The organism is Sporosarcina sp. FSL K6-6792 (assembly GCF_038004885.1).
GTDB lineage: Bacteria > Bacillota > Bacilli > Bacillales_A > Planococcaceae > Sporosarcina > Sporosarcina psychrophila.
The window spans coordinates 3,057,501-3,115,171 of the sequence record NZ_JBBOSA010000001.1 but is presented as its reverse complement, the minus strand read 5'-3'; the positions used below and the strand labels follow the sequence as shown (position 1 = coordinate 3,115,171).

At 43.2% G+C, this 57,671-nt stretch carries 54 protein-coding genes, 1 tRNA gene, 2 rRNA genes and 2 pseudogenes (2 of these 59 cut by a window edge); 6 read left to right on the top strand and 53 right to left on the bottom strand.

The window, feature by feature from the left end:
* The 11 genes from folP to MKZ26_RS15115 all read right to left on the bottom strand — a co-directional run.
* A protein-coding gene (folP, locus tag MKZ26_RS15165) for a dihydropteroate synthase (RefSeq protein ID WP_340767664.1) crosses the window boundary here: on the bottom strand, positions 1-498 show its 5' portion. 354 nt of this gene lie to the left of the window's left edge; only the first 498 of its 852 coding nucleotides appear in the window; the start codon lies at positions 496-498; its stop codon lies beyond the left edge, outside the window.
* Complete coding sequence (pabC, locus tag MKZ26_RS15160) at positions 498-1,352, bottom strand: aminodeoxychorismate lyase (protein ID WP_340766676.1); 855 nt, start codon at positions 1,350-1,352, stop codon at positions 498-500. Before pabC ends, folP begins: the two co-directional genes overlap by 1 nt.
* Before the next feature lie 16 nt (positions 1,353-1,368).
* Positions 1,369-2,778, bottom strand: coding sequence for an anthranilate synthase component I family protein (locus MKZ26_RS15155; protein WP_340766675.1), 1,410 nt, complete (start codon positions 2,776-2,778; stop codon positions 1,369-1,371).
* A gap of 190 nt (positions 2,779-2,968) precedes the next feature.
* The gene (gene cysK / locus MKZ26_RS15150; RefSeq protein WP_067213718.1) at positions 2,969-3,895 is read right to left on the bottom strand and encodes a cysteine synthase A; all 927 of its coding nucleotides are present in this window, start codon (positions 3,893-3,895) and stop codon (positions 2,969-2,971) included.
* 247 nt (positions 3,896-4,142) lie between these two features.
* A complete protein-coding gene (locus tag MKZ26_RS15145; RefSeq protein WP_067213719.1) occupies positions 4,143-5,063 on the bottom strand; it encodes a peptidyl-prolyl cis-trans isomerase in 921 nt (306 codons plus the stop codon).
* Complete coding sequence (hslO, locus tag MKZ26_RS15140; RefSeq protein ID WP_340766674.1) at positions 5,041-5,928, bottom strand: Hsp33 family molecular chaperone HslO; 888 nt, start codon at positions 5,926-5,928, stop codon at positions 5,041-5,043. The genes MKZ26_RS15145 and hslO overlap by 23 nt, the downstream gene beginning before the upstream one ends.
* A gap of 16 nt (positions 5,929-5,944) precedes the next feature.
* Positions 5,945-6,709 carry a type III pantothenate kinase gene (locus tag MKZ26_RS15135; protein WP_340766673.1) on the bottom strand — a complete coding sequence of 255 codons (765 nt, stop codon included), beginning with the start codon at positions 6,707-6,709 and terminating at the stop codon, positions 5,945-5,947.
* Between the two features lie 107 nt (positions 6,710-6,816).
* The gene (gene ftsH / locus MKZ26_RS15130; protein ID WP_340766672.1) at positions 6,817-8,847 is read right to left on the bottom strand and encodes an ATP-dependent zinc metalloprotease FtsH; all 2,031 of its coding nucleotides are present in this window, start codon (positions 8,845-8,847) and stop codon (positions 6,817-6,819) included.
* A 155-nt stretch (positions 8,848-9,002) separates the two neighbouring features.
* Complete coding sequence (gene hpt, locus MKZ26_RS15125) at positions 9,003-9,545, bottom strand: hypoxanthine phosphoribosyltransferase (RefSeq protein WP_067213722.1); 543 nt, start codon at positions 9,543-9,545, stop codon at positions 9,003-9,005.
* 28 nt (positions 9,546-9,573) lie between these two features.
* Positions 9,574-10,977 carry a tRNA lysidine(34) synthetase TilS gene (gene tilS / locus MKZ26_RS15120; protein ID WP_340766671.1) on the bottom strand — a complete coding sequence of 468 codons (1,404 nt, stop codon included), beginning with the start codon at positions 10,975-10,977 and terminating at the stop codon, positions 9,574-9,576.
* 87 nt (positions 10,978-11,064) lie between these two features.
* A complete protein-coding gene (locus tag MKZ26_RS15115) occupies positions 11,065-13,482 on the bottom strand; it encodes a SpoIIE family protein phosphatase (RefSeq protein WP_340766670.1) in 2,418 nt (805 codons plus the stop codon).
* Between the two features lie 214 nt (positions 13,483-13,696).
* Here MKZ26_RS15115 and MKZ26_RS15110 point away from each other — a divergent pair.
* Positions 13,697-13,770: transfer RNA gene (locus MKZ26_RS15110), tRNA-Met, on the top strand.
* 437 nt (positions 13,771-14,207) lie between these two features.
* Here the strand turns inward: MKZ26_RS15110 and MKZ26_RS15105 are convergent.
* From MKZ26_RS15105 to MKZ26_RS15075, 7 genes are all read right to left on the bottom strand, one after another.
* Complete coding sequence (locus MKZ26_RS15105) at positions 14,208-14,636, bottom strand: S1 domain-containing RNA-binding protein (protein WP_067213725.1); 429 nt, start codon at positions 14,634-14,636, stop codon at positions 14,208-14,210.
* Between the two features lie 129 nt (positions 14,637-14,765).
* A complete protein-coding gene (locus MKZ26_RS15100; RefSeq protein ID WP_338654500.1) occupies positions 14,766-15,185 on the bottom strand; it encodes an FtsB family cell division protein in 420 nt (139 codons plus the stop codon).
* 54 nt (positions 15,186-15,239) lie between these two features.
* The gene (yabQ, locus tag MKZ26_RS15095) at positions 15,240-15,707 is read right to left on the bottom strand and encodes a spore cortex biosynthesis protein YabQ (protein ID WP_338654498.1); all 468 of its coding nucleotides are present in this window, start codon (positions 15,705-15,707) and stop codon (positions 15,240-15,242) included.
* Positions 15,704-16,000, bottom strand: a complete 297-nt coding sequence (gene yabP, locus MKZ26_RS15090) for a sporulation protein YabP (RefSeq protein WP_067213728.1) — start codon at positions 15,998-16,000, stop codon at positions 15,704-15,706. The genes yabQ and yabP overlap by 4 nt, the downstream gene beginning before the upstream one ends.
* Positions 16,001-16,088: 88 nt before the next feature.
* Positions 16,089-16,379: an RNA-binding S4 domain-containing protein gene (locus MKZ26_RS15085; protein WP_187048032.1), complete on the bottom strand. Its 291-nt coding sequence runs from the start codon at positions 16,377-16,379 to the stop codon at positions 16,089-16,091.
* Positions 16,366-17,835 carry a nucleoside triphosphate pyrophosphohydrolase gene (gene mazG / locus MKZ26_RS15080; RefSeq protein WP_340766669.1) on the bottom strand — a complete coding sequence of 490 codons (1,470 nt, stop codon included), beginning with the start codon at positions 17,833-17,835 and terminating at the stop codon, positions 16,366-16,368. The genes MKZ26_RS15085 and mazG overlap by 14 nt, the downstream gene beginning before the upstream one ends.
* Before the next feature lies 1 nt (position 17,836).
* A complete protein-coding gene (locus MKZ26_RS15075; RefSeq protein ID WP_340766668.1) occupies positions 17,837-19,429 on the bottom strand; it encodes a putative polysaccharide biosynthesis protein in 1,593 nt (530 codons plus the stop codon).
* Positions 19,430-19,648: 219 nt separating this feature from the next.
* On the opposite strand from MKZ26_RS15075, the gene MKZ26_RS15070 reads away from it, so the two are divergent.
* Entirely contained in the window at positions 19,649-19,822 is a 174-nt protein-coding gene (locus tag MKZ26_RS15070) for an aspartyl-phosphate phosphatase Spo0E family protein (RefSeq protein ID WP_082786772.1), read from the top strand.
* Positions 19,823-20,006: 184 nt separating this feature from the next.
* Here MKZ26_RS15070 and MKZ26_RS15065 read toward each other — a convergent pair whose 3' ends face one another.
* The 3 genes and pseudogenes from MKZ26_RS15065 to MKZ26_RS15055 form a co-directional block, all read right to left on the bottom strand.
* The gene (locus MKZ26_RS15065; RefSeq protein WP_340766667.1) at positions 20,007-21,224 is read right to left on the bottom strand and encodes an MFS transporter; all 1,218 of its coding nucleotides are present in this window, start codon (positions 21,222-21,224) and stop codon (positions 20,007-20,009) included.
* Positions 21,225-21,512: 288 nt separating this feature from the next.
* Positions 21,513-21,660, bottom strand: a pseudogene (locus MKZ26_RS15060) (cysteine hydrolase); the annotation flags it as partial.
* A gap of 99 nt (positions 21,661-21,759) precedes the next feature.
* Positions 21,760-22,086 (bottom strand): annotated as a pseudogene (locus tag MKZ26_RS15055) (hypothetical protein); the annotation flags it as partial.
* A 675-nt stretch (positions 22,087-22,761) separates the two neighbouring features.
* On the opposite strand from MKZ26_RS15055, the gene lepB reads away from it, so the two are divergent.
* Entirely contained in the window at positions 22,762-23,307 is a 546-nt protein-coding gene (gene lepB, locus MKZ26_RS15050) for a signal peptidase I (RefSeq protein WP_340766666.1), read from the top strand.
* 98 nt (positions 23,308-23,405) lie between these two features.
* Here the strand turns inward: lepB and MKZ26_RS15045 are convergent, their stop codons facing one another.
* Positions 23,406-25,370, bottom strand: a complete 1,965-nt coding sequence (locus MKZ26_RS15045; protein WP_187046255.1) for an iron ABC transporter permease — start codon at positions 25,368-25,370, stop codon at positions 23,406-23,408.
* Complete coding sequence (locus MKZ26_RS15040; protein ID WP_340766665.1) at positions 25,370-26,353, bottom strand: ABC transporter substrate-binding protein; 984 nt, start codon at positions 26,351-26,353, stop codon at positions 25,370-25,372. The genes MKZ26_RS15045 and MKZ26_RS15040 overlap by 1 nt, the downstream gene beginning before the upstream one ends.
* A 192-nt stretch (positions 26,354-26,545) precedes the next feature.
* Here MKZ26_RS15040 and MKZ26_RS15035 point away from each other — a divergent pair, with 192 nt between their 5' ends.
* Together MKZ26_RS15035 and MKZ26_RS15030 are read left to right on the top strand one after the other, a co-directional pair.
* Positions 26,546-27,370, top strand: coding sequence for an ABC transporter ATP-binding protein (locus tag MKZ26_RS15035; RefSeq protein ID WP_340766664.1), 825 nt, complete (start codon positions 26,546-26,548; stop codon positions 27,368-27,370).
* Positions 27,363-28,070 carry a hypothetical protein gene (locus MKZ26_RS15030; protein WP_255428538.1) on the top strand — a complete coding sequence of 236 codons (708 nt, stop codon included), beginning with the start codon at positions 27,363-27,365 and terminating at the stop codon, positions 28,068-28,070. Before MKZ26_RS15035 ends, MKZ26_RS15030 begins: the two co-directional genes overlap by 8 nt.
* 247 nt (positions 28,071-28,317) lie before the next feature.
* Here the strand turns inward: MKZ26_RS15030 and spoVT are convergent, their stop codons facing one another.
* The 18 genes from spoVT to metG form a co-directional block, all read right to left on the bottom strand.
* Positions 28,318-28,854, bottom strand: coding sequence for a stage V sporulation protein T (gene spoVT / locus MKZ26_RS15025; protein ID WP_067213740.1), 537 nt, complete (start codon positions 28,852-28,854; stop codon positions 28,318-28,320).
* Positions 28,855-28,944: 90 nt separating this feature from the next.
* On the bottom strand, positions 28,945-32,475 hold the full coding sequence (mfd, locus tag MKZ26_RS15020; protein WP_340766663.1) for a transcription-repair coupling factor: 3,531 nt from the start codon (positions 32,473-32,475) through the stop codon (positions 28,945-28,947).
* A gap of 361 nt (positions 32,476-32,836) precedes the next feature.
* On the bottom strand, positions 32,837-33,067 hold the full coding sequence (locus MKZ26_RS15015) for an anti-sigma-F factor Fin (protein WP_340766662.1): 231 nt from the start codon (positions 33,065-33,067) through the stop codon (positions 32,837-32,839).
* A gap of 54 nt (positions 33,068-33,121) precedes the next feature.
* On the bottom strand, positions 33,122-33,685 hold the full coding sequence (pth, locus tag MKZ26_RS15010) for an aminoacyl-tRNA hydrolase (protein ID WP_067213743.1): 564 nt from the start codon (positions 33,683-33,685) through the stop codon (positions 33,122-33,124).
* Positions 33,686-34,182: 497 nt separating this feature from the next.
* Positions 34,183-34,815 carry a 50S ribosomal protein L25/general stress protein Ctc gene (locus tag MKZ26_RS15005; protein WP_067213744.1) on the bottom strand — a complete coding sequence of 211 codons (633 nt, stop codon included), beginning with the start codon at positions 34,813-34,815 and terminating at the stop codon, positions 34,183-34,185.
* A gap of 84 nt (positions 34,816-34,899) precedes the next feature.
* Positions 34,900-35,859 carry a ribose-phosphate diphosphokinase gene (locus MKZ26_RS15000; protein ID WP_338654474.1) on the bottom strand — a complete coding sequence of 320 codons (960 nt, stop codon included), beginning with the start codon at positions 35,857-35,859 and terminating at the stop codon, positions 34,900-34,902.
* A gap of 14 nt (positions 35,860-35,873) precedes the next feature.
* Positions 35,874-37,244: a bifunctional UDP-N-acetylglucosamine diphosphorylase/glucosamine-1-phosphate N-acetyltransferase GlmU gene (glmU, locus tag MKZ26_RS14995; RefSeq protein ID WP_340766661.1), complete on the bottom strand. Its 1,371-nt coding sequence runs from the start codon at positions 37,242-37,244 to the stop codon at positions 35,874-35,876.
* A gap of 396 nt (positions 37,245-37,640) precedes the next feature.
* Complete coding sequence (spoVG, locus tag MKZ26_RS14990; RefSeq protein WP_067213747.1) at positions 37,641-37,925, bottom strand: septation regulator SpoVG; 285 nt, start codon at positions 37,923-37,925, stop codon at positions 37,641-37,643.
* A 149-nt stretch (positions 37,926-38,074) separates the two neighbouring features.
* Entirely contained in the window at positions 38,075-38,452 is a 378-nt protein-coding gene (locus tag MKZ26_RS14985) for a RidA family protein (RefSeq protein ID WP_067213748.1), read from the bottom strand.
* Position 38,453: 1 nt separating this feature from the next.
* Positions 38,454-39,281, bottom strand: coding sequence for a pur operon repressor (purR, locus tag MKZ26_RS14980; RefSeq protein ID WP_067213749.1), 828 nt, complete (start codon positions 39,279-39,281; stop codon positions 38,454-38,456).
* A gap of 55 nt (positions 39,282-39,336) precedes the next feature.
* A complete protein-coding gene (gene ispE / locus MKZ26_RS14975; RefSeq protein ID WP_067213750.1) occupies positions 39,337-40,203 on the bottom strand; it encodes a 4-(cytidine 5'-diphospho)-2-C-methyl-D-erythritol kinase in 867 nt (288 codons plus the stop codon).
* Between the two features lie 299 nt (positions 40,204-40,502).
* Positions 40,503-40,679 (bottom strand): small, acid-soluble spore protein, alpha/beta type, encoded by a 177-nt coding sequence (locus MKZ26_RS14970; protein WP_067213751.1) that lies wholly within the window; start codon positions 40,677-40,679, stop codon positions 40,503-40,505.
* Between the two features lie 132 nt (positions 40,680-40,811).
* The gene (gene veg / locus MKZ26_RS14965; protein WP_067213752.1) at positions 40,812-41,078 is read right to left on the bottom strand and encodes a biofilm formation stimulator Veg; all 267 of its coding nucleotides are present in this window, start codon (positions 41,076-41,078) and stop codon (positions 40,812-40,814) included.
* A 142-nt stretch (positions 41,079-41,220) separates the two neighbouring features.
* A complete protein-coding gene (gene rsmA / locus MKZ26_RS14960; protein WP_340741128.1) occupies positions 41,221-42,117 on the bottom strand; it encodes a 16S rRNA (adenine(1518)-N(6)/adenine(1519)-N(6))-dimethyltransferase RsmA in 897 nt (298 codons plus the stop codon).
* A complete protein-coding gene (gene rnmV / locus MKZ26_RS14955; RefSeq protein ID WP_067214112.1) occupies positions 42,110-42,676 on the bottom strand; it encodes a ribonuclease M5 in 567 nt (188 codons plus the stop codon). Before rnmV ends, rsmA begins: the two co-directional genes overlap by 8 nt.
* Positions 42,677-42,873: 197 nt before the next feature.
* Positions 42,874-44,103 carry a ubiquitin-like domain-containing protein gene (locus tag MKZ26_RS14950; RefSeq protein WP_340766660.1) on the bottom strand — a complete coding sequence of 410 codons (1,230 nt, stop codon included), beginning with the start codon at positions 44,101-44,103 and terminating at the stop codon, positions 42,874-42,876.
* Between the two features lie 135 nt (positions 44,104-44,238).
* Positions 44,239-45,006, bottom strand: a complete 768-nt coding sequence (locus tag MKZ26_RS14945) for a TatD family hydrolase (protein WP_187046262.1) — start codon at positions 45,004-45,006, stop codon at positions 44,239-44,241.
* A 716-nt stretch (positions 45,007-45,722) separates the two neighbouring features.
* Positions 45,723-47,696: a methionine--tRNA ligase gene (metG, locus tag MKZ26_RS14940; protein ID WP_340766659.1), complete on the bottom strand. Its 1,974-nt coding sequence runs from the start codon at positions 47,694-47,696 to the stop codon at positions 45,723-45,725.
* Between the two features lie 279 nt (positions 47,697-47,975).
* Here metG and MKZ26_RS14935 point away from each other — a divergent pair, with 279 nt between their 5' ends.
* On the top strand, positions 47,976-48,254 hold the full coding sequence (locus MKZ26_RS14935) for an AbrB/MazE/SpoVT family DNA-binding domain-containing protein (protein WP_067213757.1): 279 nt from the start codon (positions 47,976-47,978) through the stop codon (positions 48,252-48,254).
* A gap of 146 nt (positions 48,255-48,400) precedes the next feature.
* Here MKZ26_RS14935 and rsmI read toward each other — a convergent pair whose 3' ends face one another.
* The 12 genes from rsmI to MKZ26_RS14875 all read right to left on the bottom strand — a co-directional run.
* A complete protein-coding gene (rsmI, locus tag MKZ26_RS14930; RefSeq protein ID WP_340766658.1) occupies positions 48,401-49,279 on the bottom strand; it encodes a 16S rRNA (cytidine(1402)-2'-O)-methyltransferase in 879 nt (292 codons plus the stop codon).
* On the bottom strand, positions 49,257-49,544 hold the full coding sequence (locus MKZ26_RS14925; RefSeq protein ID WP_067213759.1) for a GIY-YIG nuclease family protein: 288 nt from the start codon (positions 49,542-49,544) through the stop codon (positions 49,257-49,259). The genes rsmI and MKZ26_RS14925 overlap by 23 nt, the downstream gene beginning before the upstream one ends.
* The gene (locus MKZ26_RS14920; protein ID WP_340766657.1) at positions 49,528-50,280 is read right to left on the bottom strand and encodes a tRNA1(Val) (adenine(37)-N6)-methyltransferase; all 753 of its coding nucleotides are present in this window, start codon (positions 50,278-50,280) and stop codon (positions 49,528-49,530) included. The genes MKZ26_RS14925 and MKZ26_RS14920 overlap by 17 nt, the downstream gene beginning before the upstream one ends.
* 181 nt (positions 50,281-50,461) lie before the next feature.
* Entirely contained in the window at positions 50,462-50,833 is a 372-nt protein-coding gene (yabA, locus tag MKZ26_RS14915) for a DNA replication initiation control protein YabA (RefSeq protein WP_340766655.1), read from the bottom strand.
* 13 nt (positions 50,834-50,846) lie between these two features.
* Entirely contained in the window at positions 50,847-51,674 is an 828-nt protein-coding gene (locus MKZ26_RS14910; RefSeq protein WP_187046266.1) for a PSP1 domain-containing protein, read from the bottom strand.
* Positions 51,667-52,674, bottom strand: coding sequence for a DNA polymerase III subunit delta' (gene holB, locus MKZ26_RS14905; RefSeq protein WP_187046267.1), 1,008 nt, complete (start codon positions 52,672-52,674; stop codon positions 51,667-51,669). Before holB ends, MKZ26_RS14910 begins: the two co-directional genes overlap by 8 nt.
* Positions 52,675-52,733: 59 nt before the next feature.
* Positions 52,734-53,174: a YaaR family protein gene (locus MKZ26_RS14900; protein ID WP_067213763.1), complete on the bottom strand. Its 441-nt coding sequence runs from the start codon at positions 53,172-53,174 to the stop codon at positions 52,734-52,736.
* A gap of 20 nt (positions 53,175-53,194) precedes the next feature.
* Positions 53,195-53,524, bottom strand: coding sequence for a cyclic-di-AMP receptor (locus tag MKZ26_RS14895; RefSeq protein ID WP_067213764.1), 330 nt, complete (start codon positions 53,522-53,524; stop codon positions 53,195-53,197).
* 47 nt (positions 53,525-53,571) lie between these two features.
* On the bottom strand, positions 53,572-54,207 hold the full coding sequence (gene tmk / locus MKZ26_RS14890) for a dTMP kinase (RefSeq protein ID WP_340766654.1): 636 nt from the start codon (positions 54,205-54,207) through the stop codon (positions 53,572-53,574).
* Position 54,208: 1 nt separating this feature from the next.
* Entirely contained in the window at positions 54,209-55,645 is a 1,437-nt protein-coding gene (locus MKZ26_RS14885) for an aminotransferase class I/II-fold pyridoxal phosphate-dependent enzyme (RefSeq protein WP_340766653.1), read from the bottom strand.
* Between the two features lie 539 nt (positions 55,646-56,184).
* Positions 56,185-56,300, bottom strand: a 5S ribosomal RNA gene (gene rrf, locus MKZ26_RS14880).
* 80 nt (positions 56,301-56,380) lie between these two features.
* A 23S ribosomal RNA gene (locus tag MKZ26_RS14875) occupies positions 56,381-57,671 on the bottom strand (it continues 1,641 nt past the right edge of the window).

The window sequence follows — 57,671 nt, the reverse complement described above, 5'->3', positions numbered from 1 at the left end:
AGCGATAACCTCATCCATAAAGTTGCCCTCGTACTCTGCATGCTCACGATTATGCATCAATATAATCGGCACACCGTGTTTTGCTGCAATGTCCGCGATGTACGGTTCACGCTTCGCTCCCCATATATCATTTATAATCTGCGCACCCGCAAGAATCGCTTCTTCCGCGACGCCCGCCTTATATGTATCAATCGACACCGTACATCCAAGCTCTCTCGTCAAAGCCTTGATAACCGGAACCGTTCGTTCTAGCTCTTCTTCCAATGAAATCGGGATATGCCCAGGGCGCGTTGATTCCCCACCCACATCGATAATTTTTGCCCCGTCGCGAAGCATCTCTTCCGCGCGCTTAAGCGCCGCATCGATACGACCGTATTTTCCACCATCTGAAAACGAATCCGGTGTCACATTCAAAATACCCATAATTACCGTTTCTTTTTTGAAATCCATTTCCGTCTTACCAAACCGATATTTATCACGTGCACGAGCCAATTCCATCAACAGCAACCTTCTTCCATATCATCTATTGCCTGCATATAAAATGCATGTAGTTTTTTATAATAAGCGCCCATTGCCCCTGGTAGCGAGATTTCTTCAATCATAGATTGTGGTACAAGTTCCTGCACGGCATTCGTGACGAATAACTCGTCCGCTCCTTCTACATGTTCCTTACCGTAAAATCCTTCATTCACAGGAATTCCCGCAACTTTAGCGCATTCAATGATAAACGCACGTGTCGTCCCTGGCAGAATCCCTGTTTCGATAGCTGGAGTAAATAACGCGCCGTCCTTCACCCAAAAAACATTTGACGTAATACCCTCCGCAACAAAACCTTCCTCGGTAACGAAAAGGCCTTCCAACTCTTTCAATGAAGGAAGCTCTAGCCGCCCCCGTACGTTATTAAGAAAGTTATGTGATTTATGGCGCACAGTACTTTCCGGTTTATCACGCGGAGTACCTAGCCAGACGGCCTTCTTTTCCGTACCACGAACAGTCGGAGCCAATTCTTTTCTGAATAAGATCACGTTCGGTGATGCGTATGAAGAGGGTGCAAGACCGATATCATGGACACCCGCAGAGACGTTCAACCGAAAATAGCCATCCTGTCCGCCATTTAAGTGATCCAGTTTACGCACAGCCGCAAGAATTTCGGTTTCATCATAAGGCATCGTAATGCGGTACTCCGTAAGTGCCGTATGCAACCTGTCCATATGTTTATCATACAAGAGCACATTGCCGCCGTATGTCCTGAAGGTTTCAAAAAAACCAGCACCATATAGAAATCCATGATCGAACGGGGAAATTTTTAACTCCTCCGCACGCAGGAATTCACCATTCATCCAACACCACATACCGAATCCCCCAATCTTACTTTTCCGCCATCGCCTTTGCTTGCCAAAGCGCTTTTGCCTTATTCAATGATTCTATATACTCCGCTTCCGGTACTGAATCAGCGACAAGACCTGCACCAGCCTGTATATGCGCAATACCATCCTTGATATAAGCCGTACGGATAACGATATTCAGTTCGAAATCACCGTTAAAGCCGAACCAGCCAATAGATCCTGTATATAGCCCTCTTCGCGTCGGCTCAAGTTCTTCAATAATTTCCATCGTCCGGAGTTTTGGTGAGCCGGTAATTGAACCCCCTGGGAACACGCCATTAACGATTTCCGCATTCGAAATACCCTCTGCAGCCGTACCACGAACGTTCGATACAAGGTGCATAACATGAGAATATTTCTCCACAACCATGAATTCATCCGTTTCCACCGTTTCCGGTGCACAAACCCGCTCAAAGTCTTCCCGTTCCAGATCTACGAGCATAATATGTTCGCCAGTCTCTTTTTCATTCGACAATAATTCCGCTTGAAGCGCAGCATCTTCGTTTTCATCTTTCCCTCTCGGCCGTGTTCCACCGATTGGTCGTGTACTTATTTCATCCCCACGCTTTTTCAATAACAGTTCCGGTGAACCAGATACGACAGCAAATTCCGGCGAACCCATTGAGGCCATATAAGGTGACGGATTGAATGAACGAAGTGCTTCGTACATATCTAGCGGATGTACTGATAGCGGTTTTGATTGTCTCACTGAAAGATTGACTTGAGTAACATCTCCACTAGCAATGTAAGTCTGCACGTCTCGGACCATCTGTTCAAACTGCGGTCCAGTAACAGATACAGCAAGATCATCTTCACTTAACAATACGTCCGTTGCTTTTCCTAGCGTGAAGACTTGCTTGCTTAGTCCTTCCGAAGCCGCTGTCATCCATTCAGCTTCCAACTCTGCTGGTTCCAATCCACAATTCGGAAGTGTCATGAAATAAGCCATTTCAGTCTTAACGTCAAGCACTACCCAGCGGTCAAATAAATAAAAGAACAAATCAGGTGTATCGAGATCATCTATCGTATCGACTGGGATGTTTTCATAAGCACGGACATAATCGTAACTGATGAATCCTGCCGCACCGCCTTGGAAGTCTGGCAGTTCAGGAATAGATTCCATTTCATAGGATTGAACAAAATCATTTAGCAATTCAAGCGGATTTCCTTCTCTTACTTCCTCCGTACCATCACGCCAGACAAGTTGTAATTTGTCGCCGTCCAACGTCCGTAACGTAACGAGCGGGTCAATTCCAGCCATGCATAGCGCACCGCCGCGTCCACTTTCAAGAAGGATATGACTTTCATGCTTGTGTGCCAACTCTTTATAAGCATAGAAGAGCTGTTCTTTCGTCATTGCTGATGTTGTATAAGCGATCTTTTGTTTGTTCATCCCAGTTTCCTCCCGATAACAATTAGTATCTTCATCTTACCGCGTGAAAGCCGTTTTACGCTATAAAAAGAAAAGCAGATGACCTCTTTTCATTTGAGGAGCGACCATATCCCACCACAGACCGATCATAACAAACAAATTTAAACAACAAAAAAGAAAGAGCATCTCAGCCCTTCCCCCTCCCACACTATTACTCTTCGTCAAATTGATATAGCGGAGTACTCAAATAGCGCTCACCGTTGGATGGAAGAATCGCAACGACTTTCTTCCCTTTACCAAGCTTCTTCGCCACTTGTAGAGCTGCAAAGATTGCCGCTCCGGATGAAACACCACCAAGAATACCTTCTTCGCGTGCTGCACGTCTTGCTGTGTCATACGCTTCGTCGTTCGTTACTTGGACGATTTCATCATAGATATCAGTATCGAGCACTTTTGGAATGAATCCAGCACCGATTCCTTGAATTTTATGCGGACCCGGCTTTCCACCTGATAGTACAGGCGAGTCCGTCGGTTCAACAGCAATGATACTTACTTCAGGAAAACGTTCTTTTAAGACGCTACCCACACCCGTAATCGTGCCACCCGTTCCAATTCCAGAAACGAACGCATCTACACGGTCTAGTGCATCTGCGATTTCAGGGCCTGTCGTTAAACGGTGAATTTCGGGATTTGCTTCATTGTTGAACTGTTGCGGCATGAACCAACCATTTTCCTTTGAAAGTTCTTCCGCTTTTCCGATAGCGCCTTTCATTCCTTCAGCACCTGGCGTTAACACAAGATCCGCGCCATAAGCACGAAGTAGATTGCGCCGCTCTGTACTCATCGTATCCGGCATAACCAAAACAGACTTATACCCTTTTGCCGCAGCAATCATCGCAAGGCCTATTCCCGTGTTACCACTTGTTGGTTCAATAATTGTACTGCCCTCTTTTAAATCTCCGGACTTTTCAGCCGCTTCGATCATCGCAAGCGCAATACGATCTTTAACACTAGATCCTGGATTCATATATTCTAGTTTCAAATAAACATCCGCATCATCTGCGCCTGTCATTCTGTTCATTTTAACAAGGGGTGTTTTCCCAACAAGATCCGCAATAGAGTTTCCAACTAGCGTCATTTATACCCTCTCCAATTCCTACTATTTTGATATGTCTTATAATATTAATATTACTACCATTATGTGAACATTGTCAACAATTGAACGCCCACTATATGTATTCTTTACCCAACGCTTTCAGACTGAAGCTAAAGAATGCAGCCTGGAGTCTAGACACTGATTTATGTAGAAAAACTTATACTTTCTTCCCTTTTAAGAAAAGCTGTCCGGAAATACCAATTTATATCGGTTTCCAAACAGCTTTCTATTATTTACCGTAAAACCATTTTGCGTCGAATTCTTTCCAAAACGCTTCCGGACTAACAGTTTGCGGAAGTTGCTCAAGTGCAATTTCACGCTTGATATGATCTTTTACTTCTTTAAATTTAAACGACTGCCCTTTCACCACTTCACTTACATGAGTAACCGCATATGTACCATCACTCAAAGCAATAACTCCACTCGTCATTCCTTCATTCGCATCGGCTACAGTCTCTACGATTGCCTTGTCTATCGAATCAGTCGAATCGTTGATATAGCCTATATCTCCGCCTAGACTAGCCGAAGCCAAATCCGTCGATCGCTCTTTTGCGAGAACGTCAAAGCTTGAACCTTTTGAAAGCTCTTCAATTGTCTGTTCTGCATCAGCCTTCGTTGGAACAACAATAATAGCGGTTCTGTAAGCAGTTAAAATATTGTAAAGTGCAGTATTTTCATCATACTGCTTCTTTACCGCATTATCTTTAACTACGATATCTTTCGTTAATACCTTTTCAAGGATGAGGTTAGAACGGATTTTCTTCCGCATTCCTTCCTCATCTTGACCAGAATGAGAGCGACCGTCCACGGAACGAATAAGCGCAATTTCGAGATCAATTTCCTTATCCGATACATCAATCCCGTATTGTTCTGCAGCTACCGCCATCACTTTTTCATTCACAAGGTCAAGAAGAGTTTCACGTCCAACTTCCTTTTCCATTGCCGACATCCATTGTTCTCTCGTAATAGGCTTACCAGCTACCGACGCAACTTCTTCATCTGTCTGCTTCGGTTTGTCCGGTATAAGCCACCCAACAAGCCAGAAGATATTGAAGGCTAAAAGGATTCCAATTAACAGAATGAGCGGTTTCGTCTTCAGTTTTCGTTTCTGTAAACTTGTTGTCCCTTCAGGCTTCCGATTGTATTTCATTGATAAAACCTTCCAAAACTTCTTTCGGATACACGTATGTTTCCATACAGAAGTGACAATGTGCTTCCGCTTGTCCGTCCTCTTCAATCATATCCCGAATTTCGCTCTCCCCAAGACCGATGATCGCATTTCCAAAACGTTCCCTCGAGCAATTACATGCGAATGAAACATCCATCCGGTCAAGAATTTCCACGTTCGCCGCGCCAAGAACCTCACCAAGAATCTCCTCAGGGGTAAGGCCACGGGCAATCAACGTTGAAATTGGTTCAACGTTGGCAATACGCTCTTCCAACGTCACAATTGTTTCTTCCGTTGCGCCAGGCATAACTTGGATAATGAAGCCACCGGCAGCTTTCACTGTATTGTCCGGGTTAACCAGCACACCAAGTCCTACTGCAGAAGGTACCTGCTCCGAAACGACAAAGTACTCCGTGAAATCTTCAGCGATTTCACCCGATACAATTGGAACTTGCCCCGTAAAGAAATCACGAAGCCCCAGATCTTTGACAACCGACAACATACCGTCCGTTCCAACTGCACGCCTGACGTCAAGTTTACCCTGCTCATTTAAATCAAAATGCGTTTGCGGATTAGATGCATAACCCCGAACCTCGCCATGCGCGTTTGCATCAATGACCATCGAACCAATTGGTCCATTGCCATCAACCTTTATTGTCAGTTTATCATCACCCTTTGACATCGCACCCATCATGACTGCCGCTGTCATTGAACGTCCTAATGCTGCCGTTGCAGTTGGCCACATCAAATGACGACGTTGCACTTCTGATACTGTTTCGGTCGAGCGAGCTGCGTATGCCCGGATTGTCCCGTCGAACGCAAGCGCTCTTACTAAATAATCATTCATTTCTTATCTGCTCCTTTTACATGTTTCGTTCATAAATTAGATGAAGCCCTTTTAGCGTCAAGAAGTTGTCAACGACATCAATCACAGTCGTTTCACTTGCGATCAAACCAGCAAGCCCTCCCGTAGCGATGACGGTCGGTTCTTCCTTACTTTGTGCTTTCATGCGGGCAACAATACCATCAACTTGCCCAACATAACCGTAAACAATCCCAGCCTGCATAGCAGCTACCGTACTTTTCCCTACAACTTGATCCGGTTTTGCCAGTTCGATTCTTGGCAATTTAGATGCCCTGTCGAACAAAGCCTCCATGGAAATTCCGATACCTGGTGCAATTGCTCCACCCATGTATTCGCCTTTTTCATTCACATAACAATAGGTTGTTGCTGTTCCAAAATCAACGATGATCAGCGGACTTCCATATTCATGAACAGCCGCAACGGCATTGACAATCCGATCTGCACCAACCTCGCGTGGGTTTTCATACTTGATATTCAATCCGGTTTTGAGACCAGGGCCAACAATAAGCGGTTTTTGGTTGAAATACTTCCTGCACATCTGCTCCAGAGGAAACATGACTGGCGGGACTACTGATGAAATGATAATGCCGGTTACATCGTCAAAAGTGAGTCCAACGTGTAAAAATAAAGATTTCACTTGCATCGCATATTCATCTTCTGTCTTATGTCTATAAGTTTCCATGCGCCAATGATGTTTAAGCTGTCCTTGTTCATAGACGCCAAGGACAATATTCGTATTTCCTGTATCTAGCACTAATAGCATAATGGTTTCCTCGCTAACTTCGTCATTTTCCAACACATCATACCACATATCCGGGTATAGAAAAAAGCTGACTGCTTCAAAAGAAACAGTCAGCTCTTATTAGGTGTTCAGTCTTTGCGTTCTTCGTTAATTGATTTAAGAGCTTCGTCCACTTTATACTCTTTCGGTAAATCACCGATAGCTGGGTCCGTAGGCGCACCAGTTGCATCAGAAATGACTGTGTCATCTCCTTCTTTCGAAATATCCACACTCTTAACCGCTTCATCTTTATTGTCCAAGCCATAACGGCCATATGGGCGATCAGGCAATGTGCCGTGATCTTTCAGATGATTAATTTGCTCTGCATCGAGTGTTTCCACTTCAAGAAGTGTCGTTGCAATCAGATCAAGCAACTCGCGTTTACTCGAAAGAATTTCTTTCGTACGCGCATATTGTTCTTTAATGATACGTTGCATTTCTTGGTCGATTTCATACGCAATCGCTTCAGAATAGTTCTGTTCAGAGTTGAAGTCGCGTCCAAGGAATACTTGCCCTTGAGCCTGACCGAACTGCATTGGTCCGAGTTTATCACTCATTCCGTATTCAGTTACCATCGAACGCGCGAGACCAGTTGCACGCTGGAAGTCATTGTGAGCTCCAGTTGAAACTTCGCCAAGAACGATTTCCTCTGCAACACGACCACCAAGAAGTCCTGCGATTTTATCGAGAAGTTCAGGTTTCGTCATGAAGTAACGATCCTCTTTCGGAAGCATGACGGCATAACCGCCCGCCTGTCCGCGAGGGACGATTGTTACTTTATGAACGATTTCAGCGTCATCGAGCATTAGCCCTACAACTACGTGACCCGCTTCATGGAACGCTACAATATCGCGTTCTTTTTTCGAAATGACGCGACTCGTCTTCGCAGGTCCCGCAATAACACGGTCCGTTGCTTCGTCGATGTCTGACATATCGATTTTCGTTTTATCGCGTCTTGCAGCAACAAGTGCTGCCTCGTTCAATAAGTTTTCAAGATCTGCACCCGAGAATCCAGGTGTACGTTGTGCAAGTGCCTTCAAGTTGACAGTGTCGTCAAGCGGCTTATTGCGCGCATGAACTTGAAGAACTGCTTCTCTTCCTTTTACATCCGGACGACCAACTGTAATCTGACGGTCAAAACGTCCTGGGCGCAGAAGTGCAGGGTCAAGAATATCAGGGCGGTTTGTTGCCGCAACAATGATAACCCCTTCGTTCTCACCGAAACCATCCATTTCAACAAGGAGTTGGTTCAATGTTTGTTCGCGTTCATCGTGTCCACCGCCGAGGCCTGCGCCACGTTGACGACCGACCGCATCGATTTCATCGATGAAAATAATACATGGTGCGTTCTTTTTAGCGTTTTCGAAAAGGTCACGTACACGTGATGCCCCAACTCCAACGAACATTTCAACGAAATCAGAACCTGAGATCGAGAAGAACGGTACACCCGCTTCACCTGCAACCGCACGCGCTAACAACGTTTTACCCGTACCAGGAGGTCCAACTAACAAGATCCCTCTCGGAATACGCGCGCCAACTTCAACGAATTTACGTGAATCTTTCAGGAAGTCAACAACTTCCACAAGTTCAGCTTTTTCTTCGTCAGCACCAGCAACATCCGTGAAACGAACTTTTTTGCGGTCGTCTGTATGAAGCTTCGCCTTACTCTTACCGAAGTTCATAACACGGCCACCGCCGCCTCCTCCGCCTTGCGCCTGATTTAACAGGAAGAAGAACAAGATGAAGATGATGATGAACGGTAGAAGACCCGTGAAGAAGGATACCCACGCGCTCGCAACTGGAGTCGGCAAGATGTTGATTTCCGTTTGAGTTTGCGTAGCAAGTGTACGGATATCTTCCTGCGTCTTGGTATCGTTCATAATATTCGTGACGAACTCTTCGCCTTCTTTATAGCCTTTCATTGTGCCCTTCACATTAAGGACAAGTTGAACTGGCTGTAAACTTACTGTTGTTACTTTTCCATCTTCCAACGCAGTAATAAATTCGTCATACCGAATCTCTTTCTGTTTCGGGTTTGTATTGTTTAGTGAACTAAATATCCCCATGATTGCAAGAAATATCAGTCCGTATAATAGAAAGTATCGAAGTATTCGATTCATCCCAAGCCTCCTCATTTCATTAGACAGAAAACTAGTGTAAATCTTATCACAGGTCTGATTCATCCTACAAAGGAAATGCCTTGACGGAAAAGCGCAAGCGCCTCTTATCATCAATGTAGAATTCCACGACCCTTAAAAGATTTTCCTGCAATTGTTTAGAAAGAATAGATTTCCTTTTTCAGAACACCAATATAAGGTAAGTTTCTGTATTTCTCCATATAATCAAGGCCGTAGCCTACAACAAACGCATCCGGTACGTCGAAACCAACGTAATCCGCTTTTAAGTCTACTTTTCGACCAGTTGGCTTATCAAGGAGAGTAACAATTTTAATAGAATTCGCTTTTCGGTATTTCATCAGTTCGACAAGGTAACTTAATGTTTTTCCGCTATCGATAATATCTTCAATAATGAGTACATCGCGTCCTTCAACACTTGTGTTCAAGTCTTTGACGATTTTAACTTCCCCTGATGACACTGTTGCATTTCCGTAACTTGAAACATCCATGAAATCGAGTTCGATATAAGCATCGATACGCTTAATAAGGTCACTCATGAAAGGTAATCCACCTTTAAGCACACCAATCGCTAGTACATACTTGTCTTGGTATTCTTCTGTCAATACCGCACCAAGTTCACGGATTTTCTCTTGAATCTGTTCTTCTGTAATTAGTACCTCTTCGATATCTTTCCCCAACATCGAAATTCCTCCTCTTTCATACAGATCATTATAACTTTCTTGTACTAACTATGTACTTACTTTGATCTGTCTTGTGTCGTGAAAATATCACTCCGTACCGCACTCCTGGAACTGCACAAATTTCACCTTGCGCTGTAATGATTACCGGCAATCGGTCGCGTTCTGTCATGCCAACCTTCTCGTCGATAAACAACCTGGATAAACGTTTCGGGTGTGTCATCCCCGGCAACAAGATTCGATCCCCATCCTCTCTTCTCCTGATAGACAAGGGAAGTGCAGAGTGAGGCAAGTCAAAATACATGATGTCATCAGTATCCATGAATAACTCTGTATCGAGATTACTCACTTCATTCCAATAAAGCTGAAAATCATTTCCCCAACGGGTCCAAACGCCTTTCGGCAACACTTTTTGCAACTCCACTTCTTCAATTGATGTATCACGAACGAACGTCAGCACGCCGTATTCCCGAATGAATCGGTAACCGCGTGGAAGGTGAATGGATACATTCCCGTCTTGCGAAGATAGATGGTGTAACAGTTGACTTATAAGCGCGGAATTATATTTTACGGGCATAATTTCCCCATTGTAAAGATACCTCAATAGTAGTGTAATTATCCGCCTTTGTAAAGTTTGGTGCATGCGGGAAAAAGCATTTCCGTCGACGACAGGCAGGCCCGCTTCTGTGAACTTAGTAATTTCATCAAAACGTTCCTGCGCCAGCATTTCAAGCAATTCTTCATCTTCCTGTAGATAACCAGACATTCTCACTGCATTTTCAGCAGCTCCCGGGTTTTCATCCAGAATAAACGGAACGATTTTGTGACGGTAACGATTACGCAGATAGGCATCACTTTCATTACTTGGATCTTCTCGAAAATGTAATTCATGCTCTCCAACATATGAATAGAGGTTCGCTTTCATAGCCGGAAGGAAAGGTCGAATAAGAATTCCACCTTCAACTTCACGCTTCACCGACATCCCCAATGGCTGACTGCCTTTCGTTACTTGCATCAATACCGTTTCCAACTGATCTTCTGCGTGATGTGCCGTTGCTAAAACATCATAACCATGCTTTGTCATGATCTCCTCGAAAAATGCATACCGTCCATTTCGGCAGACAGCTTGCACATTGCCACCGTCTTTCTCAATAATAGCCGGAACCGGGACACTTCCACCAAAAAAAGGAACCCCATACACTTCACACAGCCTTGCCACAAATGTGCCGTCTGCCGCGGACTCTTCTCCGCGCAAATTATGATCGACGTGAATTGCGGCAACTTCAATCTCCATGCTGTCTTGATTTGAAGCCATGAAATGTAAAAGCGCTACCGAATCTACTCCGCCCGAACAGGCGATTAAAATACGGTCCCCCGGAGCGATGAGTGACCATTCCTTGATAAAACGGAATATCGTCTGTTTAAATTTATCCATTGCTCCGCTCCCTCCTCTTTTCTAATTTATTCTTACTCGAATTTTACCATAGAATATCTAAAGGAGGGGACTCACTTACTTACATATTCATCCGATGACCCTTTCCCGGGAAATAGTTTGTGAATAGGGTGTGAAACTTGACCACTTCGGCAGAACATGATCGATTTTCATAACTAACACAGTACGATCGTCTCCAATCACACCAAACTTCCGCTCCATTTCATGCATAATACGGTCTGCAATTTTGTCACATTCGAATCCTCCATATTTTTCAAGCGTACTGTACAACGACCTCTCTTGCTTCTCAAGCGGGATATCCCCATTAAAAATCCCGTCCGTTAACATAAGTATAATGTCTCCTGACTTCAACTCTTCTTTTTTTGCCTCCACAGAAAAGGATGGAAGAAAACCGACGGGGACCGATTTGCTATCCAGTCTTAAAAAGTCGTCACCGCGTTTAATATATGTGCTCATCGATCCGGCCTTCCAAGACCAAATGCGACCATCTTGCAAATCTACGAGTGCCAGATCAAGCGTAGCGTACATATCATCAAGCCCATTCAATGACATCATATAATGCAACGTATGCATGGCTGTTTCAGGATCCATTTTCCGGTCCAAACATTCTCGCATTAAACGAATTACCTTTCGACTCTCACGATATGCATTTAAATCCTGGCCCATTCCATCCGACAACAAAACCGCCGTCAACCCTTCATGAATTGGGAACACTTCATATGCATCACCTGCGTGAAAGGTTTCGCCGCCTGCTGTTGCCGCGATACCATAATCAAGGGTAAAACGAACTGCCGAACCAAACGTTAGTTGTATATGTGGAAAAGGGTCCTGTAAAACGGCAGATTTGGCGACCCTGAACGGCTCATCGTACATTTCTTCAAGAATTGGTAGTATAAACCTTTCGGCAACTGTCGTATCCGTTTCAAAATCAGATCTTTTCTCAGGAATACAGCAGATGATGCGACGCGCACCCCTCTCTCCTGGTAAAACATCAATCTGGAAGTACTCAATCCCTTTCTCTTGGAGCCGTTTTGCCAAATCTTCCTCGGCAGGCTTATAAACAGTCAAATCTTCTTTTACTTCATTCATGATTTTGTCCAGATGGGTGCTCATATCACGCAACTGGAGGGCAAGCATTTTTCGTCCATGCTGAAGTTGTCCCGTCAATAAACGACTGGCAGCTTGTTCTTCAAGTTCCGTAACTAATCCATTGAATCGGACGCACTTATATTTAATCTTCTCCTCAACACGATGACGCTTAGCTTTTTTCGTCATAGAATAGGTCATTTCCCACTCACTAAGAAGCCCACCCATATCATTATCTGCACCTTCCCAGCACTTGGCATAACGGAAACAAGACTGGCAAGTTTTTGGTATAACCTGCTGAGGTAATACATCTGCATTATCGTGGGGGGAAGATCGGTCGCCAACAAGCGTCGACATAAATTCAGAGAACTTTTTGAAATCAGCTAGTTGTTCATCGAGCCGCTCTGCTAACCATTTTTGTTGTTTGTCAGTAGTCTCTGTATTCTCCGGATAAAAAATGCGTTTAATCGACTCTAGTTTTTTCGAAGGGATCAGTAAAAAAATAATCGTCGCGGTTGCGAGTGTTATAAAGTGTGAAGTATCAAGAGGCAAGGTCAGATCATACATTAGGAAAAATCCCGATACAGAGGCCCCTCCTAACACGATGCCAATTTTCCCGAAACGGCGGAGTGTGCCTGCAAAAAATCCAGTCATACCATACACCGCCATCATTCCGGTGAAGGACAATTCTGCCACCCCCACAATAGCAGCGATGATCATTGCGATTGTTGTTGAAAATGGAAGCCCCCCCACAAGCGCCGCAAGCAAGATTGTCAGATGAATGAGCGTACCTGAAACCGAAACAGGACCTAGCATAAGTCCACTCATGCCAGTTGTAGCCAACGCACCGACAAGGCAAGCCGCTCCAAGACGTTCAGGTGTCCATTTACCAAAGAAGATTCGATCTGCGGCAGGAAAAGCAACAAAGAGGAAAAAAGTCATGAACAAAGCAAGAACTGCTTCAAAGCCAATATATAATTGAACATTTACTGGTGGTTGCCCGATATGCATAATGAATTGCCACGACACTTGAACAACGATAATGCATCCCGCTACTGTTAGCGGTACTGATTTTCGCATGAGCGGATATTTAATAACCGCATTAAATAACGCGAGCATCAATAGATGGATAACAGCCTGTCCAAGACCAAGGAATGCACTTCCAAACATCCCACCAATGAACACCCATATGAGATGCTTTCTGAAGCGAGCCCGTGCAAGTGCCCACACTGGCAAGAAAAAAGGAACCGCTGCATCGAACAATACGGCTTGCGACAAGAAAAAAGATCCAAACAAGAATAGAGTCGCAACTAAAATGTGCATTTTTCGTTTTCCAATCATCTCGACATACATACCAATTGGATGGCCCACTGGACGTGCTAAATGATCAATTAGTTTCATTCCTCATTCCCCCTATGTCTGCTATGCCTTGAGTATACATAGGCAGATGGAAAGAAATTGTCTGTTCATGACAACAAGAAAACAAAATGTTTCGACTCATTCCGAACTGTTTTTTCTTTTTTCCTAAGACGGGTTGACACTGCATTGATTCACTTGTATTATAAGTATTGTTGTTCTGATCAAGCGGCAACAAGTGCTAACTAGAATATACAAAGGCGGCGTAGCTCAGCTGGCTAGAGCGTACGGTTCATACCCGTGAGGTCGGGGGTTCGATCCCCTCTGCCGCCATTTATGAAATGCAGATACAAACGTCCAGGAGCTGGACAATAAATTACTAAAAAAGCAGTTCCTACATCGTGAATTCACGATGTAGGAACTGCTTTTTTTTGCAATGAAAAAATGCGCGATTGTTTGGGGAGCTGTGACGGTTTATGTGATTTCCCGTGATAGTTTCGTTGTTTGCCATGACAGTTCAGACGATTGCCGTCACAATTTCACCATTTACCATGACAATTCGCGATTGCCATCACAGTTTCGCCATTTGCCATGACAGTTCAGACGATTGCCGTTACAGTTTCACCGTTTGCCATGACAATTCACGATTTCCATCACAGTTTCGCCATTTACCATGACAATTCTCCGCACAAAAAAACAGCGAACAATTTGTTCACTGCTTTTCTTCATACTATTCGTACACTTTTTCATGAATTGAAACAGCTAGCAAGTTACCCTCTGCTTGCGCCACGGCCACCGCGTTTCGATTCTGTCGCTCTTTTCAAAGTAGAGAGACGCTCTTCGCTATCTTTCATGAACTTTGCCATTTTTTGTTCAAAGTTCTCTGGGCGATCCATAGCAGGACGGCCACCACCTTGACGCGGACGTTGCGGGCGCTGAGGACGTTCTGGACGCTGTTCAGATTCAGGTTTCGCTTTTCTAATCGATAACCCAATTTTACCATCTGCACCGACGTTCATCACTTTCACTTCAACCATGTCACCGACTTTAAAATGATCGTTGATGTCCTTGACATAATTGTCCGCCACTTCACTGATATGGACCAGGCCTGTTGAGCCATTCGGTAGCTCAACAAACGCCCCGAAGTTTGTGATTCCTGTTACTTTACCCTCTAGCTTGCTGCCTACTTCAATTGACATAAAAAAAATGCTCCTCCTTAAAATTTAAGCGGGCCCCGCGCTGGGAGCCTTGCAACCGTATTAATGAGCCCTGCAAATTGCAGGATCCTTACTTCCATTATAGCCAATAAAAAAAGAGTGTCAATAAGACTACTCTTTTCCTTTGTCTTGTTCATCTGTTTTTTTCTTGTTTTCGGGTATTGAAAAAATGATTTCGCTCTTTTCAGACAAGAAATATTCCTTGCGTGCGAGTTTTGCGATATAGTCATCATCATTCAATTTCACAAGTTGTCTTTTTAGCATTTCTTGTTCTTCCTGCACCCCTTCAAGCTGGGCCAGCACCTCGACTTTTTGCAACTCTTTCGCTGCCAACGTCTGTTTCTGATTGATGAACATATTCGTCAGACCACCTAGAATAACGGCTGCCGCAATAGCAAAAACAGCCAGTCTACGGTATAAACGGACTTTCCGCGCATTCTTCCTAGTCTCTTTCTTTTGAAGTGAGCGGACATATTCAGTTTGAATCGATGCGACCCTTTCGGACGATTTCCTCTGCTGTTTCTGTTCCACGTCCTGCACTTCCCCTCTTCACACACTACAATTTGTTAGTCCATAAATTATATATCATTTCACCCTTCTTTTAAAGAGTTTTCCGGAAATGATACGGAATATTTTAACAAATGGTGTAAAGAGGACTGCAAAGACTTTCACAATAAAACGAATGACTAGACTGATAATAGATACAATCAGACGCACGAGGAACAAGAGCGGCTTTATTAACAACACCAACAAGATCCTCCCGAAAAATCGGAACGGCTTATAAAAAATAGTTACGTATAGCAACATTCCACTAATCTGTGCAACTGGATCATATATCCGCCACGCCCCATCCCTGACGAGATAAAGGATGTAAAACGTCCAACATCCGACGAGTACCCATCCAATGACTTCAAGCCAAACCGCACGCTTTCGAATAATCGATTTCTTCCCGGCGTGCGCGGTACTTGTTCCAATCATGTCCATGAATGCCCCAGCAACAATGCCCGTCCCAATCATGGCAAGCAGGCTAAGAAATTGAACGGATAGACTCATCCAAACAATTTATGGAGGAAACCTTTTGAACCTGATTCTTCTTCATCGTATTGAATAGTGCCGACCGTTCCTTCTAGCGTTAGAAGCCCTTTATCGACATCGAGATGAACAATGCGCAGTTCCTCTCCCCGGATTTGCAATAATCCTTGCGATGTTCGAACGAGAAATTCTTCCTGATCGAAGCGGTCGATTGATTTTACAGACGTGAGATCCATCCGTTTTCTGTTGCGCATAGTGACGACATGGTCTCCTGATGGAATTGCGTACGTAGGACTATCAGTTTGAAATTGCATTATATGCTTCCCCCTTTGCTTGTACGTTCACAGCTATCTTATGCTAGGACATAAAAAAACATGACAGGAAAATTCCCTGTCATGTTGTTCAGTCTTCATCATCCATGAATTCTGGTTCCACTTTTTCAAGCTTCTCTTCCTTCAAAATCGTGTACATTGAGGCTGCATCGTCTTTTTTCGTCGTCTCTTTCAGCATGTTGATTTTTACCGTTACAATCTTCTGACCGAAACGGATGGCCAATTCATCGCTTTCTTTTACAACCGATGACGCTTTTGCCACTTTTTCATTTATTGTTATACGCCCTTGATCAGCTACTTGTTTTGCGAGTGTCCGTCTTTTAATTAGTCGAGATACTTTCAAAAATTTATCGAGTCTCATCATTATCTTCCCCTTTTTTTGCTAGTTTCCAAAACTCTTCAAGTTCATCAAGTGTATAGTCAGTAAACTTGCCTTGTCCATCTTTCACACTCTTTTCGACAAATGAAAACCGTCTGTTGAACTTTTGATTTGCATGGACCATTGCTTCTTCTGGAGATAACTTGAGGAAGCGTGAAATGTTAACGATTGTGAACAGAACGTCACCTAGCTCGTCCATTTGACTGTATTTCGTACCACTCTCTAGTTCTTTACGGAACTCCAGCCATTCTTCATCAAATTTTTCTAAAGCACCGTCAATCGTTGGCCAATCAAACCCAACCTTTGCCGCCTCTTTTTGATAATTAAGTGACGTTAAAAGTGATGAAGAAGGACGTTCTTGACCTTCCAAGAGTGAGTCGGCTTGCGGTTTTTCCTGTTGCTTGATTTCTTGCCAATTTTGCAGAACTTCTTCTGAATTTACCACGCTTTTATCTCCAAAAACATGCGGGTGGCGACGAATCATTTTCGATCCTACCGATTGAAGCACGTCTTCCATGGCAAAATAACCGTCGTCTTCGCCAATTTGAGCATGAAGGAATACTTGTAACAGTACATCACCAAGCTCTTCAATCACTGCGTCGTCATCTTCATTATCGATCGCCTCAAGCAGTTCATGTGCTTCTTCAAGCAAATACCGCTTCAACGATGCATGCGTCTGTTCACGATCCCATGGGCACCCGTCCGGAGCGCGCAGTGCAGCGATGATTTCCCTGAACGTCGACCAATCTTTCAATCGCGCTTCTCTTTCAACTACAGGCGGTACATAAACGGTAGTCAAATTATTAATTTCAGTGACACGGTCCAGTTCAAATAGCGGAACTGTAATCAATTGTTCTCCCGTAGAACCTGCCGCCGTTACAACCGTCACTGGATGGTCGTAGGCGTACTTCTCCATTAATGACAGTTTCACTTCAGATGCCACGAACGCATCATACACTTGTCCAATTAGAATATGTTGCTTCATCTGGACATCATCGCGTTTCATATCCGTACCATCGAGTAGTTGAAATCCTTCAATCGGATCGATGCGCAACGCTGCAAAAATCGGGTCAAGAAAACTATTCCCCCCCGCAATTTCCATTTGGATTAAACCTTCGCGTTCTTTCTCGACTAATAATTGGACTGTCCGTTCCGCAACAAGCGGATGTCCCGGTACTACATAGGTCACTGGTTGTTGTGCACACATAAGGAGCAGCTGTTCTACGATTTCATCATATACATGCTCGAACGAGTCGTGTTTTTCATAAATTTCATCGAAGCTCATTAGAACAATGCCTTCCGCTCTTAATTCAGCGACAGCAGGGTGCTGGTCCGTACGCGCGACAATATATTTCGCTTCTTTCAACTTTCGATATGTCCCTAGCGCCAATTGGTCAAGATCACCCGCGCCGAGACCAATAATTGTTAACTGATGCATACTATTCACCTTTTCTTTTAATAAGTCGTAATTGCAATGTAGCTAAACGTTTACCGAATGGCAGAAGAAACCATTCCTTCTCTGCCATTATACGTGATTTCATAATGACGAAAAGGAAAACAACCGCTCCCACCGAAACAGATGTTAATGCGATAAGTGTCGCCTCAATCCGACCCGGTAACTGGTCAAATAAAAACCCGTCTGCAATGAGCATCCACGGTAAAACAACCGCAATCATGAGAGTAGTTGCCCCTATCACCCATCCGTAAAAACGTGTTGGTGCAAGGCGAATTGGCCATACTGTTTTAAAGTAAAGCAGTAACCCAAACGTAATTACTGCGAAACCGATATTGCCCGCAATCGCCGCTCCCGTAACATTCCATAGAGGAACCAGAAGTTGATTTGCGAAGATTTTTATAACCAACCCACCGATAAGCAGGAGCGTTGGTACTTTAACTTTCCCCGCACCTTGAAGCATCGCTGTTAACGGTAAAATAAGCGATAACCAGAGAATTTGTAACGAGAAAATAATGAGGGCTACAGAACCATCACGCGTTTCAAACAGCATTTCATTCACATAAGGCAAAACAAGTGCAAGCCCTGCCGCTGCAGCCCAACCGAATAGGAAAGCGGTTCGGAACGTTAGCCGGATAAACGGTAATGCCCCTCGTCCCGCTTTTTTTGCCGAATGATGAGCGATAAGCGGAACAATCGCGAGCGCTAATGTCGAAGCAATTAGAATCCCCATTTGTACGAGCGGTTGCCCACGATCGTAGACACCTTTCATCACCATGGCTGCATCCGCCGCAAAACCATTAGATAGCAGGATATTATAGATTGTAAATGAATCGGCCAATTGAAACATCAGGAGAATAAGTGAACTTGCGCTGACCCCTAAACTGACAACAGTCAATTCTTTCACCACTCGCCACGTGTCCACTTTTTCTAATGGTCCTTTGAACGTATTCCGAAAATAGAGTGCAAGTATAATAACGCCAGCACCTTCCCCGACAACCGCCCCCCACATCGCTACCTCACCTGCCACGTAGAGAGAAGCACCTGACCGCACCGCAATCCATGTACCTATGAGAATGACCGTTACACGGAAAGCCTGCTCACCAACGCCTGAAACCGCAACAGGTACCATCCGACCTTCCGATTGAAATGAACCCTTCAAAACCGCTAATGCCGGCATCAGTAAAACAATATACGCGCCAGCCCGCAGGAGAGGTACGAGCTCAACATCACCCATGGAGCGCGCGAAAAATGGCGCAAAAATAGTTAATAGAGCAAAAAAGGCCACTGATAATAAAAGTAGATAGGTAAATGCCACACGCATCATCGCTTTTGCTTCACCGCGACTCGTACTTCCCGCAAGCAGTTTCGATACCGCCACGGCAAAACCGTACGACGTCCAGACAATAAAAATGCCAATGAACGGATACACTTGCTGATAAATATAAAACCCTTTGTCACCGACAAGGTTTTGGAACGGAACTCGATAGACTGCCCCAAGTAATTTCACAATGATTGCAGAGATGGTCAGAATCGACGCACCTTTCATAAACGTTTTCATGTCCCATTGTTGCGCCATAATCGTGCCTCTTTCTTTCGTACATAGTACACCCATTATATCATGAACGAATAATGACGATATTCAGGATAACATCGAGTATTCTAATTTAAATTAATAAGAGGTTTAATTGTACAACGTTATGGGAAAGACATAGGTATAAGTTTTTGTAAACATTTAACTGTTAAATTATATCAAAGAATAGAATGATAAAAAAAGGTAAATAGGAGGGGACAAAGGATGGTAAAAACAATTCCTAAAAAGCGTGTTCTATCCGTATTAATAAAATTAAAAAGAAATGATATGTACGCGACGGCAAAGCATTTTGGTTTGAGTCATCCGGTTGTCGTTGCACGTAGCCAAGAGCTGGACACCTTATTGAATCGATATCAGGGGATCCGGGCTATACAATGACCTAATGATGTGTCGTCTTCTGAACACAAATAGTCAACTATACGAGCTGACTAAATGATTCCACTGAATAACGCTTTGGCTACCCCTGTAAGGCGCCTACACTGGGTTCAATACTTCACTATATAACACGGCAAAAGGAGCTATAAACCGCTATGGTTTTAGCTCCTTTTTGCACTTTTCACCATTACTGATTGATCATTGATTCCTTTACAGAAAAATGACGATGGCGAATCACAGCATATATTGCTGCTATTCCTAACAATATTGCTGAAATTATAAAAGTAATTTGCACATCCCATATTTCGGCAAGTGCGCCAAACAGTAAAGAGGAAACTGCAAATAATAACGACACCAGCGAACTCTCTACAGCATAAATTTTTGGGAGTTCTTCGGGACTGGCTGATTTTTGAAGAAATGTGTTTGCAGCAATTGCTTTTAGTTGTTGAAAAACCCCAATGAGTCCCATAAGGACAAGAGACAGCCAAGCAATTGTCGTTAAACCGAAAAGAAGTGTCAGGATACTGATTCCAAAGGAAAAAGTAATCAAAACATACTTTAAGTTTTTCTCAAATACCATGGTAAAACGTGAGCATATAATCCCACCGACGACCATTCCTAAAAAGAACGATGTATTAATATATCCCCACCAAGACTCATTCTCACCAAGAATTTCAGCCACGAAGACGTAGAGTATAGAAGCAATCCATACAACATTTGCGACTGCTTCAAATGCGATGATCACATAAAGACTCTTATACAACGGGTTTCTCCAAACGATTTGCCAACCTTCTTTTAGCTCACCGCTTTGACGACCTTCGGAAAATTTCCTGTAAAACTCGGTTGGATCAACAATTTTAGTCATCAGTAAAGTAGCAACCAGATACAATGCCAACGTGATTAAAATGACATCTTGACCGCTTAAAAATGCAACAAGCAGACCGCCAATTGCCCAGCCACCTAAATTTACTGTTTCGTAAATGATGGAGAAGTAGCTATTGGCTTTCACAAGTTCGTTTTTGGGAACCAAGCGCGGTAACATTGCTTGGCTTGCTGGTGCTGCCCAACCGTCTAAGAATGCAATTGTAAATACGAAACTTATTATAACGAGTATGCTCGACGTTATGTGAAATACTAAGATAAGCGCTAGCAACCACAATAATAATGTCTTACTTACTTGCGAATGAACAAGCAGGGTCTTTAATGGATATCGATTTAACAGTAGCGGGGAAATCATCCCGCTAATAAAACGACCAAACATACTGAGAAATGGTACCAATGCCAATATAAATGGTGACTCTGTCGAAGCATATAAAATTGAAATGAGCCCCACAATATAAAAAATATCACCCAAATTGGCCATTGATTGGCCAATCCAAAGAAAACGGAAAGATGCACTCTTCATTCTTACTACCCCTTTACAATCAAAATTTAATTCTGATTAGTACAGGGTAGTTTTACACTCGACAAATACCTCCTAAAATCTATTGTTTTACAACACAAAATACAAAATGCAAAATGCAAAAAATGCTACAATATAATAATGTTTATAGAGGTAGTAAGAATGAGTTATATAACTCTATTATACGTCAATTTGATATGTTTGAATACGAATTTTCAGAATATTATTCACAAAATCCATAAAGCTAATGTACCCACAAAGTTTAACTTTCACAGTAGTCAAAGAAAAATGCTATAAATACTTTTTTAGGACTTGCTCTAGTGTAAGTATTGTCGCAAATTCACCATGTAGTGTCGCTAGGCGATATAGTATGTACAGTTTCTGTATCATAATAGGTATCATTTTGATCCATCTTTCCAAAGGCGGCTGTGGCATCTGAGGTATTGTTATTACTTTCACCAATGGGCATAAGTTTAATCTCCCACGTATGGAAGCATTCATTCAGATAAAATGCACCTCGTTCTATATCCTTGGACACGCTGCTACACTGTTGCGGCTCAATAAGGTCATGACCCTCTGCATCATAGTTCCAGTCCCGTGATATCTCAACCCAACTTTGTCCAGCTTCCAAGTCTTTACGAGCTTTTAACGTATAAACTGCTGTGGGATCAGCGCTTTCGTTTTCAAAAACTACATAGCGAACTTCTCTTTCCATTTCATTCTTTGAATCCTCTACAAATTGATCCATAACTTCCAAGTTCTCTACATCACTTCCTACTTGAACAATGTCAGTTTCATGTGGTGTAAAAATCTCTCCGCTTTTATGTCCCACTTGTACGCTGTTTCCACACGCTACAAGCCACATGCAGATTACAATTATAAATCCAGCCTTTATAATAGGTTTCAATAAAATCATTCTCCTTTTTGCATAGTTAGATTCTGCTTGTTTAGCTTACTTTTAAGTTGAACAGGCACTATTAATATTTATGTCCCACGGCTCCCCGCCGAATATACAAAAAAATAACTCAAACTCCAAAAGATCGTTATACAGAAAATTGCTAGAAAGATACACAATATAGATTATAGTTTTGAAGCCTTTAAAGGAGTCGCCGAAGCGGATTTAAAAAGGGAATATTTATTACAAAAAATATAGTATATATGTTGAACTAATGATTCTATATAATCTCCAGCGAAGGCGCCTCATAGGGGTAGCCGAAGCAATAAGACTGACAGCGGTTTTCTGTCTGGCTTATTGCGGGAGGCATCCCCTAGCGCCGAGCGTTGTTGAGTGGATTTTTTATGTCAACATATTTAGACGTTCAATTTGTTCCAATGTTTCAAATTCCCTTTATATAATCCAAGTGAAATCCATTAACTATTAAATCCTTCTTCAATTATCTACTTCCTACATAGGTATGTATCCCCCTAATCATCACCCTAAATTTACTTATAGTGGGTAAAATTCATGTTTAAAGTATTAATAATGGGTCCCGTCTTGTACACTAATAGATAAAGACGTTAATCGGAAGGGGAGATATGATTGGAGAAAGCTGTGAAAAGTGAGTTGTTTTCTTGGATACAATCACTATTATTTGCATCTGCAATTGTTTTTATCTGTTACCAGTTTTTATTTGTACCAACGAAGGTGCAAGGAGAATCCATGTTGCCGACCTTCGAAGATAATAACCGTGTTATTGTGAGTAAAGTGAGCATGATTGACAGATTCGATTTGATTGTTTTTAATGCCCCGAATGCAACAGATAAATACATTAAAAGGGTCATCGGAGTACCCGGAGATCGTATTGAGATGATTGATGACATATTGTACGTTAATGGAAGTGTGTATGATGAGCCTTATGCTAAGCGTATTGATGGAGATCCAATCACGGATCGGATAACTGGAGATTTCACGTTAGCGGAAATTACAGGGCAAGAGGAAGTACCTGAAGGCGCTTTTTTTGTACTTGGCGATCATCGCTTAAAGAGTAATGACAGTCGATATTTCGGATTCATTTCTGAGGATGCTGTCATTGGTGAAGTGAAACTGCGGATTTACCCATTCACGGAAATCAGTATACCGAAATAAGTATATACTTGAAGGACTCCTTTTTTGGAGAATGATTGATTTTAATGGGTTTTATATATATCAAAATGAAAAGCGAGTCGCCAGTGGCGACTCGCTTTTCATTTCATTTTCCGAAGAAGGTAAAGCAAATATGGCGTGCCAATCAGCGCTACAATCAGACCACTCGGAATATCTTTCGGAGCAATAAGAATCCTTCCGACAAAATCTGCTGTGACAAGAAGCAGTCCGCCTAATAATCCAGATACGGCAAGCAAAGGCAGATGACGGAAACCGACCAATCTACGTGCAATATGAGGTGCTACGAGCCCGACAAAGCCAATCGTCCCTACAATTGAAACGGCTGCCGTACTTATCGCGACACCAACGATCAATGCCCAAACACGGGTCGACTTTACTGAAAGTCCAAGACCCGCCGCCACATCATCACCGAACGTCAACGTATCCAAACTGCGTGTCAAGAAAATGGCCGGACCGATGAACAACGCAAATAGCAACAAGGCTAGCTGTACATCGTCCCATCCTTTTGCGTACGTACTTCCCGACAACCAGACGAGCGCAGCCGCTACGGCGAGTTTCGCTTTCACGACAAACACTTGTGTGGCGGCCGAGCCGAATGCAGAAATCGCAATTCCCATAAGTGCTACAAGCATCGGTTGGAAATTGTTTTTCCATGACGTCCCTAAAATTATACCGAGTGCAATGGCAGCTCCCACGACTGCACCTAGCGGCATATATTTGATCGGAATGGCAGGAAATAACACGAGAAGCATCATCGCCCCGGCACCACCCATTGATGTAACACCTAAAATACTTGCATCCGCCAATGGATTTCGTAATACCCCCTGCAATAATACCCCCGCAACTGCAAGCATAACCCCGACGATGAACGCCGTTAACACGCGCGGGACTCGGAAATTCCACACAACAGGTTTCAACCATTCGGTCGTCCATGCAGTGCCATTGAATGATAAAGCCAATGAAATAATAACAACAATAAGTGCGACAACGATTGTAATGACAACCGATAGTTTCACTGGTTTCAATGTACCGCCCATTTGACGGTCGCCCCGACTATGCGTTTTTGCAGTTTTCCATGCCAAGTACAACAGCCACGGTCCGCCGATCAACGCTGTCATTGCACCAACCGGTACTTCTTGTCCAGGTTGAACCAATCGCCCCAACACATCGGCTCCTATCAGCATGACACTTCCCCATAAAAATGACTGGAGGAGAATGTTCAAATGCCCCCGAACGCCAAGCATCCGAACAATATGCGGGGCCATTAATCCGATAAAACCGATTGGGCCGACTACACTTACTGTTGCAGCCGCAAGGACAATTGCAACAGCCCAAGCGAGTAATTTAACAAACCTAACATTTTGCCCAAGAGACGATGCAATATCTTCACCCAGCGACAACGTATCCAATGGCTTTGCCAACACTAACGCGAGGACGAAGAACACAATGATAACCGGTCCTGCAAACGATACACCGTCCCAATTTAATTGAACAAGTGTACCGGAGCCCCATAAAAAGAGACCGTTCGTCTGGTTTTCGAATAATAGTTGCAAAGAACCTGTCATCGACGCAAACAATAACGAAATAATCATTCCTGTCAGCGCGACACGAACGGGCTCCATTTGCTTACCTGCTAGCATTACAACGAGAACGGATGACAGTACAGCACCCATCAATGCAACAATAAACGGAAAATTCCCGAGTAGCGATGGGAAGAAAATCATTGAAACAACGACGAAAAAATAAGCGCCTGCATTAATTCCTAGTGTGCCTGCAGATGCTAATGGGTTGTTCGTCAACGTCTGCAATACAGCCCCCGCCACTGCAAGGGCACCACCAGCAAGTATCCCGATTATTAACCGCGGAAGACGCAGAGAGAGCACGATGTCCTGCACGCGCCCCTCTGTCCACACTTCTTTTACTAATTGGGTAACAGTATAATCCGCTTGACCTTGTGTTAAGTGAATAAAAGATAATAAAACCAACAGGAACAACCCAATAATCATAACTAAAAAGGATCGTTTTCCTGAAGTCTTTCTTGCCATTACTTACTTACCATCGTGCTTGTAATTTTATTAAGCAGTGTTTCAGCTGAAAGAGGACCTCCATATAACCAAGTATCTCCGCCCAGATCATACAGACGGTCTTCTTTCACGAAATTCAAGTTCTTCCAAACTGCATTATCTTTTAATTGTTTCTCATAAATATTGTCGTCGGCCTGAACGATATACAAATAGTTTGCATCCTCATACTTCGTTAGACCTTCGACGTTATACGTACTCGAACCGTAAATTTCAAATTGATCTGGAATATGGATGTTGTTTAAGCCAATTTTCTCTAACATAATTGAAGCCATTGAGTTTGGCGTAAATACACGAACTTCAGGTGCTTGAGGTCCCGTATAGGCAAGTGTTAAGACAACATCTTTTGTTTTCAAACCGGCATTTTCGATAGTCGTTTTCGCTTCTTCATATTTCACATCCAGGTCAGCTAATACCTGTTTCGCTTCATCCTTTTTATCAACCGCTTTTGCAATCTCGTTAAATGTTGTTATCATTTCTTGATACAAATCCATTTCTTCATCTTCAGGATACGGATTAAAAATGACTGTAGGCGCAATTTTCTCTAAATCCGCAATCATCCCATCATGACGGAAGCTAGTACCGATGATCAAATCCGGTTCCAATGCAGCAATCGCCTCCAAATTCGGTTCTTGGCGACCTCCAACATCTGCTACGTCTTTGCTAAGCTCTGCATCGATATTCACCCAATCATGATATTCTTGTATATCCGCCATCCCAGCAGGCTGAATGCCTACTGCCAATAAATCTTCCGCATATGTCCATTCTAAAACAACGATTTTTTTCGCAGGCTTATCAAGCGTCACTTCACCGTTAACACCCGTAATTGTTATACTATTTTCTACTTTTTTATTGTCTGCAGCTTTATCTTCTTTCTTCGAAGAACAACCTACCAACAACACCGCAAAAAGCGCTAAAATAAGCAGGGATTTTAAAGACTTCTTCATACTTAACATTCCTCCATTTATCTATATCTTGATTATTATTCTCATTTAGTAGTTTAAACTTGATTAGACGGCTTTGTAAAGTTTATTCAAAAATAAATGACCATCATTCTCAATAGATGCTAAATATGCTATGCTTATCTCTAATTGAAAATGAAAATCATTTAGATTCCCTATAGATATGGAGGCATTCCAATGCATACCTCAATAAAAGCTGAAAACCTATCGATTGGCTATCAAGATAATCTTCTCTTTGAAAACCTGGATTTATCGATTCCTAAAGGCGAAATTACTGTTTTCGTCGGTAGTAACGGCTGTGGTAAGTCTACGTTACTCCGTTCAATTGCCCGTCTTTTAAAACCATCTGACGGCTCTATTTTACTTGAAGGTAAGGATATCCACTCGCTGTCTTCACGTAATGTAGCAAAGAAAATGGGTATTCTTCCACAAGGACCTGTATCACCTGAAGGGCTGACGGTACATGATCTTGTGAAACAAGGACGCTATCCACACCAATCGTGGCTCTCAAGATGGACTGAAGAGGACACGAAGAAAACAGAAGCGGCAATGACAGCGACTAGGATAAGTGATCTACGAGATCAATCGATCGACACGTTATCAGGTGGTCAGCGGCAGCGTGCATGGATTGCAATGACACTGGCTCAAGATACAGACGTCATTTTATTGGATGAACCAACGACCTACCTCGACATGACGCATCAGATTGAAATTCTTGATCTACTGTTCGAATTAAATGAACAAAAAGGCCGTACCATTGTAATGGTGCTACACGATTTGAATTTGGCCTCCCGTTATGCGCACAATATCGTCGCCATTAAAGATGGCGGTGTTCATGCGCAAGGCAAGCCAGAGAATATTATTACCTGCGATTTAGTCCGAGCTGTGTTTGGGATGGAGTGTCAAGTTTCCACAGACCCTCTTTTCGGTACACCACACTGTGTTCCATTCGGACGGGGCCGTTGTATCGTACCGGGACTTCGGAAAAATACGGGTGCTTAAGTTACACGCAGAACACATTTCTGCACTAGAACGTTTCAGTGTGCGTATCGGTGAACAGGCGACCACGTTTATGTCGGCGGCAGATATGTTATCCGAATCAGGTTGCGACAAACTATTTGAGATAATTCAAAGTTTGTCTGGTGCCCCAACGAATACTGTCGCTACATCTATTTATATGAGAAGGCATGGTTTTTTCATTGCTGCCCAACTACATTTAATGAGTGAACATAATTTACTTTGGGCTGGTGATTTGGACGATGTATCGTTATTCATCGAAAATGATACAATCTTTTTTTCCGTTCCACCTGCCGGCTTTAGACTCGTACAAAACCGTGAAAAAGATATCCGCTTTATTCTTGAGACCTACGGATACCCTGTCGTTGACTATTTAAGCAAGCGTGCAAAAATTGCGAAGTTAATTTTGTGGGAAAACATATGGGGGTACGTCTTATGGATGTACTCGATGCTGCTTCAAGAAAATTCCTTATTTGCACAGCAAGATTTAGATGTTTTATTGGATGATGAAGCTTGGAAACCTGCAATGCGCCGCTCCCCTTTCAAACAATATTTGAACAACCAACAGGCACTGGACGCTATGGCGAATTATAAACGATTAACATGTTGTTTGTATAAGGAGCTTCCGAACACGGAAAAATGCCCCTATTGTCCACTGGCAAAGAGTAAAAGTACAAACGCCTAAGTTCAGAGGCAACAGCCATAAAGCCATATAGAAGATATTCCAAATTTGCACCGTCTTGCAGCAATAAGGGGGGATTTAGGTCAATTCCTACCCACTGCGTAACTCACTTCCTCCGCGCATTTTGCGTCCGAAGTCTAGACGTATAAATTCTATGTTGGAAATTATCCTCAGTTCGAGATTTTATAATTTCCTAGACGTTAAAAACAGCCCACACAAACCGTCAATATCCGGTTCGTGTGGGCTGTTTTTATGGTTCCATCTGTTTCGCTAAAAAATGCGCGGCCGTTTCCGCCGCTTTCATTTCAGTTTCGCCGATAAAATGCACCTTTGATAACAGGTAAACAGCACCAATCGTATCCCCCGCAGCAATAATGGGTGCAATACAATAAGACTTCACCTGCTCCACTTGTCCAGGCACCCACTCAATCGCCTTTTCAAGTTTTTCGGTAACGATTTTACGGCCTGTCATAATCTCATCGAGATCAGGCGACAACTGGCGATTCAAATAATCTTTTTTCGATAATCCGGACACGGCAATCATTTCATCCCTGTCACTAATGAGCGCAGGCGTGCCTAGTGTTTCGTACAATGTTTCCGCATACTCTTTTGCAAATTGACCGAGTTCTGATATCGGCGAATACTTCTTCAAAATTACTTCGCCATCCCGGTCGGTAAAAATTTCAAGTGGATCCCCTTCACGAATCCTTAGTGTCCTTCGAATCTCTTTAGGGATAACTACCCTGCCAAGATCGTCGATTCTGCGGACGATTCCCGTTGCCTTCATACATGATGCCTCACTTTCCACAAAATTGAACGTTAACTTTGTTTCAATTGTAGTATGCATCAAGGATGGACAAAATATGCAACATGCCCTTTAGACGGAATCACTAACAACAGTTTCCTTTAAAGACGACTGAAGAATTCGCATCATTTCTTCAAGTACATCAAATGCAGTCTGTTTCCCTGTATGACGCTCATCGATTCTCATGATAAGACAACCATTTTCCATCGTGAACCCAACTGCACGACCAAACGCCATTGAATCGGATACCAGTTTTGCGCCGTCTGTTTTCGCAGTTCCTTCAGGCGATATGCGAACTTCAATAAGCGATTGTTGTTTCTTAATGGATTCGGCACCCGCGATACGTCCCCAAGCTTTTACCCTTGCAACACGTAGTAACAGGTCAGCCTCGAGCGGCATATCACCGAATCGATCTGTCATTTCATCGACAAGTTCATTGTAGTCGGTTTCATTTTCAATCGCTTTAACCATTTTGTACATTTGAATCTTTTGGAATCCATCACGTACATACTCATCTGGAATATATGCATTAAGCGGCAACGCAATTTCCAAGTCTGGTATATCCGCTTTTACAATACCTGTCTGCTTCTGCTCAACAGCTTCTTGCAACAATTGAGAATAAAGATCGAAACCAACCGAGTCGATGAAGCCATGTTGCTGAGAACCAAGTAAATTACCCGCACCACGAATTGATAAATCACGCATCGCAATTTTGAAACCCGAGCCAAGTTCCGTAAATTCCTTAATTGCTTGAAGACGGTTTTCTGCAACCTCTGTCAGCACCTTATCACGCTGATAAAGGAAATAGGCATAGGCAACACGATTCGAACGCCCAACGCGCCCACGTAGTTGGTAGAGCTGTGATAACCCCATACGGTCAGCGTCTTGAACGATAAGTGTATTGACATTCGGAATATCGATACCCGTTTCAATGATGGTTGTCGTTACAAGAACATCATACTCACCTTCAAGGAAACTTAAAATCACCGACTCAAGTGCTGACTCGCCCATCTGACCATTGGCAAATCCAACTCGCGCTTCAGGCACAAGCTGCTTGATTTCATCGACTTTACGCTCCATATCTTCCACCCGATTATACAAGTAGAATACTTGCCCACCACGGCCCATCTCCCTTTCAATTGCCTCGCGGACAAGTGCAAAGTTTTGCTCCATAACATAAGTCTGGACAGGGAAACGGTTTGCTGGTGGCGTTTCAATAACGGACAAATCACGAACACCAAGCATCGACATATGGAGCGTCCGTGGAATAGGTGTTGCGGTCAATGTCAGGACGTCGACATGTGTTTTTAACTGTTTAAGTTTTTCTTTATGCGTTACGCCAAATCGCTGTTCTTCATCGACAACAAGTAAACCAAGATCATGGTAGGCGATATCTTTAGAAAGAAGGCGATGTGTACCAACGATAACGTCGACTGTTCCCGCTTTCAATCTTTTCAACGTCTCCGTTTGTTCCTTCTTTTTACGGAAACGATTTAAGAGGGAAACTTCAACTGGGAAACCAGAAAAACGCTCTTTCATTGTTTCGTAATGCTGTTGCGCTAAAATCGTTGTAGGTACAAGGAATGCTACCTGCTTGCCATCTGATACAGCCTTAAATGCAGCACGAATTGCAACTTCCGTTTTACCATAACCAACATCCCCACAAAGTAAGCGGTCCATTGGACGTTCTTTTTCCATATCCAGTTTCACTTCAGCTATAGATCTGAGCTGATCATCGGTTTCGTCGTAAGGGAACGCGTTTTCAAATGCCATTTGCATGTCGTCATCCACTGCAAATGCATGTCCCTTTTCCGATTCCCGTTTGGCATACAGCTCAATTAGGTCGTCCGCAATGTCTTGTACTGCTGCGATAACTTTTGTTTTCGTCTTCTTCCAGTCTGCCCCACCCAACTTATGCAGTTTCGGTTCTTTTTCCCCGGAGGCGACATATTTCTGGATTAAATCGATCTGGTCGGCAGGAACGAATAGCTTATCTTCTCCGCGGTACCTGATGTCGAGGTAATCTTTATGAATACCGCTTACTTCGAGCGTTACAACCCCGTAATACTTCCCAATCCCATGATGAACGTGAACGATATGATCACCTGGCTTGATTTCCGAGTAACTTTTGATGCGTTCTGCATTGGTCATCTTTTGCGGACGTGCTTTCCGTTTCGGTGTCCCTTTGAAGAGCTCAGAATCTGTTATAACTGCCATCCGTTGAAACGGCAGCTCGAAGCCAGCAGACAAATCGCCATCGATGACAATTATGCCACCTGCTTTTGACGGTTTGCCAGCCAAGGCAGATTGCATATCGTAATCTTCAAGGATAGATTGGACTTTCTGCATTCGTTCATTGCCGTCTGCGATAATGAAAATATTGAAACGTCCTTGGTGCCAGCGTTCTATCTCATTTTTCAATAAACTCATCTGCCCATGGAACTGCTGCATCGGTTTACAAGAAAACGTCACTGTCTTTTTCACAACAATTCCTGGAACTGTGCGCACGAAAAGGGATAAATATACTTTTCGTTGCTTTAATGTTCCATGTACCTCTTCGAATGAATATGAAGTTTTTGCATCATGAACAATTTTCCCTTCTTCAAGAAGAGCAACCATCCATTCCTTTTCATCCGACTCTAGTGATGCAACAACCTCAAGGACCCGTCCGATTTCATCAAATAAAACGATTCCGTTACTTGGAAAATAGCTTTCAAGGGAAGTCGTTCCAGCTGAAAACGATGCATATTTCAACATGTTTTCCGGAATGGATCCCTCCCTCATTAAAGCAATATCCCCCTTCATATTAATGGTTAACCGTTCTTTCGCATCCACATCGTTCATCTTCTTCAAACTAACGCCAAGCGCATTCTCCAGGTTTTCTGCGATGATCGTCAAATCTTCAGCCTTCCAAACAAATTCGGCAGCGGGAAGAATTGATACGTCTTTCAACTTACCTGTTGAGCGCTGATCTTCCGCCGAGAACGTGCGAATCGAGTCAACGTCCGTATCAAATAATTCAATCCGTACGGGTTCTTCCAAATTCAGCGGATACAAATCCAGGATACCCCCACGCAATGCAAACTCACCTGGCGCTGTTACCATTGACTGTCTCGTATAACCCATTGACACAAGTCTTTCAAGCCATTCTTCCATATTAATTTCTGCGCCTATTGTCGTTGATAATGAATTGGATAGCCAGCGTGCTTTTTCAGGTAATAGTTTTTTCATGCCTGCAATCGGCGTGATATAAACCCCCTTCCCAGTTCGTACCATATGATCTAATGTATCGATGCGCTGGGCGCGAAGTTCATAGCTCGAAACAGAAAAGTCCGCAGCAATGAGTTCCTCTGCAGGGTAAAGATGGACGAGTGAATCGCCCAACATTTTGACGAGGTCTTCATATGTACGCTGGGCTTGCAATAAATTTGGAGATACGATAAGAATGGGCCGTTTGCTCGACTGCTGAAGCACTTTGAAAAGAATCGACTTCGCCCCGCCTGACAATCCCGCGATAAGTTGACGGTCTATTCCCGCCTCCAACTCTCCCACTAGTTCGTCAATCTCTTTCTCTTGTAAAAACAAATCTATTAGTGATTCCAATGCTACACATCCTTTCTTTCATAATAATAGTAGGCGTTCAAAAAGGGCTAGGCCATTCAAGTGCGCCAAGTCCAAACTATATTTATATATTGGAAAAATAATTATCTATATATGTTGTAATAAAGAATCCTACCAACAACGCTTGGCACTAGGGGATGCCTCCCACAATAAGTCGGATAGAAAATCACTGTCAGACTTATTGCTGCGGCTAACCCAGTAGACGCCTTTGCTGAAAATTATCTCATTAACTGGACATAAAGTAACCGCAGCCAATTCAAAACAATTTAATAGTTCAACACAACTACCTTTAGACAGAAAAACAGAAAAAGCTTTGGACGCATTTAGCGCCAAAGCGTACATCTTATTGAAGCCATTTGTTAAGTGTATAGTAGTCCGGGAATCGTTGAAGCGATTGCTCACACTGTTCGCATATGCATCGTACCGTCAATGACCCGTCTTTTTCATACGTCAGAAAATGCTCAACTTCCTCTTCGTCCATCTTGTGCAGCAGAAGGATAGCCTCCTTTGCAGATTCAAACGGAAGTGTGCCAATTTCAGTCTCACAATGCCGGCAAGTATAACGGATCGCCATTTTAGTCTCCGCCCCTTTTCTCAAAGTATAGGCGCAAGACGGCTTTATTATTCCTTATACACCATTAAAGTTGTTCATGACATCATTAAATGGTTTGCCTAGCCACGCTTCACATGCGGATGCACTTTTTTTCACCATGTCTTCAATTAATGGTTTTTCATCTTTGCCGAAAGGTGCTAGAACGTAATCAGCCACTTTCATACCACCAATGGGACGACCAACACCGATTCGGATTCGATTGAACTGGTCCGTACCAAGATGAGCAATAAGTGATTTCATGCCGTTATGGCCACCCGCACTGCCTTTTTGACGCAGTCGAATTGTTCCGGGGGCAATATCAAGATCATCATACAGAACAACGATATCTTCTACGTCGATATCGAAGTAATCCATCAATGGCCGAACACATTCACCAGATAGGTTCATATAAGTAAGCGGCTTGACAAGCATTACTTTACCTTCCGGACGATGGACAACCGTATACATGCCACCAAATTTCGATTGTACTGCAGTGATTGGCAGACGAGTACTAAGCTCGTCAATGACATGAAACCCCACATTATGGCGTGTTTTTTCATATTGTTTACCCGGATTTCCGAGTCCAATTATCATTTTCATAAATTTCATCTTCCTTTTACACTAGATGATTTAGAAAAGCGCAAGGCGCCGTTTAGCCCCGACAAGTAGGAGGGATGCAGTTCAATCCCTCCTTGCTAGAAGTCTTGAAGATAAAGGCGTACTATGCCTTTTCGGCAAGACTGAAGCGACTCGAGGGGCTGGCGTCTGGAGCCTAGACACCGATCCAAGTAGCAAAACCTATACTTCTTACCTTTTAGAAAAGCGCTAGAGTTTAGACACCGATTCATGTAGATAAAGATAAAGTTATACTTTCCTATCCTTGAGAAAAGCACAAGGATACGATACAGATGCCACGGGCTTAAAGAGAGCAAAAAAGGCAGTCTAAGTGAGCGACTTCCTATCGCAAACGACTGCATAGCTATATCCTAGGATCCTTGTGACTAGTGCCAAGACACTATTCCAAGTTAAAAAACTTATAATTACTTAACTATGAAACAGAAAAGAAGCGCACGGATTTCCGTGCGCTCATGTTTGTATTACTTCGCTTCTTTCTTCTCACCAATTACTTCTGGCTCTTCTGATTCAGAAGCTTCACTTTCAAGTTCTTCCATCTCCGCCGCTGTACGTGGTGATGAAATTAGAACAAGTGCATGATCATCTTCGTTTAAAATCTCATATTTCGAATTCGCACGAATTTCAGCTACTGTAATCGTTTCGCCGATTTGAAGTTTTGAAATGTCGATATCAAATGTCTCCGGAATATCCGAAGGTTTCACTTTGATGGTCACTTCACGGTTCGGTTGTTGAAGTACGCCTCCCTCTTTCAAGCCAACAGATTCGCCAATAAGATGTATAGTAACATCTACTTCAAGCTCCTCTGTCATATTGATAGCAAGGAAGTCCGCATGTCGAATTTCACCTTTTAATACGTCAGATTGATAATCGTTTAGGACAACATTAAGGTCCTTCCCGTCAATATTAAGTTTAATAACGCCATTACGGCCCGTTATTTGTAATGTTTTCAGTAAGTCTCGCTCTTTTACTGAAATCGATGTAGCTTCTGTTTTATAACCGTAGACGACCGCTGGAACATAGCCCTCTTTACGTAATCCAGTTAGTGCTGATTGTTTTGATGGTACTCTCGCTTCTGATTGTATAGTTGTACTCATTTTATTTAATCACCCTTCTTTAAAAAAAGTTGTGTTAACTAATAAATACCCAATGACAAGCGACATGAAACATCTAAATTAAATTTACTCAAACAATGTACTAACAGATTTCTCTTCGAACACACGCACGATCGCTTCTGCAAGCAATGAAGCGATAGAAAGTTGCTTGATTTTTGGGGATGTTTTCGTTGCCGGAAGCTCAATTGAATTTGTAATAACCAATTCTTTAATTTGCGAATTATCAATTCGTTCGATTGCTGGACCTGACAACACTGGGTGTGTACAACAAGCATACACTTCTTTTGCTCCACTTTCGATTAAAGCGCTCGCCGCAATTGTGATTGTCCCTGCTGTATCGATAATATCATCAATTAGGATTGCTGTTTTCCCTTCAACATTGCCAACGATATTCATCACTTCAGCAACATTTGGGCGTGGGCGACGTTTGTCAATAATCGCAATAGGTGCTTTCATGCGGTCCGCCATCTTACGCGCACGCGTTACACCGCCATGATCCGGTGATACAATAACAAGTTCATCAGTGTTAAAACCTTTTCCTTTAAAGTATTCTGTAAGGATTGGCTCAGCAACAAGATGATCGATTGGGATATCGAAGAAACCTTGGATTTGTGGTGCATGCAAATCGATTGCAATGACACGGTGGGCTCCTGCTGTTTCAAGTAAATTTGCAACAAGTTTCGCTGTAATCGGTTCACGTGAACGTGCTTTACGGTCTTGGCGCGCATAGCCATAATAAGGCATAACGACATTGATTGTGCGTGCTGACGCACGTTTCAAAGCGTCAATCATAATAAGAAGTTCCATCAAGTTTTCATTGACAGGGTACGATGTCGACTGGATGACAAATACATCGCAGCCACGGATACTTTCTTCGATATTGATTTGGACTTCTCCGTCACTGAATTGTTTGACCGAGCATTTGCCAAGTGGACGTCCGATTTTTTCCGCTACTTGCACCGCAAGTGTTTGGTTCGAATTCAAAGAAAATATCTTAAGTTTATCGTTAGGATAGTGATTAGCCATCATGTTCCCCCTGTTTAACTGAGATTTAGTTTGTTTGCATATCCTTCTTTATTCTCCTGCCGTGCACGCGCAATTGCAAGTGAACTTTCTGGCACACTTTTAGTAATTGTCGATCCAGCTGCTACATATGCACCTTTTCCAACTGTAACTGGAGCGACTAAATTGGAATTACAACCAATAAATGCATTATCTTCGATTGTTGTAAGATGCTTGTTCTTGCCATCGTAGTTAACAGTGATTGTTCCACAACCCACATTTACATGCGACCCAATTTTTGCGTCACCAATATAGCTTAAATGTGACACTTTGCTACCTTCACCTAGTGTCGCCTTTTTCACTTCCACAAAGTTACCGATTTTCACACTGTCGCCAAGATCAGAATCCGGGCGGATATGTGCGAACGGTCCTATTGCCGTAGTTGAACCAATTCTGCTAGATAGAACAACAGATGAATGCACATTTGTATTATCACCGATTACACTGTCTACAATCTGGCTATTTGGTCCAATTACACACTTATTACCGATAACGGTATGACCTTCAATCATCGTACCCGGTTGAAGAACTACATCACGCCCAATTTCGGCTGCCGCGCTTATATACGTGCTTTCAGGGTTGATGATTGTTACACCATTCCGCATATGCTTTTCAGCTATACGTCTACGCATGACACGCTCTGCTTCTGCCAAGACTACGCGGTCATTGATACCGAGTGTTTCACTGAAATCCCCTGTCACGTATGCTGAAACGAGTGCATTTTCAGATTGCAAAATACCGACAACATCAGGGAGATAGTATTCCCCTTGCGTATTATTATTTTTCACTTTTTTCAACGTTTCAAAAAGTGTCCGATTGTCAAAGCAATAGGTCCCTGTATTGATTTCCGTCACTTTTTGTTCTTCAGGAGTTGCATCTTTCTGTTCAACATTTCGGAGGACTTGGCCACTCTCTCCCCTGATAATGCGCCCGTATCCTGTTGGATCATCCGCATTAGCCGTCAAGATTGTTGCTTTTGCTCCTGTTGTTTTATGATGCGCAATCAATTCCTCCATTGTCTCAGAACGAATGAGCGGCGTATCTCCGCATACAACGATAGTCGTACCATCCAAGTCACCAATAAGCCTCTCAGCCTGCTGAACAGCGTGTGCCGTGCCTAATTGCTCTTGCTGTAGCGCATATTCACTTTTCTCTCCAAGCGTTTCTTCTACCGTTTCTGCACCGTGTCCAACAATCGTAACAATTCGACCAATACCAAGACCGCGTATATGATCAATTACGTGTTCGACCATCGGTTTTCCACAAACGGGATGCAGTACTTTATATAAATCGGACTTCATCCGTGTACCTTGCCCTGCAGCCAGGACAACGGCGTATGTATTTGTCATTTAATAGCCCCCATGAATGAGGGATGAAGGCGAATCCCCCTCGAATGTTTTCACTATTGACTATAGCTGAAAACGGGCTAATTTTCAACCTCATACCTCTTGACAAGTTGATTACAATCTTTTATCATTATTTTCTCTTTTTTTATCCAGCTTTTTAATACCAAAAAAATCCATAAAAAAAGCGCAGGAAACCTGCAAGTGAACACAACCTAAGTTGTCCTTATCATCTAGCACAAAGTGAATCGTAGTCCAATCCCGCTTCTACGGAACACACATCCTGCAGGTCTCCGAGCATTTTGTGCCCGGAGCCTAGACGTGAAACTTCTATATTGTAAATTATCCACAGGCTGTCTATATTATTTCACGATAAGTATAGGTAAAAACGAAGGGGCCATATCATGCACCAGCGCCTTCAAATACTGCTTCTTCTGCAGAAAGGTGGTATGCCGCCATTACTGCATCTTGGATTTTGGTTCGAGCACTTGTATTAATTGGATGTGCTACATCACGAAACTCTCCATCAGGCGTTCGTTTACTCGGCATCGCTACGAACAATCCCTCATTTCCATCGATGACCCGAATGTCATGCACGACAAATTCATCGTCAATCGTAATCGAAGCAATTGCCCTCATCCTTCCATCAGTTTCCATCTTTCGTAACCTCACATCTGTTACTTCCATCTCTTACCACTCCTTTTGTCTTTACAGTGCATGACGACTATATTCCACAAAAGTAAGCGTTTCCCTTCTTTATAAACACAATTATTTAAACATTTTGAAAGACACGGAAATAAAAAACCCGCCCCAAGTGATATTTGGGCGGGTATCTGTTATTTGGCTACTAGAGCAATAACCTCTATTTCAATTTTTACGTCTTTCGGTAATCTAGCAACTTCAACAGTTGAACGTGCAGGTGTATGAGACCCAAAATGCTGTGCGTAAATGTCATTGACAGCAACGAATTCATTCATATCTTTAATAAAAACAGTTGCTTTGACTACTTTATCCAAAGATGAACCTGCTGCTTTCAGCACTTCTTTTAAATTGGCGAACACTTGGTGCGTTTGATCTTCGATAGTCCCCTCAACAAGCAGCCCTTCCGGTGTCAATGGAATTTGCCCGGATGTATATACCATTCCGTTCACACTAACCGCTTGTGCATAAGGTCCAATTGCCTGTGGTGCGTTTTCTGTCGCTACATAATTCATATCATTTTCCACCTTCCGCAAAATAGTTTCCTTCTTCTAACTCGATGGTCCCATTCTTTTCATTTACTGCATGAAGCTTAACAAGAGATAAGTAGTTATCGACGAGAACCTCTTCAGCATGATCGGATTCTACTAAAACAGCTATACCTGCCAGTTCGCAACCAAATTCCTCCAGAAGACTCTTCATCCCAAGCATCGTACCGCCTGCTTTCATGAAATCGTCTGTAATGAGGACTTTTCGTCCGCTTTGCATGCTTCTTTTCGATAATACCATTGTTTGAATACGTCTGGTTGAACCAGATACATAATTAATGCTCACAGTTGGTCCCTCGGTCACCTTGCTATCACGGCGAACGACAACGACTGGCACATTCAGGTGACGCGCAATTGCATGAGCAATCGGAATACCCTTCGTCGCTACCGTCATAATCACATCAATGTCTGTCTCCGCGTACGCTGAAGCAAATACTTTACCCACACGATCCATAATGCGCGGATTGCCAAGAAGATCCGTCATGAATAAATAACCGCCTGGCAGCAATCGATCCGAATGCCCAAGTTTCTCCATTAGAAGCGACATCACTTCACGAACGTCGGATTCTACCATCTTCGGGATGAACTTCACTCCTCCCGCTGCTCCGGAAACCGTCACCAGTTTTCCTGTGCCTTTTTCCTCAAACGTTTCTTTTACAATCGTCAAATCCTCACTAATCGAGGATTTAGCCGCTTGGTAACGTTCGGAGAAGAAGGTCAGTGGAATAAGTTCATGTGGAGATTCCAACAATTGGCTAGTCATATCTACAAGCCGCTCGCTCCTTTTCCACTTCATAGTACCATCTCCTAAACCCGAATATTTTAATGTACATTACCACAATCGTACGTATTTAATCAAGAATTGTATGTCCACCGACCATTCTAACCGCATATACTTCTGGACAGAACCCTTTTAGCCCGTTATAAATTCTCGGTACCCTGGATTCATGTTTAACGAGACCGAAAACTGTCGGGCCGCTACCACTCATTAAAACTGCATCTGCACCAAATCTTTTCATCTGCTCTTTCAGAACAACGACTTGTGGATACAGATCCATTGTGACGGTTTCTAGGACATTCCCGACTGAGTTGCACATTTTGTCGTAATCTCCCGCCCTTAATGCTTCAATCATTCGAACCGTATCGATATGATCAATCGCAGATAAATTCAGCTTTCCGTATATATCTCCTGTCGAAACCGAAATGGCTGGTTTCGCGAGAATGACCCAACAATTTGGTGGGGGAGGTAGGATTTCAATTAATTCTCCGCGCCCCGTCGCAAGTGCTGTACCGCCATGTACGCAAAATGAAACATCCGAACCAATCCGTGCCCCAAGCCTCGCGAGTTCTTCAACACTCAATTTTAAATTCCATAGCCTATTCAATCCCCGTAGTGTAGCAGCAGCATCCGAACTTCCGCCCGCGAGCCCTGCAGCAACAGGAATACTTTTTTCTAGCGTAATCTCAACACCGTTTGTAATACCACATTCAATTTGTAACAATTCAGCAGCTTGATAAGCCAAGTTCTTTCGATCATTGGGTACATGTCGTTCTGATGCCTTGATGATGATTTTCCCGTTATCTGTCGGACGAAGCCAGATTCTGTCTGCTAAATCAACCGTAGTCATAATCATTTCGACTTCATGGAAATTATCCGGTCGCTTATGTAATACATCGAGTGTTAAATTGATTTTTGCTGGTGCCTTTTCATAAAGCATCCGGCTCCCTCCATTCCAGCTAGTCTGTATCCCCCTATTTTAGCATAGGGTGAAATATTTGCGCTGTGAAATGATAATAATAGGATAATTGATTTTTGAAAGCCTCGGTTTCAGAACAAATGTGGAAACACAACCGACCATATAATCATACCTACCAATCATAAACAACGGACGACCAATCCTATCTATATCGCACAACTTCCCAGGCACTAAAAAGAAGAGCTGGCCGGATATCTTGATGCCCGGATTCAGCTCTTCTTTTGTCAGCCTGTTAGTTGGATAATGGGTAATTCATAGCGTTATTTCTTTTGTGCTACTCCTCGTTCGGCCATTTCAATTGCTCGCTTCACCATATTGCCCGCGTCGCGTGATTTGATGCCGCCCCAACCTTCTCGCTCCACAACATCATAAAATCCAAGCTCTTTCGCAATTTCTACCTTCAAGCCTTCAGACATAATGCCACGTTTTTTCGCCATTCGGTTTTCCTCCTTTTGGCTGACAATTGTAGTATGAACCAAACGAAAGAAAAAACACCCGCACAAGACATCCATTTTCAGAATGCTTGCACAGGTGTTGTTTAAAAATGAATTAAATCATTAAGACTGTAATTATTTGATAATGAATGCAGTAGGATCTGCACCTTCAAGAATTGTTATTTCAACCGCTTCGGTTAAAATGTCTGCGTAGCTGTAAGATACTCTTTCAAATGCATTTTCGTCCTGGTCAAGTTCAACTACGAATACTGCACGATATGTTTCCCGCAGCACTCCAGCTCTCTCGATTGTCTTCTTCCGACCACCGTTTGCTTTTAAGTGCAAACGTTTTCCCAGATGAGAATCCAATGACTTCTTAATGTCCGCTAATGTTTTTGGCACGTCGCTTACACCTCACTAAGTATAAGCATAACACTTTTAAAAGTTTCTGTCAATTAAAATCTTCATTTTAACAATTGCTTGTCTACTTTGTCAATCTTTTTATTAGAAAAAAGGGTATTTTTCTAATAAAAACTTTCTAACTCTATCGTTTTTTCTTCTCCTCAAAGAAGTCCTCATACAAGGCATTCGACAAGTTTGCAAACTCTTCTATTGTCAGTGTTTCTCCACGTCGGCCAGGGTCCATGCCAATTTGTTCGAAAGCTTGCAAGATCACTTCTTTCTTCAACTTGCCATTAGGAAGTGACGATTGCAAGTTGTTCAAGATCGTCTTCCGGCGCTGGACGAATGAACCTCTAGAAACTACAAACATAAAGTCTTCATCGATTACTTTTGCTGGCGCCGTTTCTTTTCTTGTCAAACGTAGAACAGCCGACTCAACGTTTGGTTGCGGCATGAATACCGTCTTCGGTACAATCATAGCCACTTCGGCATCCATATAGTACTGAATAGCTATGGATAGAGAACCGTATGCTTTTGTCCCTGGAACGGCGGTAATGCGATCTGCTACTTCTTTCTGCATCATAACTACCATACCTGATACTGGAACTTTACCAAGTAAGAATTTCATGATAATTGGCGTTGTCACATAATAAGGCAAGTTTGCAACAACTACAACATCCTCATAATCCGCGAAGTGATCCTGCATTACTTGTAGAAGGTCAGCTTCCAGTATGTCCTGATGAACGATTGTCACGTTGTCGTAAGGCGACAGGGTATCTTCCAATACAGGAAGGAGGCGTCCGTCAATTTCAAAAGCGACGACTTTTCCTGCGCTTCTTGCAAGATGTTCTGTCAATGCACCAATACCGGGTCCGATTTCAATAACACCTGTTTTTTCGGACAAGCCTGCGTGCGAAACGATATTGCGTAAAATATTGGGGTCAATCAAGAAGTTTTGACCTAAACTTTTTTTGAGCGAAAAACCGTATTTAGCGAGAATCTCTTTCGTCCTGACCGGAGTCGCAATATCTTTATTCATTATTTTCCGTTTCCTCCTCGTCTAGAACCTTTAATACTTCTCCCAATCGATCATAACCAATTCGGAACATTTCCAACCGCTTCTTTAATCCTTTGCCATTCACTTGACCGATTTGCAACAGCTCACTTAAGCGCTCACGGCGCCTTTTTGCATCAGGATGTCCGATAAGCCTAGCCGTCATCAAATCTGCTAGTGGTATATCAACAGCAGGCTGGTCGTCCACGGTGTAAACCGCACTTAGCGCAGCCCGTATATGCTCATCATGTGCATGCTCAATACCTAGCCCCGATCCATTTTTGGCAATCGTCAGCTTCTTTTCAAGAAAAGCATGTTTAACACCTGGAATACGCTCTTCAATGATGGCGCGGATTCTTCTGCCAGGAAAGTCGGGATCCGTGAATACGATGACGCCTCGCGTTTCCTGAGCATGCCGAATACGCGTGAGCGTTAACTCGTCGATTGCAGAACCGTTCGTTTCAATCGTATCCGCACCTGCTGCCCGTTTCACGGCTACTGTATCAGACTTGCCTTCAACAACAATAATTTCTTTAATGTTCACAAAAATCCTCATTCCCATTGCATTCTTTCCCTAATTCTACTCTGACGGCAAGCGGATGTACAGATGGGCAGGCGATCAATTACGCCTCGGCGTAATTCAAAATTTATAATATCCCCCAGAGGTTTAACTTCCTTCAGCAGAAGATGGCTATAACACAATAATCCGCGGGACTAATATCAGTCCTGCGGATGTATATATCAATCGATGATTTTAATTTTCACTTGGCGTCTGCCGAATTTATAGGCATCGCCTTTCGTTGCTACGTGCAGATCAATCTTCTTGCCTTTGATTGCACCGCCTGTATCCCCTGCAACGGCATAGCCGTATCCTTCAACCCACACTTTAGAACCGAGCGGGATAACGCTTGGGTCGACTGCAATGACTTTCAAATTAGGGTTCGCACGTAAATTAATGCCTGTACGTGTAATTCCAGAACAACCATTACAATGCGCCGTATAGGCCGTAGCGGTTACGTAGAACTCCCCGCCTTCCGCGGATGAATCGTTACGCGATACAGTTTTTGAATTAGACATCCCAGCTGATGCACTTGCGACCATCACTTGCGAGCCTATGGAAACGATCTTCGTTTGTGGTTTTTTTATTGACTTCTCTTCTAGTAGCTTACGGGAAATTTCCTTCCCGTTTTCTTTCACAATTTCAAACTTCCGTGAAACCGTTCCTTTTTTTCCCGCTTGGACGATTTTTTCGCGCCCTTTCAGTAAAGATGGATCGTTGCGTGTTTCAACTGCAAAGTTCGCCGGTTCTTCCACTACATCGGTGACTTTTTCCACTCGTACGACTTCCACTATAGAGCCAGGCTTTAGATACCCATCTGCCTTTCTATTCAGACGATCGTCATCATTCAAATGAATGTTCTCTCTCTTTAAAAAGTCAGCGACCGTAGTCGAAGTTGACCGGACCTTCTTTTCTTCTCCGCCGTCATTCAACGTTACTTCAAACGCTTTTTGGACGGTAATGCTATTTTCTTTCCCTAGCTGTTCATCTAGCACCGGGTTTACAACATCATATTCGGTAATTTCGATATCTGCTTCAGCAAGTATCTCTTCCACCTTATGATTAGTCGTCCATATGGATTTGGTATCCTGATCGACATTTATTACAACTTGTTGCGACTGTTCCCACCTAATCGATAGACCATCCTCGATAGGTGTATTCACTGAGGGTATTACTAGATCGTGTTTGGTAACTTCAATTTCCTGTTCGGAGAGAAGTTTACCAACTGTATGTGCGTGCGTTTTAATGTTAAGTTCTTTACCGTCCACGTCCAGCGTGATCGATTTTTTTGTTCCCTCAAAGAGAACAAGTGAAATAACAGTAACAAATAGCGTTAGCGAAACTACGGTAATCGCTACTTTTTTACTCCTCAATGACTTATAGAACAGGTTTTTCATGGTACTTTTTGACATGAAAAAAACTCCTCCTTCATCACTCGGCTGATTATAAAGGGTACTCTTCGGCATGTCAACCCGTATGAATTTGATGCATAACAAATTTAGGAAGCCCTTCATATGAAAAATATGGAAAACTTCCTACCATCTTATTCATGTTATGTTAAATACTTTCAAAGCGTTTGCGGTCGTTCTTTTTGCCACTTCTTCAACGGGGAGACCTTTAAGTCTCGCTATTTCTTCCGCAACAAGCGTCACCCATGCTGGTTCATTCCTTTTTCCACGGTACGGATGGGGTGCGAGATAAGGCGCATCTGTTTCGATTAATAAATGATCAAGCGAAATTTCCGTTGCAACTTGTTTTGGCGCCTTTGCATTTTTAAATGTAACTGGTCCTCCCAATGAAATCATGAAATTCATTTTTATGCAGTCATTTGCAGTCTCAACACTTCCACCAAAACAATGCATAATTCCGCCCGTTTTTTCTGCTCCCTCTTCTTTCAAGATACGAACGACATCCGCCGTTGCATCTCGGTTATGGATAATAATTGGCAGGTTTACTTTCTGGGCAAGCTGAATCTGTTTTCTGAACACTTCCTGTTGTACATCCCGCGGTGATTTATCCCAATGATAATCCAATCCTGTTTCCCCAATACCAACAACTTTAGGGTGCGCGGCGAGTGATTCAATCCATTCCAAGTCTTTTTCTGTGCAGTCGATTGCATCTACAGGATGCCAACCGACAACGGCGTAAATGAAAGCGTGCTGTTCAGTCAGTTCCATTGCCTTCAAAATCGTCTTGCGATCAAACCCAACGACCACCATCTTGTCGACACCGGCTTCTTGGGCACGTTGAATCACTTCATCTATATCTTCTTCATACTGATCTGCATTTAAATGAACGTGTGTATCTATATACATTATTTTCGCCTCACAATTGTTTTATTTTAATCGAACGGATTATAGCTTCCATTACATACTATATATGTTGATATAAATATTACCTTCGCTTAGTTTTCACTTGTAGTTATATGTTCAATATTTATCGTTTATTATATATGTTGAACAAATGAATACGACGTATGCGCTTTACAAGGGCTTTCGAGAAGCCACTGAAAAAACCCTAATAATTGGAATGAAATAGAAATCTTACGAATACCGCTTCGACGCTTTGTGGATGCCTCCCGCGATAAGCCAGAAAGGAGACCACTTTCAGTCTTATCGCTCCGGCTACCACGAAGTCGCGCCTTCGCTGGATGGTCTATTTGAGATAGCGCACTTCGTTATCTGTGATGAAATCTGCAAGTTGGAGTAAGTCTCTCTTGACTATAAGTAGTATCAACTAGTAATCACATTATTATCTCGAAATCACATTTCTCTCGATAATGAACATCCTAGCGCAGGCGCGGCAAAGGGGTCGCCGAAGCCGTAAGACAGATGCGAAGCGCTAATCCAGGCTTACGGTGAGAGGCATCCCCAAAGCGCCAAGTGTTCTACAATCCACACCCCGAATTACAACTCTCTCATTATTGAGTACCACTGCAGATTCAATGGGATTCTTTAATTCAACATATATAGTTGATAATATACTCAAAAAAAGAAAAACGGCGTTTCCATGAGGGACGCCGTTTCTATTCTTATTTAACTTGTGCACCATTTTCAAGTGACTGATCGACTGTGGCAAGTTTCAAAATACCATCTGATTTCCCAGCCAAAATCATACCTTGGGATAGCTCTCCACGTAATTTTACAGGTTTCAAGTTGGCAACAACAATTACCTTCTGCCCGACTAGTGCCTCAGGTTCGTAATGTTCTGCGATGCCCGATACAACTTGTCGTTGCTCATAACCCATATCTAGTTGGAGCTTCAGCAATTTATCTGCTTTCGGAATTCTTTCACACGCAGTTACTGTCGCAACGCGTAAATCGACATTCAGGAAATCATCGATTGAAATCTCCGCCACTACCGGCTCTTCAACTTCCACTTTTGCAGGTTGCTCGGCAGGCGCATTCTCAGCCGGTGCAGTAATCGCCATCTGATCACGGATATAAACGACTTCAACATCCGCATCCAGGCGCGGGAAGATTGGTACACCCTTTTCTACAACTTTTGTGCCTGTCGGAATCGCGTTGAAATTACCCAGCGTATCCCAAGCAAGCAGTTTTTCATCCAGACCCAGTTGCGTCATAATCTGTTTAGGCGCTTCCGTCATAAACGGTTGCAATAATACAGCAATGTGACGAAGTGAAGTCGCAAGATGCATCATAACAGACGCTAGTTTCCCTTTATCCGCCTCATCCTTCGCTAACACCCACGGAGACGTCTCGTCGATGTATTTGTTGGTCCGCGATATAAGAGCCCACAAATCGCCAAGGACAGCGCTAAACTGCATGTTCTCCATTGACGCTTCGTATTTCCCAACTGTAGTCGTCATGAAATTCGTCAAGCTGTCATCGAAATCTGTTGCGACAAGGCCTTGTGTCGGAATCTCTCCGTCGAAATATTTATTGATCATCGAAATTGATCGGTTCAATAAATTTCCGAGGTCATTTGCAAGGTCATAATTCGTCCGCTCCACAAAGGATTCGGGTGAGAATACACCATCTTGCCCAAACGGCAATTCACGAAGAAGGAAATAACGTGTCGCATCGAGTCCGTAGCGCTCAACAAGCATTTCCGGATAGACGACATTGCCTTTAGATTTCGACATTTTTCCATCTTTCATCATGATGAAACCATGCGCAAATACTTTCTTCGGCAACGGTAAATCGAGTGCCATTAAGAAAATTGGCCAATAAATTGTATGGAAACGAACAATATCTTTTCCAACAACATGGACATCCGCCGGCCAATACTTTTTGAATAACGAATCGTCATCTGACTGATAGCCAAGCGCTGTGATGTAGTTCGTCAACGCATCGACCCATACATAAATGACATGCTTCAGATCCCCCGGAACTTTTATGCCCCAATCAAACGACATACGAGAAACAGATAAGTCTTCAAGCCCCGGTTTGATAAAGTTATTAATCATTTCGTTTTTACGCGATTCCGGTTCGATAAACTTCGGATTATCTTCGTAAAACTTCAACAGTCTTCCAGCATACTTCTTCATATTGAAGAAGTATGATTCTTCCTTCACTTTTTTGACAGGTCGTCCACAATCAGGACAGTTGCCATTTTCAAGCTGCCCTTCCGTAAAGTATGTTTCACAAGGTAGGCAATACCATCCTTCGTACTCCCCTTTATAAATATCGCCGTTATCAAGGAATGTTTTAAAAATCTTTTCGACAATCACTTTATGGCGCTCTTCCGTCGTACGGATGAAGTCGTCATATGAAATGTCCATTGTATTCCAGACCTTTTTCGCTGTCTCTGCGATACCATCGACAAACTCCTGCGGTGGCAGTCCGGCCTCTTGCGCTTTTTCCTGTATCTTTTGACCGTGCTCATCCATTCCAGTCAGGAACCGAACATCATACCCGCGCAGTCGTTTGTAACGAGCCATCGCGTCAGAAGCGACAGTTGTATATGCGGTACCAATATGGAAATTCCCGCTTGGATAATAAATAGGTGTTGTAATATAGAAAGTCTTTTTCTGATCAGCCACGAATATTCCTCCAGTGTATAAGTATGTACTATCTATTCTATCTAAAGCGTACTGGCGATACAATGAAATTCCTCGACAACAGCTAACGTCATTGTTATTTCCGTGTCTATTAGTCTATTTTTGTCGAAAAATAGCGCATTTTTTTAAATAACTACTATTTTTCTCATAGTTTTAAGCGCCTAGTATTGACGTTAATTGGAAGACTTGGTATGATAAAAGTTGTTAAGAGAATTTTGTCGAATTTTGACGAAACTAAATGTATCGAAAGGAGTTAAACTCATGAAATCAACTGGTATTGTAAGAAAAGTCGATGAACTTGGACGTGTAGTAATTCCAATTGAATTACGCCGTACACTTGGTATTGCACAAAAAGACGCTTTGGAAATTTACGTTGATGAAGATAAAATCATCTTGAAGAAATATATGCCGAATATGACATGCTCGATTACGGGCGATGTGTCTGACGACAATTTAAGTCTTATCGATGGCAAGTTAATTTTGAGCCCAGAAGGCGCAAAACAACTCATCAAGGAAATTGAAGATAGCTTAAAAAAGTAAATCAATAATAGTATTGTCCGGATCGGTTAACCGTTCTGGATTTTTTTTCGTTGCTTAGGATACTATGAAACCTCATACTGTGAATACATTGAAACATAAAAATTTCACGTCCAGACTACAGCGCATTTCTTATGTACTACTGTCTGTCATTCATCTTCGACATGAAATTCTTTATAAACATCGCGACGGCTTAATCCACGGTCATTTGCTACTTCTCGGATTGCCTCTTTTGAACGAAGACCTTTTCTTTCCATCAATTCTGTCACATGATCACGAATTTCTAAGTCGTTCCACCATTCCTGTTGCTCTTCTACAATAACTCCGTCACTGCCTTCGATTACAATACAGAACTCGCCACGTATTTCATTTGATTCTGCCCATAAAACAGCTTCTTCAAGCGTACCACGAAGAAATTCCTCAAATCGTTTTGTCAATTCCCTTGCCAGGACAACAGAGCGTGTCCCACCGAAGCTCGTCTGTAACGCGCGTAAAGTTTCCTTTAGCCTGTGAGGTGCCTCATATAAAATAACCGTCTCTTCTCGTTGTTTTAAATCGTCTAATTGAATGTTCCTGGCCTTCTTCTGACGTGATAAGAAACCAAAGAACATAAAAGGTTGCGGTACTAACCCTGAAGCAACTAGCGCGCTGATTGCTGCATTCGCGCCTGGAACAGGAACTACATCGTACCCTGCAATAATTGCCTTGGCTACAATGTCTGCACCAGGGTCAGAAATGCATGGCATACCCGCATCACTCACGAGTGCAACCGTCTTTCCATCCGCCAGCATGGCCAAAATCTTTTCGCCACCAATTTCAATATTATGTTCATGGTAACTTGTTAGCGGTGTCTTAATTTCAAAATGGTTACATAACCTGATTGTATTTCGCGTATCCTCTGCCGCTATCATATCGACCTCTTTCAAGATACGAATCGCTCGGTATGTCATATCTTCAAGATTACCGATTGGTGTCCCGACTAAAAACAGTTTTCCACCGCCTGGTTCAGCACTTTTCTGTGACTTCATTTACGTTTCGCCTCTTTCTAATATAAATCTCTTTCGCATTCCTCTTCAGTTGTTTAAATTGATACTCTGCCTGCATAGCTTCACGTTTCGTTTCGAAGTTCTCATGGTAAATACATTGTACAGGTCGTTTTGCGCGTGTATATTTAGCGCCCTTCCCTTCATTATGTACACGAACACGCTTTTCCAAATCATTCGTATAACCGGCATAATAGGACCCATCCTTGCATTCTAATACATAAAATAAGTGATCACCCATTTTGTCCATAAAGGAGGAGCCTCACTTCTTCCGTATATTCATTATCAGCACCATACACATAGAGAGGCGGTAATACTTTCAAATCTGGCTTACCGTCTTTAATCGCCTCAATTAGCAATGTATTTGCTTCTTTACCTTCTTTCGGATAAATAAACTGTATTCGTTTAGGCTCAAGTCGATTTGCACGCATTGCAGTGACAATGTCGAGTAAACGTCCTGGACGGTGGACAAACGCCGCCTTTCCCCCCTGCTTTAACAATTCGCTTGCCGACTGGATAGCCTGTTCAAGCGTTAGATGGATTTCATGCCTGGCAATTGCCAGATGCTCCGATAAGTTCTTTTCGCTTGCCTCATGCGCTGGGAAGTAGGGAGGGTTACATGTTACTGTATCGTATTTCTCATAGCCGATTTTTGCCGCAATGCCAATGACATCATCATTAAGGATGCGAATCCTGCTTTCCAGCCCATTATACCGGACACTTCTTACCGCCATATTTGCAAGCCGCTCCTGTAATTCAACAGCAGTAATAGTAGCGTTCGTTCTGGCGCTTAAAAACAACGGAATCGCTCCGTTACCTGCGCATATATCTACAATTTTTCCAGATTGTTGTAGCGGGACATAGGCAAATCTTGCAAGTAGTACTGCATCCAAAGAAAAAGAAAATACAGACGGACTTTGAATAATCCGCAAATCTTCCGCTAATAAATAATCGAGTCGTTCATCATCTTGTAAAATTTCATCCATAATATTTTCCTCCATAATAAAAATACGTGAAGCGCCGAATTAAGGAAGGCATCCTAAGTACGCCGCGTCCTGCGGCAACAAAGAGGGGTGTAGTTCAATCCCTCTCCGATGCATGACCCACCCCTGTGGGCCCACAATAAAAGAAAAGCCGATGCCTACGTTGCAATAGGATCGGCTCATTTTACACGTTTTGTTTATTTAAGAAAGAGAGGCAGAACAGACAATCTTCCCCTTTACGAATACCACCGTAATGGACATTGCAGACGTGAAATCCTTCATTATATAGGCGCGCTAAATTATCAACGCCTTCTCCAACGTCTATTTTATTCGTTTTTTTCCGATGTTGCCTTGTGTTGATTGTCTGTATTTCTTCATCAATTTGTTTATCCATTTCTTCAAGCCGCTTGCGCAAATGATGGTTTTCGAGTTGAAGCGAATGGTTCTCTTCCGTCATCTGCGCGACGAATCCAATCAATTCGCGGAATTGCTTTTGCATAGATTCGAGTTCTTGCTCGAATTCCATAACCCTATCCAGAAAACTCTTTTCTTTCAACTATCCCACCTCATTATTTCATCAATTGAGCCATATTTTTTTGTTGTTCCATTATTTCTTCCAACGTATACTCCAATACCAAATCCTGATCCGTCATACTTACTTGAAGAAGGCGTTCAAGCAGATTCAGTCCAACTACTTTTCCAGGCCCCTCAGGTGTTTGGACACGTGTTCCTACATCTGGCATAAGCGCTTTTGCTTCTTCGTAATCATCATTCTCATATTTCAAGCAGCACATAAGACGTCCGCACAGACCTGATATTTTAGAAGGATTAAGTGATAAGTTCTGATCTTTTGCCATTTTTATCGAAACCGGTTCGAAATCACCTAGGAATGTCGAACAGCAAAGCATCCGGCCACATGGTCCAATGCCACCAAGCATTTTCGCCTCATCACGTACACCAATCTGTCGCAGTTCAATACGTGTCCGGAAAATCGAAGCAAGATCTTTAACAAGATTCCGGAAATCAACGCGACCTTCAGCCGTAAAGTAAAAGACAATCTTGTTTCGATCGAATGTATACTCGACATCAACCAACTTCATCTCTAACGAATGTTCTATAATCTTTTCTACACCTGTACTAAAAGCCCGTTCAGCCTCAAGACGGTTCTCCTCTACTTTTTCGAGGTCTTCCGTTTGCGCTGGACGAATGATCTTTTTGAGTGGCAAGACAACATCATTCTCACCAACTTCTCTTACCTTACCTGTAACTTTACCGTATTCGATTCCACGTGCTGTTTCAACGATGACGTAGTCACCTTCGTCGAGCGTGTACTCCAGTGGATCGAAATAATATATTTTACCCGCTTTCTTAAAGCGGACACCTACAACTTTATACAACAAGTAACCCCTCCTGCATGCTGAGCACCAATTGTTCCATTAAAAGTGTGCGATTCATATTGCCATGCAATTGCTTTTTTGACTGCAATATTGCCTCCATATTAGCAGACAGCTGGCTATATGTCATCTTCATCGAAAGACCTCTAACTAGTTCTTGCTGATCGGGAAATGTTGCTGTTGACTGCAAACCGGCTTTGGATGCCACCACATCTCTGTAAGCATAAAGCAGTAAATCCAGTCCACTCTCAGTCTCTTCCTTCTCTTTAAATAAAGGGGCCCATTCTGATTGAATGAATAACAACGCTTCATGGACATGTCTATCCGATGCTTCAACCAATTTTAACACTGTTTTTCGCATGTGTGCAAATTGATCATCTCCAGCCAGTCGAAAAGCTTCATCCAGATTGGCAGTGACCATCGTAACGGTCGCTGCCATTGAAGGTGTAATCCCCTTCTCGACTAGCTCACTAATCATCATTTCTCTAGACGGCGGTAGAAAAGATAACCGTTGACACCGTGATTGGATCGTTGGCAATATCGATTGATATGAATCCGTTAAAAGGATTGCCGTTACATCGCCTTCGGGTTCCTCAAGAAACTTAAGCAACGTATTCGCCGCAGCAACGTTCATCCGATCTGCCCTAGTAATAATATATATTTTCCTACCCGACTCGTAACCCTTTTTCGTCATGCTATACACAAGATTGGACATCTGCTCTTTCCTGATATCCTGACCATCTGGTCGAATAAGCGTTACGTTTGGATGATTACTGGACGTCACTCGTCGACAAGAATGACATGTTTCACATGGAACAAAGTTTTCAGGACTAGCACAAAGAAGAAGTTTGGCGAAAAAAAGTGCAACTGCTTCTTTTCCTGTTCCACGTTCACCGTCAAACATATATGCATGTCCAATTCGCCCATTTTTATAAGAAGAACTTAATCGTTCAGTTATTTTTTTTTGCTCTACTACAAGTCGGTTATTCATTTGATCTTGCATAAGCACACACCTCCGTGTTCAAAAAAAACCGTGTTTCTTAAAAGACAGAAAACACGGAATCACATGTATAGATTGATGAGTAGCCCTTTGATCTCACCAATTTTAGCTAATAGATCGACAGATGTTTTTTCTTCATTCAACAAGTCTTCTGCCAACTCAATAAGCCTTTCATCTATCGTTTCGACAATTTTCAACCTGCGTCCCTCACCGAAACGATTCCATGTATGAGACTGTTTAAGTCCCATTCCAGATTCAACGGCTTCTTTAAGAAAACGTCGAACTAGCATTTTAAATTTAGCCATATCGCGCAAATTGCGAGAACGGGCAATTCGGTCCCCTGCCGATGAAATATCGCCGAGGAGCTTAGTAACCTGCTCTCCTTGGAGGCGCTGCTCTTGTTTAACGACCATTTGGCCGAACCGCGCTCCACCTTGAGATGAATGTAAAGGATCGTTCCTCATCTTATCGAGGCCTGACCGGTAGTCACTATTGACTTTCATTTAGGTTCACCTCTTATTCATCAAAAATGATGAAAATGTTCAATTGGAAGGACGAATACGGTAGCACCGCCAACCTCGACTTCAACCGGGTAAGGAATGTATGAGTCTGCATTTCCACCCATTGGAGAAACTGGAGCTACCATTTGATCTCGTGAACGGCAATTTTCTCGAATAAGTTCAAGCGCCTTCGGAATGAGGGCATCATCGGTACCAATCAAAAATGTCGTATTTCCCGACCGTAAAAATCCTCCCGTACTAGCCAATTTCGTCGCTCGGAAGTCACCTTTGGTCAAAGCCGTAGACAACCGGTTACTGTCTTGGTCCTGTACAACTGCCACAATCAATTTCACGATAATCTCCCCTTTTCCACTTTCCAACTATTATATCATGAATCTGACTATTTAATGAGTTGGGAGCATATGATTTTCCAAACATTTTCCGTTACTTGCTCTTTAGAGAGCGATGCATCCGTTGATTGAATCCGTTCTGGGTAACGACGAATGAGCTCCTGATAACCCTCATAAACGTTTTGATGAAAATGGATACTTTCATTATCCAACCGGTTTTCTTCACGTTTATCATTTGCCGCAATTCGCGCAAGTCCTTGTTCTGGATTAATATCAAAAAAGACCGTCAGATCCGGCATCGTATCACTGATAGCGAACTCATTAATCGATAGAACCTCATCAATTCCAAGTCCGCGCGCATGCCCCTGATAAGCTAGCGAACTATCAACAAAACGATCACATAGGACAATCATTCCGTCCTGAAGTGCAGGCATCACTTTTTCAACAAGATGCTGCCTTCGTGCGGCTGCATAGAGAAGCGCTTCCGTCTTCGCATCCATTTCCTGATGATCATTATCGAGGATTATTTCACGGATTTTCTCCGCAATACGAATTCCACCCGGTTCGCGTGTAAGAATGACCTTCAATCCTTGTTCTTCCATACGTTTATATAACTCTTTGATGACTGTTGTCTTTCCAGCCCCTTCAGGTCCTTCAAATGTGATGAATACACCTTTCTGTATCATGTTATTCCTCCACTCTATTCTTTACTACAACTATCTGTTTTTCGTTAATTCGAATTTCCCCCTGGAATTTCGCCCCCATTTGGAGCAATTTCCCTAAAGTTTGAACATGCTCATCCTTTACAATTTCTCCGGCAATTAAAAGCGGAATACCCGGCGGATAGGGAATCACGGAAGCGGCCGCCACACGCCCCAGGGAATCCACGTATGGAATCCACTCCACTTCCATATTCGCCACTTCCTCTGACGTGTAAGCAAGACGAGAAAGTCCCTCCCCAAGTAGTGGTGCTTCTATTGTACTTATTATCTTATCCACTCCATCCAAACAAGTAACCGCAGTTTTAATTTTCTCATAAACTTCATCGAAAGGATAAATCGACCCCACTTTTAATAACGGTAACACGAACAGCACTTGATAGGGATCTGCAATTTCACTATAAATCCCTTCCGTTTCCAGTTTCTTTTGTAAATCAAAACCAGAATAACCTTCAATGCGTAAAATAAGCTTTAACGGATCATCCGTTTCAAACGCTCGAAGTCTTGGTATCAGTTTCAAACGCTTGATAAAAGATACCCGCCATTCCACGAAGACCTTTTTATCTTCTTCATTATAAGACTCTGCATAAGCTCTAGCATCGTCAAGCGATGCCATCAACAAATAAGATGGACTGCTAGACTGTAGCATCCCTAAATAACCGGCGACTTTTTCTACAGCTATGAAATCTGAACGTACATGTAAAAAAGAAGCCATCGTCATTGCAGGCAACGTTTTGTGCGCTGAATGTACAACTACATCCGCCCCCATCTCCAACGCTGAACGAGGAAACGGTTCACCTACAATAAAATGTGCACCGTGTGCCTCATCTACCAAGACTGGAACTCCATATGTATGACAAAGGTTGATAGTCTCTTCTAACTCGGTCCCTGTTAGGCCATAGTACGTCGGGTAGGTAAGAATAACAGCCTTGGCTCCAGGATAGGCCTTGAGCGCCTCGCCGACTTGCCCAGCGGTCACGCCTCCCGCTGTCTTTGTAGTCACATCCCAAACCGGTGACACAAACACTGGTCTTGCACCAGTCAGCTCAATCGCATGGAAAATCGATTTATGTGCATTGCGCTGAACAATAACCGTTTCACCCGCACGGCACGCTGCATAGACCATTGCCAAATTCCCTACCGTTGAACCATTCACAAGAAAGAAGCTTTGATCCGAACCATAGAGTAACGACAGCTTCTGTTGCGCCTCTTCAATTACACCACTCGGCTCATGAAGATCGTCAAGTCCCTCTAACTCAGTAAAATCATATTGAAGAGCCGTCCGTAACTCGGTCGGTAGTCCAGAAAGTATTCCCCCCTTATGTCCAGGCACGTGGAATGAAATTGGGTTTGCTTCTTTGAACTTAGTTAACGCTTCAATAAGCGGCCGATTAGGATCTTTCATTGTAAATCACACTTCCTTTCCTTCTATTATATAGTATCTCAGACCGATCATATAACCAGTATAATCCACGTCTGTTGAATAACCATTTTCTTACACAACATACTGGTAAAGGAGGCTTCAAAGTCTTCATTTGGACTAGTATGTTTCCGGAGAATCCATCTATTCCCTCGTTCCCCAAGTCCTCAGCACTTTTAGTACCTATTATAGCCTTGGAGATCGACGGATGAACGACAACCATGCAAGAAGCACCTAGTGTTTGATTACTTTATTCACTGGTTATTTTGGTTAATCAACAGATATGAGTTCAACCAGTCATGTAGCGCTGAATGGCCTGTAGTAAAGGCGTTCTTATTACCTTTACTTACAGGACAGAAGGCGACTCTACACGAACAAAAAGTCATTACCTACTTGCTGGCAATGACTACATTTCTTCAAATCCATGTTTTCTATGTACTTTTGCTTTAATTTCCGAAAAAACATGCAGATAACACAAAACGAGATGATTCTAAAGAATCATCTCGTTTTGTGTTATCCATGGTGCCCGGCGACGTCCTACTCTCGCAGGGGGAAACCCCCAACTACCATCGGCGCTGAAGAGCTTAACTTCCGTGTTCGGGATGGGAACGGGTGTGACCTCTTCGCAATCGTCACCAGACTCTTTGAGCTTGTTCGCTCAAAACTGAATAAAACAGACATTGTGCTACACGAATCAGGGTAATCAAGCCCTTTTCAAAATTGGTTAAGTCCTCGATCGATTAGTATCCGTCAGCTCCACACGTCGCCGTGCTTCCACCCCAGACCTATCAACCTCATCTTCTTTGAGGGATCTTACTTACTTGCGTAATGGGAAATCTCATCTCGAGGGGGGCTTCATGCTTAGATGCTTTCAGCATTTATCCCGTCCATACATAGCTACCCAGCGATGCCTTTGGCAAGACAACTGGTACACCAGAGGTATGTCCATCCCGGTCCTCTCGTACTAAGGACAGCTCCTCTCAAATTTCCTGCGCCCGCGACGGATAGGGACCGAACTGTCTCACGACGTTCTGAACCCAGCTCGCGTACCGCTTTAATGGGCGAACAGCCCAACCCTTGGGACCGACTACAGCCCCAGGATGCGATGAGCCGACATCGAGGTGCCAAACCTCCCCGTCGATGTGGACTCTTGGGGGAGATAAGCCTGTTATCCCCGGGGTAGCTTTTATCCGTTGAGCGATGGCCCTTCCATGCGGAACCACCGGATCACTAAGCCCGTCTTTCGACCCTGCTCGACTTGTAGGTCTCGCAGTCAAGCTCCCTTATGCCTTTGCACTCTACGAATGATGTCCAACCATTCTGAGGGAACCTTTGGGCGCCTCCGTTACTCTTTAGGAGGCGACCGCCCCAGTCAAACTGCCCGCCTGACACTGTCTCCTGCCCCGATAAGGGGCATGGGTTAGAAGTCCAATACAGCCAGGGTAGTATCCCACCAACGCCTCATCCGAAGCTAGCGCTCCGGAATCCAAGGCTCCTACCTATCCTGTACAGGCTGCACCGGAATTCAATATCAGGTTACAGTAAAGCTCCACGGGGTCTTTCCGTCCTGTCGCGGGTAACCTGCATCTTCACAGGTATTATAATTTCACCGAGTCTCTCGTTGAGACAGTGCCCAGATCGTTACGCCTTTCGTGCGGGTCGGAACTTACCCGACAAGGAATTTCGCTACCTTAGGACCGTTATAGTTACGGCCGCCGTTTACTGGGGCTTCAATTCGAAGCTTCGCTTGCGCTGACCTCTCCTCTTAACCTTCCAGCACCGGGCAGGCGTCAGCCCCTATACTTCACCTTGCGGTTTTGCAGAGACCTGTGTTTTTGCTAAACAGTCGCCTGGGCCTATTCACTGCGGCTCTCTCGGGCTTTAACACCCTACCAGAGCACCCCTTCTCCCGAAGTTACGGGGTCATTTTGCCGAGTTCCTTAACGAGAGTTCTCTCGATCACCTTAGGATTCTCTCCTCGCCTACCTGTGTCGGTTTGCGGTACAGGCAC

What these genes read in the sequence shown, in the direction of transcription:
- hslO (WP_340766674.1), bottom strand. Translation starts at nt 5,928, where the DNA reads ATGAATGATTATTTAGTAAGAGCGCTTGCGTTCGACGGGACAATCCGG.
- MKZ26_RS15135 (WP_340766673.1), bottom strand. Translation starts at nt 6,709, where the DNA reads ATGCTATTAGTGCTAGATACAGGAAATACGAATATTGTCCTTGGCGTC.
- purR (WP_067213749.1), bottom strand. Translation starts at nt 39,281, where the DNA reads ATGAAGTGGAAAAGGAGCGAGCGGCTTGTAGATATGACTAGCCAATTG.
- MKZ26_RS14945 (WP_187046262.1), bottom strand. Translation starts at nt 45,006, where the DNA reads ATGTATATAGATACACACGTTCATTTAAATGCAGATCAGTATGAAGAA.
- MKZ26_RS15085 (WP_187048032.1), bottom strand. Translation starts at nt 16,379, where the DNA reads ATGAGACTCGATAAATTTTTGAAAGTATCTCGACTAATTAAAAGACGG.
- MKZ26_RS15045 (WP_187046255.1), bottom strand. Translation starts at nt 25,370, where the DNA reads ATGGCAAGAAAGACTTCAGGAAAACGATCCTTTTTAGTTATGATTATT.
- spoVT (WP_067213740.1), bottom strand. Translation starts at nt 28,854, where the DNA reads ATGAAGGCAACGGGAATCGTCCGCAGAATCGACGATCTTGGCAGGGTA.
- MKZ26_RS15065 (WP_340766667.1), bottom strand. Translation starts at nt 21,224, where the DNA reads ATGAAGAGTGCATCTTTCCGTTTTCTTTGGATTGGCCAATCAATGGCC.
- ispE (WP_067213750.1), bottom strand. Translation starts at nt 40,203, where the DNA reads ATGCTTTATGAAAAGGCACCAGCAAAAATCAATTTAACACTCGATGTA.
- MKZ26_RS15035 (WP_340766664.1), top strand. Translation starts at nt 26,546, where the DNA reads ATGCATACCTCAATAAAAGCTGAAAACCTATCGATTGGCTATCAAGAT.
- ftsH (WP_340766672.1), bottom strand. Translation starts at nt 8,847, where the DNA reads ATGAATCGAATACTTCGATACTTTCTATTATACGGACTGATATTTCTT.
- MKZ26_RS15000 (WP_338654474.1), bottom strand. Translation starts at nt 35,859, where the DNA reads ATGGCTAATCACTATCCTAACGATAAACTTAAGATATTTTCTTTGAAT.
- yabP (WP_067213728.1), bottom strand. Translation starts at nt 16,000, where the DNA reads ATGCAATTTCAAACTGATAGTCCTACGTACGCAATTCCATCAGGAGAC.
- MKZ26_RS15115 (WP_340766670.1), bottom strand. Translation starts at nt 13,482, where the DNA reads ATGAAACTAATTGATCATTTAGCACGTCCAGTGGGCCATCCAATTGGT.
- MKZ26_RS15005 (WP_067213744.1), bottom strand. Translation starts at nt 34,815, where the DNA reads ATGAGTACAACTATACAATCAGAAGCGAGAGTACCATCAAAACAATCA.
- tmk (WP_340766654.1), bottom strand. Translation starts at nt 54,207, where the DNA reads ATGATACAGAAAGGTGTATTCATCACATTTGAAGGACCTGAAGGGGCT.
- MKZ26_RS15105 (WP_067213725.1), bottom strand. Translation starts at nt 14,636, where the DNA reads ATGTCAATTGAAGTAGGCAGCAAGCTAGAGGGTAAAGTAACAGGAATC.
- MKZ26_RS14985 (WP_067213748.1), bottom strand. Translation starts at nt 38,452, where the DNA reads ATGAATTATGTAGCGACAGAAAACGCACCACAGGCAATTGGACCTTAT.
- cysK (WP_067213718.1), bottom strand. Translation starts at nt 3,895, where the DNA reads ATGACGCTAGTTGGAAACTCTATTGCGGATCTTGTTGGGAAAACACCC.
- MKZ26_RS15070 (WP_082786772.1), top strand. Translation starts at nt 19,649, where the DNA reads ATGGTAAAAACAATTCCTAAAAAGCGTGTTCTATCCGTATTAATAAAA.
- MKZ26_RS14900 (WP_067213763.1), bottom strand. Translation starts at nt 53,174, where the DNA reads ATGAAAGTCAATAGTGACTACCGGTCAGGCCTCGATAAGATGAGGAAC.
- holB (WP_187046267.1), bottom strand. Translation starts at nt 52,674, where the DNA reads ATGCAAGATCAAATGAATAACCGACTTGTAGTAGAGCAAAAAAAAATA.
- MKZ26_RS14950 (WP_340766660.1), bottom strand. Translation starts at nt 44,103, where the DNA reads ATGTCAAAAAGTACCATGAAAAACCTGTTCTATAAGTCATTGAGGAGT.
- MKZ26_RS15040 (WP_340766665.1), bottom strand. Translation starts at nt 26,353, where the DNA reads ATGAAGAAGTCTTTAAAATCCCTGCTTATTTTAGCGCTTTTTGCGGTG.
- MKZ26_RS14935 (WP_067213757.1), top strand. Translation starts at nt 47,976, where the DNA reads ATGAAATCAACTGGTATTGTAAGAAAAGTCGATGAACTTGGACGTGTA.
- pabC (WP_340766676.1), bottom strand. Translation starts at nt 1,352, where the DNA reads ATGTGGTGTTGGATGAATGGTGAATTCCTGCGTGCGGAGGAGTTAAAA.
- pth (WP_067213743.1), bottom strand. Translation starts at nt 33,685, where the DNA reads ATGAAAATGATAATTGGACTCGGAAATCCGGGTAAACAATATGAAAAA.
- yabQ (WP_338654498.1), bottom strand. Translation starts at nt 15,707, where the DNA reads ATGAGTCTATCCGTTCAATTTCTTAGCCTGCTTGCCATGATTGGGACG.
- MKZ26_RS14920 (WP_340766657.1), bottom strand. Translation starts at nt 50,280, where the DNA reads ATGGATGAAATTTTACAAGATGATGAACGACTCGATTATTTATTAGCG.
- rsmA (WP_340741128.1), bottom strand. Translation starts at nt 42,117, where the DNA reads ATGAATAAAGATATTGCGACTCCGGTCAGGACGAAAGAGATTCTCGCT.
- MKZ26_RS14885 (WP_340766653.1), bottom strand. Translation starts at nt 55,645, where the DNA reads ATGAAAGATCCTAATCGGCCGCTTATTGAAGCGTTAACTAAGTTCAAA.
- MKZ26_RS15145 (WP_067213719.1), bottom strand. Translation starts at nt 5,063, where the DNA reads ATGAAATACAATCGGAAGCCTGAAGGGACAACAAGTTTACAGAAACGA.
- glmU (WP_340766661.1), bottom strand. Translation starts at nt 37,244, where the DNA reads ATGACAAATACATACGCCGTTGTCCTGGCTGCAGGGCAAGGTACACGG.
- MKZ26_RS15155 (WP_340766675.1), bottom strand. Translation starts at nt 2,778, where the DNA reads ATGAACAAACAAAAGATCGCTTATACAACATCAGCAATGACGAAAGAA.
- hpt (WP_067213722.1), bottom strand. Translation starts at nt 9,545, where the DNA reads ATGTTGGGGAAAGATATCGAAGAGGTACTAATTACAGAAGAACAGATT.
- MKZ26_RS14925 (WP_067213759.1), bottom strand. Translation starts at nt 49,544, where the DNA reads ATGGACAAAATGGGTGATCACTTATTTTATGTATTAGAATGCAAGGAT.
- tilS (WP_340766671.1), bottom strand. Translation starts at nt 10,977, where the DNA reads ATGGATAAATTTAAACAGACGATATTCCGTTTTATCAAGGAATGGTCA.
- MKZ26_RS15015 (WP_340766662.1), bottom strand. Translation starts at nt 33,067, where the DNA reads ATGGCGATCCGTTATACTTGCCGGCATTGTGAGACTGAAATTGGCACA.
- MKZ26_RS14970 (WP_067213751.1), bottom strand. Translation starts at nt 40,679, where the DNA reads ATGGCGAAAAAACGTGGCATTATGTCTGAAGGCTTGAAGGTAGAAATT.
- spoVG (WP_067213747.1), bottom strand. Translation starts at nt 37,925, where the DNA reads ATGGAAGTAACAGATGTGAGGTTACGAAAGATGGAAACTGATGGAAGG.
- mazG (WP_340766669.1), bottom strand. Translation starts at nt 17,835, where the DNA reads ATGCATCAGTTAACAATTATTGGTCTCGGCGCGGGTGATCTTGACCAA.
- rsmI (WP_340766658.1), bottom strand. Translation starts at nt 49,279, where the DNA reads ATGAAGTCACAGAAAAGTGCTGAACCAGGCGGTGGAAAACTGTTTTTA.
- MKZ26_RS15075 (WP_340766668.1), bottom strand. Translation starts at nt 19,429, where the DNA reads ATGGCGCAACAATGGGACATGAAAACGTTTATGAAAGGTGCGTCGATT.